The sequence below is a fragment of the Paenibacillus odorifer genome, assembly GCF_000758725.1.
Taxonomy (GTDB): domain Bacteria; phylum Bacillota; class Bacilli; order Paenibacillales; family Paenibacillaceae; genus Paenibacillus_AQ; species Paenibacillus_AQ odorifer.
In genome coordinates, this window is sequence record NZ_CP009428.1 from 4,210,023 (window position 1) to 4,267,693 (window position 57,671).

Consider the following 57,671-nt stretch of genomic DNA (forward strand, 5'->3'; position numbering starts at 1 on the left):
GAGCCAATGGCAGACGTCGCGGCCAAGCTCGCAGAGTTAGTCGCCCTTTAAGCTCTATTGATCTACCAAAGTTTGCTGTTCAGTTGGGGCTGTTAGGATGCTTTATCGCTTCTCGTTTACTTGGCAGACACCGTTGTACAAGGCTTAGTAAAGGAGACCTTGCATATAGCAAGGCCTCCTTTACTTTAGACTTGAGCAGTACTGTCACATCTCATTTCGTACCATCAATATTAGGCATTCCACATGTACCGTATGCGGGATGCGACCATGTTGCCGCGGCATTTGTTATAGCCGCTTTAGGTTGAATAGAATCACTATGAGCTGTCAGCATATGCAGACGGGGTAAGCGCAGCCATGCTAGTTGACAATGAATTTTGTGGCTTCGTTTCAGTCGATCTCACATGTAGAGTAAGATGCAATCTTACATAAAAACCCTCACATTATTCGGCAAATCCATCATAGAAACATTGTTTCTCATTGGCTCAAAAGTCACCATATAGCGAAGATTACGCTTTACTCTTGTTATTTCTACAAACCCTTCTTTCGTACAAACCCAACGCTGGAGAAACGGATGTACTCCTTCTTCAAAAGGACCAAAAATTTGCTCCATCCACATCATCTTTTTACCCTTCTTTTCCCACACCAATGGGTTCATAGTTGACGGATGCCAGCCCAACGACCGAAATACTGGGCTTGGAACCAAGAGAACCGTACTACTATAAGGAATTTTCTGCCCGTTAATACGATTAAACGTATAGAACAGATCTGGATTCGACTTTCTAGAGTTTACTACATTGTTGTAGAACAAAAACGATCTTCCGCTTGCCGTTGGCCTGCTAATATCCAAGCTTTCTGATAACCCGCAAGTAAAGTAGTACCCTTCGACGATGTTGAAATGGAACAGGGCTGCCCCGAGCAATTCCTGACCGTCCTGCATCCCTTTGCGGGCCTGCTTCATGAACTGTAAACAAGCATCCTCTGGATCAAATTTCGACATCGCCATTAACCCGAGTTTCAACCATCCAGTTGAACTCCTAAATGCACGTGGGGTATCTAAGAGCAGGAAGGGATCGTCACAAGGAAGGTAGGCCTGTACCTCGTTATAAAGAGAAGTTCGCTCCCAAGTTCCTTTCTCTATCCGTTTCTCTATGATATCTAACAACTTTTTTTCCGGATTGAAATTCGAATCTTCTGAAGCTTTCATCTCATCAAGCAACTCATTTACAAAGTCAGGAAATATACTGGCGATTTGATAAAAACGTTGGTTAAAGTGCCGGTCTTGGAAGGGTGGGTAATCAATAATAGGTACCCCTTTCCTCTCATTACCGTGAGTAAACCGTGAAATAAATGCTCCAAGTTTTTGAATCACCCACGGTTTAGATTTCCCACTTACAATACACTGCCCACGTACAAATGTCTCATTGATCACTTCTGCCTGTGTACTAATCTGTAATCCTCCACTGGATTTTAGCTCAGCCAACAAGGGTTTCATTGCTTCATAATATGATGGATACGTTACAGCAATACGCTCGAATATTATTAGTAGCCATCCCTGTCCGGAATTCTCTACATCCTCCCACCTTGAAATCAGATCATAAATAACTGTATGATCCCACTGTATAAATTGCCACAAACCCTGCAATACCGCTTCTATTTGATGTTCATTATTACTTGATAAATTCCTAAGCAGAATGTTCAGAGTGAACTGTCTCCATGACATCCGATTCAGTGGATGTGACGAGGAATAGATAGCTGATGTCATATCTACGTTCCAGTCAAGCCATTGCTTATATGTGTTCAAAATTCGAATAGTCGCCTCTTCAATTTCCTTAGCACCCAATTTCACTGCCCTTGCCTGAAGCATTTCTTCCAGCTTGACAATAAAATACGAAAGCTCCCTATTGTCAATACTTTCCGGTAAAAGTGAATCTAACACCCTCCATCTTGTCTTATCGTCCGTAGTGAAATCTATAATTGCAGAATAGAAGTCTTGAATATACTGATCATTTCTATGGTAACTTGCTACTGCATGAGTCTCTGCAAACTCGAACAAAATATTGGTATATTCCTTATTCCGATAAGAAGGCTCTGTACTTATTTTACGGACTAAGATCTCAGCATAATTAAAAGCTGCCACATGATCCATACTTCCACCATGAGGATTTAAATTATTGATTACTCGCTTAAAATCATCGAAAGCTTCTTCCGTAGATAATTTTCTGATCTTACGTTCGACGCGTTTCCAGGTGCTTTCCCAGTACGGGCGACGTTCTCTACTCGTTATAAACCATCGTTTCGGTCTGTTGTCACGATCTCGGTTATTATGAATGTCGAAATGATATGGAGTCGAGTGTTTCATGTAAGCGCCTAGACCCGAGTACCCTAGTCTATGAGCCGCTTTCAAAATGCATTTTCTCATATCTTCTATATATGCCCTACTGCTTCTTTCTCTCCAGCTCATCCCACCAACTGTTAGTATCCATAGGGCTACTAGGTCTTCTTCTGTAAAGAAAGTATTCCTTAGCACACGGATTAACACATCGAAAGTCGCTTTATATTTTGAAAAATCATCGACATCAAGCATGCCATTTTCATTAAGAACAGCCAAAAGTATCTCGACTCCATCCTTTTGCGCCGCAGCCATTACAACACTTACCGCATAATCGGCTACTAGGTTAGACTCACTATCGAGTTGTCTACATAGATCAAGTAGTAGCTTCCCTTGTCCTTTCCATAATGAAGGCTTCTCATTCAGCAGAATCTCTACCCATTGCACAACATGATTTAGGGATGATTGTCTTGCAGTTATGCCGAACCATTTCCTTGCAAACTGCTCCTTAAGATGCCGTGCTTTCTCCTGTAACTGATATTTTTCACCAAGTGCAGCTAGCTTCTCGACCCAATATGTTACTTTTTGGAGATTGTCATCCCAAATTATCCCTTTCTCATTCGTCCACCGTTGGAAAATGAGTTCCATCGATGTTTGATCCCCATGGCTATCTAAAAACTCCCAAATAAGTTCCATATCCAAATAAAAAATATCGCCCTCAATCATACTGTCCCTTACAACTGGGTATAACAATTTATCCAATGTCTTATCATTTCGAGATAAAAACATTGCCATGCGCATAAAGAAAGAACGAACTTCTATGTAACCGACTAAATGGTAATAGGCAGACTGATCCATGAAATAGAGGCGTTCCAACAAATAAAGAATCATCGTTATGTCTTGCTTGGAAAGTCTGTATCCTTCCTGCATTGAAAGACAATAGTAAGCTCCCATTCGATAGGTACTATGAAGTAAAAGACGAATCATTTCCGTAGTTCTCGGATCTCGGTCGTAGGAGAAATAAACTTGAATCGCTTCTTCAGCTTGCTGTTTTAAATCGGATTCTGGGTATGCCCATCCTCTAAGAAAACAAATACAAGAGTAGAGCTTTGCATCGGTTTCATAGTTCATCTTCTTATGCTCTAAAATGTCATATCCCTGTTCTACAACAGGACGAACGAAGCGCTCAGTCTCGAAATTCGCTATGGCACTATACATAGCCAGTTTAATTCGATGCTGGAAAGATGGAACAAGATGATCTGTTCTCTTTAGGATATAACGTAGCTCTGTCCATTTCTGCTCATCAACCATCCGTTCGATTAAAACTTCTCTTTTCTCTGGCACAAGATGCTGTAAATACCTCTTCAAGCATCTAAAAAATGAGAATCCGCTTCGGTCGAGTGATCCGTGAAGAAATCCGTCAGAATAAGCACTTGCCACTTGTTCTTCTAAACTGTTCCTTACCTCCTCTTTTTCAATTCTCCATTCGTAAATTAAAGTAATCCCTGCCAGTTCTCCCCATTCACGAATCAATTCAAGAAACCCCTTGCCCAAGTTATCACGATTGAAACTTGACTCAAAAACATAGTATTCCTCGAGAAGATCGATCAATTGAAAGGGGGTTACGTTATTTCGTTTGAACCACCGTTCCATGATTTGACGAGCACGGTCATACTCTCCGAGCTTTACTAGTCGTCGAACATCATTGAATACTTGATTTAACAGATGCATCTTCCATGTCTGGGGCGGCTTCATAATTCCTTCAGATGGTACGTAAGCAGGTACGCGTTGATCTTCCGAGACGAAATAATTCCGTTCATTTGCTTTTTCATACGATGTTAAAAGTTGTTGAACAGTACGAAGTGCCTCAAGCACTCCACCTGCATCATTCCAGTTTTTCCGCTTCTTAACTACGGCCAACATGTCCCTGCACTGTTCCTTGATTTCATCGATAGGTCTTCTTATCGTCCATGCTTCCATAATGAACGATGGATTGAAAATAGAGATGATCTCTTCTATACGTCCACTTTGTCTTAATAGGGAGAACAAATCAGCATGACGTGCGATCTTATAAGAGGGTTCAGCCACGTAAAAATCTGCAAGAGAACCTGCAATGTCCTCCAGAATACTATGGTGATTTCGAATATACCTCATGAAGTAGACTCGAACATCATTATGAAATAATACGAATTTCCCTCTGTCCTGCTCTACAACAAGCGGCTCCAAATCCTTTAACAGGTAATTCCAATCGGATTCCGTGAGTAACAGTTCCTTAAAGATCCCCTTTAGTGTCGCGCCATCTAGACGTTCGCTTGACAGTGAAAAATAGCTCGACAGTTTCTCGTTTAAGTATGCAATCTCGTGATTGACCTTTGTCTGGATTTTTTGTAACGCATGAATCCAAATATGATCATAGTAAGCATGAATACCATCATGCAACTTTCTCGCCCTTAGTCTTTCAATCAATTCTTCGACTGTCGTACAGCCTTTTGCTTCTCTAACCGCAAATACAGCGGCAAGCGTATTATCTACTGCATTTTCATGAATCACGTTTACTGCTGGCTCTATGAACTCCCCTGGAAAATCATGTGAGAGCATCTGGCGAATATCACTCTCTGTAACAACCGGCACTTCAAGATGAAGGACCTCAGAACTATCCTCCTTTAGCCACTGTGGGTAGGCCGGATATCCTTCCGGAGGCTGACCCGCCAGCAGAAAAAGCACACCACTAGGAACTTCTTCGGGATGAACCAGCCACAGAAGGAACGTATCCCCGTGCTTATGAGAGATGTATCCTGCTCTAGCTGCATGGTCAATTCCATCTACCGCTATAACAGTCGGTCTGTGGTTAATGTTCGACAGTTCCTGAGCCAGCCGTAATGTATGACTACGGATTTCATCTACCGTCAAATAATCACATCGAATTGGAACTTTATATTGGTAGAGTTTACCTGTAAATTTCACTCGAATCTGATCTATCAACGCCGTCCAGAAAACACGAGGATCCACAGTTCTGCCTGCATCGGGAGGGATTTCTTTTATTTCAGGCGTAATTGGCTTAAAAGCGTGATATCGAAGATTAATGATGGTTGGTGTTTCATAGGCCAATTGGCTAATTAGGCTACTCTTGCCGCTACCGGGGCTACCTTTCAAGAAAATAATACTATGTTTACGAGAACCAAGTTGTTCTATTAATCGTTCCATAAAAACTAACCGCGATTTAAAAAAAGGGACTGGGGGGCGAATTAGATGATCTCTGTCATCAACCTCTGCTTGCAAAGATAATCGACTATATACTTCCTCTGGGAAGACGAAATCCACCTTTCCATGTATCGAAGTTGTCCAAAATCGCAAACTAGCTGCGAGCTTTTCAAAGATTTCTCTTTGGAATGATGGTGAAGATACCCCAAATATTCGACCGATTTGTTCGTGCATCTGTGACTCAAGTTTTTCTAAATCGGGCCTGCTGAAACGTAATCGCAACTTTCTTAGGAAATCATATTTTTTTATGTCTGTTTCGAGCACACCCAGTTGTGTAAGAAGATCAGTCCACGCCGTGCTATATGTTGAATCGAAGCGGATACCAGAAAGGTTCCCTGCTTGTCTCAGCTCTTTTCTAAGTGCTTTCCAAAAGTCAGGGAGCGGAGGATAGGCTGAATCATCTGCTGTTCGTGACCAGTTCTTTCCCCCGCGCCTATTTGTGTAAAGTTCTGGGATGCAATTTGGAATTGTCTTTAAGCCTTCCTTCCACGCGAATGCCATGTCCTGAAGCAAGGAGGATGAACTTCCACCTGAGGGTCTGATAAGATCACTTAAGGTTAAATTATTTTCCGATCTCGTATGCTTAACTTGAATACAAAGTGAGCGACCATCCTTATATTTCACAACAACATCATCTAATTTATTTATCGTTCTGGCTTGAAAAGCGACCGCCTCAATACCCGAATCTGTGTCGAGCATTTTCAAAACATATTTGAGACCTACAAAAGCCTCATACCAGTAAGGATCATGTTCACCCGAGTTGTAGTTATTCAATATAGGAAACACCTCGTCAATGTTAAAATATATCTTTCAGCTAAATCCCGTGAATCATCATTTCCACATCTCATAACTTCATATTTCGTCATATAATTCCAATATCCTCCATGGAAATAGGAAATCCAAACTAAAACCAGATACTCGATTGAATTGTTACGTTTGCTAATACATCTTAATACGAACAAAATGCCCTCTCACAAAGGATTGGGCTTTTGATATAGGTAAATGTGGCTCAGAGATGTTATTTCTTAATAAGCGACACACAGCACTCCACATGTGTAGAGACAGTGGAAATGACCTCCAAAAGTACTCGATCTTATTTATAACAAACCGTCAACTCCACCCGATTCCCTTCCCTATCATACACAATCCGCTCCACTAGCTTCTTCAACGCCCGATTCTTCTCTTCACTTGTCACTGAACCGCTCCACAACTCCCTAAACTCACCTATCCGCTCATATATCTGCTCCACAGTCGGATAATTACCTTCATCTACTACAACCTTCCGTAAATTCTTCAACTCTTCCCCCAACTTCTGTATCTGCCTTGATCGAACAGCCTTTCGCTCTAAAAACACTTGCTTCGTTATCATGTCCTCTTCATACGATTCATACAGCTTGTCCAATGCCCGCTTCTGCTTTTTCAACTCCTGCTCTTTGACCTCAATGATCGTCTGCGTATCATTATAACGACTTCCATGCAATTCAATCTCCCGTAAAATGTTTGGGTCTACATGAATAATCCGATCATACAGAGCATTGAAAAAATCGGCATCCATTACTTTGCCACGCTGTTCACATTTGCTGCCATCTTTGTACTGGTGATAGCACAATGCACTCCAGTGCTACCCCTGCTTCTTGTTCTCACCCACTCGGAATCTCATCCGTGAACCGCACTTTTCACAATACAGCAAGCCTGACAAAGGAAAAATGTTACGCCTTGAATTGGGATTCAACATGCGATTCTTAAGCAGCCGCTCCATAATCGCTTCATGTTCTTCCGGCGTTTTCAGCTTTTCATGTGTTCCCATGACTTTAATCCGCTCTTCTTCGGGAACCAATTCCACCTGTCCACGTTTGGAACGGGTTTTACCATAAGTAATGTAACCCAAATGGATTTCGCTTGCCAGCAACCGTTGAACCGTAATATTTGACCAGCCCTTGCTCTTTCCATCCGGCTTAATGTTGTATGGCGTGGGTATCTTGTTATTCGTCAACCAAATGGCGATATGTCCCAAGTTTGTTCCATTAAGATATTTCTCTACAATCGCTCGGTAAATTGGACGCTTCGTCTCATCGACCAGTACCGACCTTGTGTTCTTATCATAATAGTTTGGAAACGGTGGCTTTCCATTTGTCCACATGCCTTTTTTCGCCCCAGCCTCTTTGCCCTACTTCATTCTTCGCTTAATCGTTTTATATTCTATTCGGGCAAAAATGGACATGAAATCAAAGGATACATCGTCATTGTCTATTTCCAGATCGTATATCTTGTTTGGTGTGATAATGACCGTTTCTGAGTTTAAAAACGGATCTTTTATGAGTGCCCAATCCTTATTTTCTCCACGCCCTAAACGGTCAATATCCATGACCACTACCCCATAATAAAGCTGGAATTCAACATGTCGAAGAAACTTCTGCATTTCCTTACGGGACTCGATCTTTTCACCTGAGGCCACTTTTTCATATAGCCTATAAGTCCAATTTCGATTCTCGACCAAGGTCAGAAGGGTATCCCTATGCTTCGAGAGAACGTCTTCAAACTTACCATCATCCCGTGATTTTCTTAAATAAACGGCTACGTGTTTAATTGTTTTACTTTCCATAATAGTTTCTACTCCAAACCTGTTAAATTTTTGCTGCCTTTCAAGTAGAATGTTGAGCATTTTTGATGACACATCATCGAATATGACAACTGTAAAATTTTGGAGGCGCAATTCATGAAGAAATGTGAATATGTAATCAAAGAAGTTAATGAGCCATCTGGCAAAGCGTTGCGGCAATTTCATGAGCATGTGACCGAAATATTAAGCCATACTGTCCAAGCTGAAGCCGAGAAGACATACCACTCCCCAAGTGAATCATTCTACGCAAGACAGTCAGAAAAATTAACAAAATAAAAACAAGCCGGAGCACATGACCAATCCATGCTCCGACTTGTTCTATTTCAGGTTATTTTGAATGAATTCCCGTTCCAACTTTTTCAGATACTTAAGCGAATTCTCGAAGGAATACAGGTACATGGAGCGAAGCATCCTCAGCTTTTCGACTGAGCCGTCCGCAATCACTTGCTTAATGGCCGGTGCAGAATCTTACTAAACATAATGTTTTATTTTTATAATCTAGGTCTTATAAACCACAGTCCCATTGTACTGTAACATGGTAGAAGATGTAGCACGATATTTCCATGATTCAACGCAAAAAACTTCTAATCAATACTGAGCCGCTGAAGCTTCTTTGAATAATTGATTCATACAAACAACTCATCAATGACAAGTCAAATATCCCTTACGGAGGGAAATTCTCTTATTTATTTATTTGTTTGTTTGTTTGTTTGTTTACTTAAATGCCTTAACTTCAAGCGTACCAAGGCTTCTTACAACTTAAAGTTTCGGAGCGGCTTTCCGTACCGTACCAAAACATGCCATAAGAGTTTTAATTCTTGAAGTACTTCTTTATCGGTTCCTCGGTCCCGCCATGCTGCAGGATCATGCTTTAAGTGCATAGCAGCAGATCCAATCATGCTCGCATCGATATAACCGTGAAGAGCAATACGCTCAGCCAAGGAAGGCATCGTAGGACCTCTAAAATCTGAAGGCACTTCGTCTACCCACATCGCGAATCCCATGTGCCAATAGAGTTGGATGGCATACTGTAAACATATTTGCTCCAGGACTTGCCCTGTTGGAGTGCCCTTGAATGAAGGATCGGCTACTAAAATTTCCACATCTTCCTTCAGACGGATGTTTCCATGAACTTGCACTTCAATATAGTGGTTAAGATTACGTTTAGCTTCACCCTTTGAAGGGTCTGTAAACGGCATTGTGAGGTTGACCCGAAGATGGTCGACTAATTTTTGTGATTGAAGATCTTTTTCCCCTAGAGCGGAATCTCTTAAGAAAATCTCCTCTAATAATGCCGCCATCATATCATCAAATTCTGCATATGTCCCTTTCTGTACAGGGTTTTGATGCGAATCCATATAGGTGTATGTACTGCGATAAGAAACCTCAGGGGATAGGAGGAAATAGCAGGAGCCAAAGCGCGGAGCTGGCCCATCCGAATGACGCATCAAATCAAGAGCGCCATATTTAGGGCGTTCGCTATTCGAAGCACCCTCTTGTTGGTATGCCCCTCCAAATAGTCTTTCCTCCCACAAATCACGTGGACCACCCGGATAGGCTGATACACTACCACTGGATAACATGGTCTCAAATTGGCTCTTGTACACGCCTTGCTCCAATAGCGCCTCTGCAACACTTTTCTTTACCGGATCTAGTCGATCTGGATGGAAATGTAGAGCAATCTTCGCATGTGACTTTATTTTGACCACAGCATCTTCAAACTCTTCCCGATCCACATTAGACATTTGAAGAATTTCATGGATGGTCTGAGCTGCTTCACTTTTTCTAGTTCGCGCGTAATTCGTAACATATTCTAGAGCCGATAATTGTGACTCCGATAGTTCCTCAGTGAACTGAGACTCTCTTATTTTATTGGCATTTGCATCGCCTTTCCACTCCATTGCTTATTCACTCCTTTCTAGACCCAGTATATAAGAAAAGAGACTTGATTTCTCCTCTCACTGTATCAAACGCTTCTTCACTTGAAAATTTCATATCCTTACAATCGCGGAATCCGATAACTTTACGTGGATCTGGAATGATATAAATTCAAGATCGAATGGTGATGGCTTGAACATCGTATGCGCGTTATGCGTAATCTTCCTTTTTCGCGGAGCAATCAACCCGATTAGCTCGTAAGGTGCTGTCAAATAGGGACTCAAAACAAATACCATTCAGTTAACCGTCAGTGTCACAACCACTCAACCATTATTAGAGCGTCTCAGCCAATTTCTGAATCTTTGAGTGGGAAATTAAATATACATTGCCTATAATGTCGATTTTGCTGTCCTTCACACGTACAGCACCATCTTTGTCTGCCGCCACATAAATATCCATTTTATTCGATAAAGGAAAACGCTCCTCAATCATCGCGGTGTTATCATGATCAAAATGAGCTTCAAAAGAAAAGTGATTAAGAGCCATACCTTCACAAACAGTGCATTCATCCACATATTCATCAGACATGTTCATCCCGCCAGCACTTGTTCCCATTACAACAGCATTGCTTTTTTTAATCAAATCCGATAATTCATATTCCGTCACAAGGTGCTTTTGGTCGCGAGCGGTTCCACCACATAAAAAAACGACAGAGGCATTTTGAATTAATCGCTGGGCATCTTCCTTCTGCGTACGGTCATCAATGAAATGATATTCATCAAAAAAAATGTTAGCCTGATTAAACCATGTCCTTTCAAAAACACTATCAATATTAACTTGTTCATCACTAAAATCAGACGATTCAGCGCTAATCATAACCAGCGATTTTCTGTCTGTTATATCCTCATGCAACACATTGACTAACTTCTCAGAAAAACCCTTATCATAAAACCAATCCAAGTAATAGTGAGTTTTCATCCGTAATTACCTCCATATGTAATATTTAAATTATCCATTATGTTTATCAAAATCCATAGTGCCAAGCAAGAGAAATTATCTTCATTCCTTTTATATCATGGATATCGTACCATATAATGGAATTCAATAAATCTTACAAATTGATTAAAACAAAAAAATGCCAGCATCATTAGTACCTTCGGTGAATAGCAAAAAGACTTACTCGAGGTATCGATCCCTTCAAGTAAGTCTTTATTTCTAAAGTTATAAAGATACTAGTCCCTTAAACGAAAACATACTCCCCATCACCAATCCGAATCGTCTTCTCTTTCAGCTCTAACGAATCCGTTTCAAAAACCACCTGCTTGAATTGGTTCTCGTCTCCTTGCACGAAAGCAAATGATCTATCGCCAATCTTAAGGCTGAAGGTATCATCCTCTGACTTCGTAACAGGCAGTCCGAATATGGTTCCCCAATGGTTGGCTGCAGCTTCAGGATCGGAGACATGAAATACAGCACGGACGATTTCGACTTCTCCCGCAGGATGAGGCTTAATGACTCCAGATGATGTTAATCTTTCCACTCGCTCTGTATCCGTTCCGCTCCATTGAATGATGAACGGATAGACCAGTCCCCCAAAGTCACCAGCAATGGTCATCATCCGCCACTCTATTAATCTGCCCTCGTTATCTAGACGCTTACCATCGATAATTGGAGATAATGATAAGCCTGCTGCTTCCAGGGAAGCCGCTACTTCTTCAATATCATCCGTCCGGATGACTACTCTACTTAGAACTTCATGTTCTGGTAAAAGTTCAACTGCATCTTTCACCACTAGATTATGTTCAGTTGCCTTTGCCAGCTCAAGATTCTCAATGCCCAGAAACTCGAGATAGGTTAGCCCAAAGTAACTTAAGGCATTATAGGTTCCCCAATCTTTATGAGAGCCTCCCTTAAAAGCAACCAATCCATGAGCTCCAAAGATCTCAACCGGTTTGGCCAAATCATTGACATAGTGAACTAAATGATCCCATTTCATCGTTGCCATGCTTACTTCACTCCCAGCTCAGTAGTACGTTTTACGGCTGCCAGAACACTTCTTTGCAGACCCGCTGCGAAATCACTGTTGTTTAATTCGTACAAGCCATGCATGCCGACACCGCCAGGTGAATTATTAATATCCAGCAGCTGTCGTGGATGCAGCCCTGTTTGTTGCAGCATTGCTACCGATCCCATCAGATTCTCCAGTGCAACCTTCCAGGCTTGCTCACGCGGCAGTCCGGCGAGTACACCTGCATCCACGAGAGATTCAATGAAATAATAGATATAGTTAGGACCCGCCACACCAAATCCAGTAAAAACATCCATTAACGCCTCATCCAGATATTGTACTTTTCCAAAGCCGAGTAAGAAATACTCCACTTGATCACGAGTAGCATATGCATTTAACGCTACACCACTATAGCCATATCCTGTATCGGTTAAAGTATTGGGGATAACCCGGATAATGGACCGTTCAGCTCCAAAATACCCAGCTAATTGATCATTTGTCACACCCGCCACAATCGATACGATTGCGGCAGAAGCTGTAGCGAATTGTTGTACATCTTGACCAAGTGTAGTTAAATCATCCTGTGGGCGAACTGCCACTACAATCACATCTGCTGTAGACAGGTTATGCTCTTGCGGACTCTCCGTATCTACACCGTATTTGGTATTCAAAAACTGCAGCCGCGCTTCATTAATATCCGATACACTAATTTGATTTACAGACAAGGTGTTATTCGCTATACATGCGCGGATGATCGCTTCCGCCATCTGTCCGCCACCAATAAAATGAATCTTTTCTTTGGTCACTCCGTTCACTTCCTTAATTAATTGTTGTCCCAAGCTTCAGGTAGAATGAAACCATCATATTTTTCTAATCCATGAATATATTCTTCAAACTCTTTGGATTCATAAGCAGCTTTCAAATCTTTAGCCCACTGTGAATTTTCATCCTTTTTATTAACCGATACGATAATTCTGTGTTCCATAGGTGTGTTTTCTATTTTCAAAGCATCCGTAATCTTTCTGTCCGAATTGGCAATATAATTACCGTTTACAACGCCATAATCAACATCTTGAAGGGAGACAAGGATTTGAGCGGGGTCCAGTATTTTAATATCAATATTATATTTATCCGGTTCCATACTATTAATATTGAAATCCGCTACGCCCGCCCCTTCTTTAATTTTGACCCAACCCAATTCTTCCAGAATACGTAGTGCACGCTCTTGGTTTACCGGATCGTTCGGAACAGCTACGGTTGTACCGTCTTTAACATCGTCTAGCGTGGTATGATTTACAGAATAAAGACCTTGTGGAGCACCTGGAACATAAGCAATTCCGACCATATCTGCATTGATTTCTTCGTTAATGGCCTCCATATAGGCTGTACTTTGGAATATACTTGCGTCAATGGAGCCTTCTTTCATTGCTGGATTGACCTGCATATTTTGCGAGAAGGTTTTAATGTCAACGGAATACCCTTGTTTCTCTAGAATCGGTAGAATCGATTGGCGGAATTGTTCCTCATAGGTTCCAACACCAAATCCAACGGTAAGCTTTTTCTTATCTCCAGAATCCCCCGCCTCTTTATTGCCACAAGCCGTCAACACTGCAAGAACACCTATCATCATCACTAACATTAACTTTTTCATACTTACTTCCCCTATTCCAATATAGATTTTTTAAATTGTGCCAACGCCTCATCCGTCACATTGAGTGGGATTGCGCAATTTGGAGATAGAATAAACGGCTGGTCTTTCATTAACTTTAATGCATCTTCAGCCTGCTGCTTGATTTGGGCAATATCGTTTACCGCAAACAACCCATGATCGACTCCCCCCACTTTAGTAGCTTTGAGATTTGCCTCTAACCCTGGATTCCCCTCGGCTATCGTATCCCAACTGATCCCGTCAATCCGATAATCGTTGAACTTCTCAGGCTGGGCGTAAGCTCCACAAGTATGAAGAATGTTTTTTCCATAGCTTGCTGCTTCTAACACAATAGAATCATAAGGTCTGGACAGCTCATCAAACATTGCTTCATCAAATAATCCTGGGTGAGCTGTGCCCGTCACTGCGTAGAACAAACCGTCAGAGCCCGCTTGCTGTAACTCTTGTACATAATCGGCTAAGGTTAAGGAAATCGCATGTAGCGCATGATGTGCTGCCGCTCGATGTTCTTTAAACAAGGATTCCAAAGTTACCGGGTGCTCAATACCAAACACCGTTTTAGTAACATAAGCAGAACGCCCTACAATAAATAGCAACACTGTTAAAGGTGAAAATACCGTTTGGATTAGCGGGGTGTCTGGTAACCCTTGGCGAATTTTTCTAACCGCATCTAAATGCTCTGCCAAAGGGGCTGACTGGACTGCCTTTTTAACATCGATATCCCACAGACTAGCCGCTGTTGGAATAGCCGTCGTTTGCTGTCTCGGAAATACGGTCTGATAATCCGTAAAATCGTATTGATTCCCCCAAGCTTCCGCCAGATAAGTCGCTCTTGGATTAATCTTGACCCAATCCCAATCATATTTTTTCGTAAAAGAAATCGTAGTTTCTGCTAAATCATCCGCAGTTTGTTCTTTGTCGATAAAATGGCGCCAACCACTTCCGATTGGACGATCCGCCCGTTCTCCTGATAATAATGCGTTAAAACGATCTTGCTTACTCCATTCACTCATCTGTCGAGTCCCTCCCAGAATATGTAGTAACTAGTAACGGCGAATTTTTCTTGCTAGCGTGTTGCCTAAAGATTGAATCCCTTGCACTAAAATAATGAGGATAATCACGGTGGCTACTACGACAACAGTGTCAAAGCGTTGGTATCCATATACGATCGCCAAGTCTCCCACGCCGCCTCCCCCTACCGTTCCAGCCATTGCAGTTGCACCTATCAGACCAATCGTCGCTGTTGTAAGAGACAGGATTAAGGATCCAACCGCCTCTGGCAATAAAAAGTACCAAATGACTTGAAAAGGAGTGGCTCCCATCGCCTCAGCGGCTTCAAGGATTCCCGGATTCACTTCAAGCAGTGAGTTCTCTACCAACCGCCCTATATAAGGTGCGATATAGATAATCAAGGGTACGATCGCTGCGCTTGTCCCAATTGAAGTATGAACAATCAATCGTGTGAAAGGCACAATCGCAACCAGTAAAATAATAAAAGGCAATGAGCGAATGATGTTGATAATCGGATTTAGTACGGCGTAAAGCGCTTTGTTCTCCAAAACCCCACCCGGACGAGTGATGACAAGCAATATCCCAAATGGGATCCCAATCAGGGAGCCAACAAACAAGGAGAACCCTACCATTTGAATTGTTTCTATAATCGCCTGCAGAAATTGATCACCTGTTACTGTGGTCGAAAACATTAGATTCTACCTCCTCTACACCGACTCCATTTCTTGTTAAGAAAGATAATGCATTGTTAATCTCTGCTGCCTCACCATCGAATTGAATGATCACTGTTCCCAGTGTTGTTTCTTGAATTTCCGTCGTATTCGCAAATAAAATATTGACCTTTATATCGCAGGAGCGAATCATTTCAAACAGGATAGGCTCGGAGGCACTTGCTCCCACAAAATTAAGCTTGTACAGCTGACTTCCGGGTTCTGTTTTGATAGATTTCCGCACGCTAGAGGTCATGCTATTTTGAATAACCGTCTTCACGAAATTTTGCGTGGTCAGATGTTTTGGACTTCCGAATACATCTAGAACACTTCCTTGCTCAATAATCCGGCCTTCTTCCATGACCGCTACCTTGTTACAAATCTCTTGAATCACGGACATTTCATGTGTAATGATCATCACGGTAATGTTGTATTCAGCATTGATTTTTTTTAATAGCTGTAAGATAGAATGTGTGGTCTGTGGATCTAAGGCAGAGGTCGCTTCGTCACATAAAAGGATAGACGGATTCGAGGCAAGCGCTCTGGCAATCCCGACACGTTGCTTCTGACCACCTGATAACTCACTCGGGTAACTCCCCGCTTTGTCACTTAATCCAACAAACTCTAGCAGCTCCATTACCCGTTGGCGGATTTCATTTTTATTCTTTTTTAGGAGAACTAGAGGGATCGCCACATTATCAAATACTTTTTTAGATTCTAATAGATTAAAATGTTGAAAAATCATTCCGATATTTTTCTTAGCGGTACGCAACTCTTTATCGTTGTATGTTCCCAAATCACGTCCAGCGACCATAACTTGTCCTTTGGTGGGTCTTTCCAAATAATTGACTAAACGAATTAATGTACTTTTCCCCGCACCGCTATAGCCGATAACCCCAAATATATCGCCTTTTTCGACCTTTAAATCAATCCCTTTAAGAGCATCAATAGTGGTCCCTTTCCGAGTGAACGATTTGTAAACATTCTTTAATTCAATCATTTCCATTCCCCTCAATCATATATAGGATTAAGCTTCCTCTTGCTGCTTCACCAGCGCTTGTTCTGCCAATAAAGCGAAGTACTTAGCAGCTGGTAATATCGCAGCTTCATCAACATCGAAACGAGGGTGATGTAAGGGATAGGCTGGACCTGATCCTATATTCACAAAAGCACCCGGTATCTGTTGTAAATAAAAAGAGAAATCTTCTCCACCCATCTGTGGAGGAATATCATGTACTTCATAGCCGAAATCTGAGGCGATCTTTTTGGTAAAGTCCGCCCATTCCCCATGATTTATCGTTGCGGGTGGACCTGGATACCAATGTAACTCTGCCTCTGCCCCAGCTCCCGCAGCAATCCCTTCGATAAGACGAGTCATTTGTATTGGAATATTGCGGCGAATCTCTTCATTGTAAGTTCGTACTGTACCTTCTAATTCGACTTTTTCCGGCAATACATTCCATGTGAAGCCTCCATTAATTCTGGTAACACTTAACACTACTGGTTCCGTGGTACTGTTTTGGCGACTTACGATGGTTTGTAGTGCGGTAATGATCTGAGCCGCAGTTACAATCGTATCCACACCTTTTTCAGGATAAGCAGCATGAGCGCCGACACCTTTTATTGTAATTTCAAACCGGTCAACACCGGCTGTTAAAGCTCCTGTTCTTGTTCCAAAAGCTCCTGTAGGCAAGTCAGGCGAATTATGGAGACCAAATATAGCCGCCACATCCTGGAGTCCTCCCGAGGCTAAGACACTTTCCGCCCCATGCCCTGTTTCTTCCGCGGGTTGAAACAATACTCTAACCTTTCCAGGTAATTCACTTTCACGAGCCTTTAATAATAATGCAGCACCTAAAATAGTAGCCGTGTGAAAATCGTGACCACAGGCATGCATCTTTCCTGGGATCTCTGAGGCAAAGGACAATTCAGTTTGTTCCTCTATGGGAAGTGCATCAATATCACAACGAATGGCCACTATGGGTCCGTGACCCTGCCCGATCTCTGCGATGAGTCCGGTTTGTAAAGGCAAGTCAAGGATGTGAATATTGGCTTGGGTCAGCCATTCCCGTAATTTTGTTGTGGTTTTAAACTCTTCATACGCTAATTCAGGCTCACGATGCAGGTTTCTGCGAACCTCTATTAATTGATTAGCTAAAGCTTGCTCAACCTCATTTAGTGGTTTCATAGGTGATGTACTCCCCTTTCGTTATGCTTCCAGCTTTTCTTCAATCCCTTTGATGCGATCAAGCGCAGTCGATAGACTGCTTAAAATATGATCTTGCATGGCTTTTTCAGCACCATCTTCATTTTTAGCAGCGATCATTTGTAAAATAAGATCATGTTCTTCATCCGCTTGTGTGTTCCAATCCCCATGCATAGAGACGAATCGACAATAACGAAGCGAATGATCTCTTAATTGATTCAGAACCTTCTCGAAGGTTTTTAGTTCGCTGATTTCTGATAAATAATCATGGAACTCAAATCCATATGTAACAAAATTTTGATTATCACCAAGCTGGAACGAGTGTTTCATTTTTGTAATCATCGTCGTTAAATTCACAATATCTTTCTCTGTGGCATGCTTAGCTGCACTTCTTGCAATATAGCCTTCAAGCATGCTGCGAATAAGAAATATTTCTTCAACCTCTTTAAGGGTTACTGAAGCTACCCGCAGTCTTCCATTTGGCTGTCGAACCAGAAAATCCTCGTTCTCCAATCTCTGTATCGCCTCTCTTAGAGGTGTGCGGCTGACTCCGAGCAAGGCCGCCAAATTTTCTTCATTTACAGGTTGATTCGGTTCAAACTCGCTATCAATAATTTTTTGTTTTAATTCATAGTAGGTATTGTCCTTTGATAACCTTCGTGATCGTATCGCCATTTCTATACTGCTCCTCATCGATAATCTATGGGGTCCGAACCCCAATAATATATTTGTATAATTGTATACAATTATTAGTTAAGGATTGATTAGTTAGTTACATTCCCTTCCATACCGTTCAAGCTTTTTTATACTATATTCCAATTATTCCACCTAGTCAAGTAGGAATTAAAAATCAATCTAATCCCCTCTTTTCAACACAAAAAAACCCTACAACCAACAAGGGTCGTAGAGCTATTTTTGAATAAATAAATTTCAGAATTAGAAGGAAATAATTCCCGAGGTATGCAGCAGCACTAGGAACACTAGGATCGGCGCCACATAACGGAGCATAAACAGCCAGACACGGAACCAGCGCGCTTGTAGTCCAGCAGCTTCCGCTGCACCTTTCCAGAAATAACCAGCAAAGATGGTAATCAGCAGACCTCCAAGCGGCAGCATAATGTTAGAGGTGATAAAATCCAGCCCATCAAATAGAGATTTGCCACCAATCGTTAGCTCCGGGAACATTCCCAGTGACATCGCTAAAGGAATACTAAGAAGGAAACAGATCAACGTCAAAATCCAAACCGAACGTTTCCGGCTCCAATTCCAGCGCTCCATTGTGAAGGATACAGGCACTTCAAGCAGCGATACAGCTGAGGTTAGAGCAGCAATCGCCAGCAAGATAAAGAACAAACCGCCGAAGAGCGCACCAAAAGGCATAGCCGAGAAAGCGGCTGGCAAAGCGATAAAAATCAGCGAAGGTCCCTGATCAGGAGCAATACCAAATGAGAACGTCGTCGGAAAAATAATCAAGCCTGCGATAAAAGCATATAACAAATCTCCCGCACCGATTGCGATGGCAGCGGTACCCAGCGATTGTTTTTTATCAACATAAGATCCGTATGTCAGGAGAATCCCCATCCCGAGCGATAATGAAAAGAAGGCATGTCCCAATGCAACTAGCGCAGATTCCGCTGTCAACACTGAAAAGTCCGGTTTTAGGAAAAAGGATACCCCTGCGGATGCACCCGGTAAGGTTACCGCGCGAATCATTAACACTACAAGGAGTACGACCATACCAGGAATTAATACTTTGTTAAATTTCTCAATCCCGCCTGATACACCAAGGATGACTACACCCGCCGTAATCAGAATGGCTATCCCCTGCCAAACGATTGGCATATATCCAGAGACAAACGAATTGAATTCGCCTGCATAATCAGTAGTGCTGAATAGTTGTCCATTAAAAGCAATCATCGAATAGTTCAGCGTCCAGCCAGCAACAATAATATAAAAGGAGAGAATTAGAAACGGCGCAAGCACCTGCAACATTCCAGCTGCAAACCAACTCTTCCCGCCTCCAGCCCGCATAAAAGAGGTCGCTGCGCTACCACGCCCGCTGCGTCCGATAGCCAGTTCTGCCAACAGCACCGGTAACCCTATCAGCACTAAACAGACGATGAAAAGAAGGAAAAAAGCTGCCCCCCCATTTTCTCCTGTAATATAAGGAAACTTCCACATATTCCCTAGCCCAACCGAGCTGCCGATGGCGGCAAAAATAAAGCCCGCGGAAGAGAAACGTTCCTCCTTCTCCGAGAGAAGATTTTTGTTACCCTTAATTTGATTCATTATAACGCCCCGTTTTCTTTTTTAGACCTCATTATAGCTTAAGTAACAAAGCACGTCATATGGAAATTTTCTGACTATTCTTATAACTACTCAAATTCTCTGTTTGTAAACGCTTATATTGTTTATTCAGTCACTGAATCTTACGAAGAATTATACTACTAACTCCCCTTTCTCATTATATCCACTAATGTCGTGCCTCATTGCTTCAATGAAACGAATTGTCTATATCCTGACGATATCTTTTAACAAAAAAGGCTCCCACTAAGGGAGCCTTTTCTAAACATTATTTGCGGACAGAGAGAATGAACCTCTCAAGCTTAGCTGTATCGGTTATGCTCCGATTACATTCCTGATTATCCAAACATACGTATTGACCCACAGCAGAAATATTATCCGGCGAAACGTTCACATTCTTGGTCTTAACATAAAAGAATGCAAGCTCTTGATGCCGATTGCAGAACATGCAGTACCCTTTTTTGTGCGTTGGTGTAATTCTACCCTCTATACCAATGAACTGTCCTTCGTACGGATAGATAATGAATAATTTATTACTGGCAATATCTATCCAACTCAAATACGTTATGTTGCGATAGTCGATGAGTTGTAGATCAGGTACTTTCAGTTTCTTATTCTTAGGGAATAGCTTCTGAATCTGCTTCAGCGTAATCGTCGGATATGACTCTAGGTATGGTTCTAATTCACTAAGATATCTCTGGAAATCTTCTGCAGTTTCGAAGGTCGATATTTGTTCCAGCATCTGCTTGTGATTCTCCATAAGAGAAGGAAATGCCTCAATAATGTTCGTAGCAGCACTATATCTTACAGTCTCCAAGACTCTGCGATCCGCAACGGTTCGCAGGGTATGCAGAACAAATTTCGTTTGTTTCTTAATTAAGTTATATTGATGGTTTCTAATAAATGGTGTACACATCGCTTTTCAGCCCCTTATTTATATTAAAAGTTCATAAGGTGCAAAGCCCATTTATAGAAACGATAAAATTAAGTTGGGCGATATATCCATCCATCGCACCTCACGCAAAGTATCGCCCTATATTAGGCTTTGCGTGAGGAACTTCTAGCTAATGGGCATTTCAACATTAGCACTGTACCACCTCCGAGCATATTTCATGCCAAAAGTATAGCACCGTATTTTAGAAGGCGCAATTCATCTCGGGTGTCTATTTTTCATGCCATACCTACAAAAAAAGGGAGCTACATGGACTAGTCCAGTAACTCCCTCTTTTTTGACTATTCTTTTACAGCGCCGACTACGATCCCTGTCACAAAATAACGTTGCAGGAATGGATAAACCAACAATATCGGTAGCGCACTTATGAAAATCTGTGAAGCCCGTATAGTCCGTTGAGACAAGTTAGCTACGGCTGACGGATCAAGCTTAGACATATCTGCCTGAACGATAATGGTCTGCATAAACGTCGCCAGCGGCAGCTTATCCGAATCTCTGATATAGATTATTCCGTCAAAATAAGAGTTCCAATGACCCACCATCATGAATAGAGAAACCGTTGCAATGACTGGTAAGGAGACTGGTAAATATATTTTCAAAAAGGTCTTAAAATGTCCTGCCCCATCAATAAAGGCTGCTTCCTCAAGGTCCTTAGGTACACCACGGAAGAAGTTCAGCAGCAAAATGATGTTAAATACGGCTACCAATCCAGGTAGGATAAGTGCCATCAAAGAATTCATCAGCCCGAGCTTTAGAATCAGGATATATCCCGGAATCAGACCCCCACTGAACAGCATGGTTACGACAAAATACCAAAGATAGATATTACGCGCCCGGAAAACTCTAGTTTCCTTAGAAAGAGCATAGGCTGCAACCGTATTTACTACCAGTGCAAGTGCTGTTCCTAGTATTGTCCGCTCTACCGACACCCACAGGGATGTAAGAAAATTAGTGTTGTTAAAAGTTTTTGCATAGGCCTCCAAAGTGAAGCCAATTGGCCAAAAGGTGACCAATCCAGCATTGGCTGGGGCGGACGCACTAAGAGATACCATGAGTAAGTGATACAATGGCAGCAAGCAGAGCACCGAAAGGATAGTTAGGAGCACATTGTTGAATATGCTAAATATTCGATATGGAAGGGTTTTATGGTACATTTGTTGTCATCCTTTCTAGAAAATTCTGTACCCTGCAAATCTATAGGCAAGTCGGTATGAAATAACGATTAGAATTAAACTAATTGCCGATTTAAAAAGATTAACTGCGGTCGCAAAGCTGAATTGTCCGCTCAGAAGACCTTCTCTGTACACAAAGGTATCAATGATATCCCCTTGTTGATAGATCAAAGGACTATATAGGTTAAATACCTGGTCAAAGTTGGCGTTTAATACATTGCCCAGTGCCAAGGTCGCAATTACAATAGCAATTGGAATAAGTGCTGGTATGGTAATATACATCGTTTGCTTCCAGCGACCTGCCCCATCCACTTCAGCAGCTTCATAAAGTGATGGATTAATGCCGGATAGCGCAGCTAGGAAAATGATCGTGTTGAAACCAAATTCTTTCCAAACATCACTGGCTATGATGGTAAATCGGAACCAGTTGCCGTCCCCTAGAAAAAAGATCGGTTTTATGCCGAAAACGGACGAAATAAACTGATTGACGATCCCTGTTTGTGCTAGGATATCGATCAGAATTCCTGAAAGGGTAACCCAAGACAAGAAATGCGGTAGATAGACGAGTGTTTGAATAGATCTTTTAAGACCCATATTCCTTACCTCATTGAGCAACAAGGCGAATATAAAAGGAATAATCAGGTTCAAAACAATTTTGGAGCAAGCAAAAAACAGTGTATTCCAAGTAATTTGCAGGAAATAATCGTTCTCCCACATGTACCTGAAATGCTTAAGTCCGACCCATTCGGAATCAAAAAATCCTAATGCAGGCTTATAATCCTGAAATGCCATGAGTATTCCTGACATGGGGATATAAGAAAAAATAAAAACCATAATTGCCGCCGGTAATACCATGAAGTGGAGCACCCATGGTTGTTTATAGCCTTTTTTTCTTTTTCTTTTTATACTTGGTTTATTTTCCAGGCCTACCTGCTGTATTGAATTAGCCTCCATAGCTCTCTCCTGTTCCCAAAAAAATATTTTGTGTGTGATGGGGATCTCTGCTATAAATAGTATCAGGCGTTTCTCAGGTTTGACTATATAACATTGTTAGGCTTGATATGGTTTTATTAGGACATCATCTGGAGGGTACATTTATGAATATTTGGAAGCGCTTTACATCCCTGAGAGAATTAACACAATCGCGGTTTAGTTTGTTTGCCAAAATAAACTGCCTGATCATACTCTTGTTCATCCCCATCATTATCATGTATACCTTTTCAAATAACGTCACCTACGATGTTGTGAGTAAAGAGCTGCAGGTGTCCAATACGAAGCAGCTCACTTTTCTGTCCAGTCAAATTGATTCACGTATTAATCAGATGATGGACTTCACCCTCATCCTTTCTAGAGATCCAAATGTCAGAGCCTTCAACGGATTAAACATTTGGGCTGATCGATATGATCAGATGCAAACCCGGTATGTCATTCAGGAAAAGATGGTGCTTCAATCCGGGGTTGCAGATATTTGGCCTGCCAGATATGCCGTACATTCACAGCAAAATAAAGATGTCATCTCCAACTACAATCGAGCATTTGGGTATGATGAGGATTACTTAAAAAGAAATATGAGTGGAAAATGGACGTATGGCGATCATAGCTTGGAATCTAAAGACGAGCTAAAATCCTTCTACTGGTTCTATACAGATTCCTTAGCTCAGCCGGGGATGTTGACGGGAAGCAACTTGGTGATTGAAGCCAGCTTCAGTTATGAGAATATTCAGAACATGCTGGATACGTACAAGGAAGGTGGACAAGGTGATCCTTTTCTCTATCATAAAGGGAACTCTCCGATTCTGAATCGCAGTGCGGACAAGCAGTTATCTGAAGAACTCATTCGTTACCTGGATAAACACTCACCTGAGAACACTACGCAGGATGTAGTCAAACTCAATGGCAAGAACTACCTGGTCAGCTCTGTGAAGTCCTCCTATTTGGATTGGAATTTAATAGATGTTGTCCCTCTATATCAAATCCTAAAACCCATTTCGCTCAGTCAGGATTTGTTCTATATCTCGATGATTTTGCTGTTTGTTATGGGAATTTCCGCTTCCATATTACTATACAGAAATGTTCAGTACCCTATCAAAAAGCTAATTAAAGGCTTACGGCGCGTGCAGCGTGGAGATTATTCTGTACGTCTTCATAACGAGGGCCGGAACGAGTTTTCGTTTCTATTCCATCGCTTTAATGATATGTCCCATCAAATTCAAGACCTGATAGAGAATGTGTTCAATGAGAAAATCCGTGCCCGCGAAGCTACACTTAAGCAGCTGCAGGCGCAAATCAATCCGCATTTCCTCTATAACTGCCTTGGTTATATTATCAATATGGCCCAGATGAAGGATGAGGACGCTGTTGTCTCAATGGCTTATAATTTAAGTGCTTACTATCGTTATACTACCCGAATGGAACGGGAAACCGCGTCACTGGATGAAGAAATCAAGCTGCTCGTCAACTATTTGGATATTCAAAAGCTGCGCAATGCCAGAATTGATTATCATATCGAAATCCCTGAGAACATGTTAAGCCAGTCTGTGCCACGTCTAATGCTTCAGCCTATTGTGGAGAACTCAGTCATTCACGGAGTGGCCAAATCGTATTCATCGGGTGAGATTAGCATTAGTGGTGAGATTTCGAACGGCTTCTGCAAGATTTATATTGATGACGACGGGCCTGGCTTGAATCCGGAGCAGTTAGAAGCTTTGAATCGTAAAATGCAGGAGCCATTGCAGGAAGAAATGGGCTGTGGGCTCTGGAATACGAATCAGCGGATCATGCACCTGTTCGGTAATCAATCCTGTCTAACCTTTAAACCATCCCCTCTTGGAGGTTTCCGAACAGAGATTATCTGGGAAATCCCTACTGAGGATGAATATTCTAAATTTAAGAATCATCAAGGAGAATAACAACATGCAAATGATTATAGTAGACGATGAAGCGCACTGGGTAGATAATCTTGCGATGACTAAACCCTGGCATACGCTAGGAATTGAACAGGTGCATAAAGCGTATTCGGCACGTGAGGCGCTACAAATTATCGATACCAACCCGATTGATATTGTGATCTCGGATATCCAAATGCCCGAAATGACGGGAATTGAATTAATAGAGCGGATAAGAAAACGTGATAAAAAGATTAAATGCATTATTTTATCAGGCCATTCGGAGTTCGATTATGCCAAAAAAGCACTCCAGCATAATGCAGTCGATTATTTGCTTAAGCCACCTACCGATGATGAAATCATCGGTGCAGTCAAAACTGCCATCGAGCAATTGAACACAGAATGGGAACTTATCAGTTCGCTTAAACGAACCCAGTTTACCCTACGGGAAAATCTGCCGCTTTTACGTGGTCAACTGCTGCTTGATGCCTTGCAAGGTCATCAATTTCAAGCTGGCGAATGGGAACGGAAGCTCGTAAATTATGATTTGCCCTTCCATTCTGGCGATTGCGCTTTGATGCTTGTACGCATGGAAGAAGAATTTAGCCATTATAACAATAATGATCAAACCTTAATTGAATATGCCATCATCAATATGGCTGAAGAGATTATGGGTGAATTTATGCAGGTCTGGGGCGTTAAAGAAGAACATGGATATCTTGTGTTTCTGCTTCAGCTTAAAGAGAAAGGATCCGACATCGGCAAAGAAACCATCCTAGAAAAGCTTTCTTTACAGCTTCAGTATAAGGTTAAGCAATTTCTGAAAGGTTCCCTGTCCATAGTAATCACCGAGTGGTTCCAGTTTCCCGAGAAGGTGTCGAGCCGTTTCCGTCAGGCTACAGCTTATTTCCGGCAGATCGTGGGAGACGAGCGCGAATTCGTAATGCGGGTCAGCGAATTTGAACCTTCCACCACCCAAGGACCTTTGGATGCCCTTTACACCCCGCCGACACTAATTCACCTGCTTGAAAGTGGGCATTGGGATGCTGCGGAAGAGAAACTACTCGCTGTCTGCGCGGAGCTGGATGAGAAATGGTCTGAATCGTGGGAGCATTGCATGGAGGCAGGTTTTTTAATCACTGCATCCTTCACGAATCTCGCACACCGAAATGGACATACTCTAGCTAACTTAGTGGGAGACGATCTCGGTTGGTTGCAAAGCGGTGAAGCGTTCTCGACCATCGGCAAACTTAGAAAATGGTCCCTCAGCATCCTGAGCAAATTGAAAGAAGGAACGTCTAACGAAATTAAGGACATCAGGTCTGAATATGTGAAAAAGATTCAAGATTTCACAGACAAAAACCTGCATTTAGATGTTTCATTACGGGTTCTGGCTGACCATGTAAACCTCCATCCGACTCATTTATCAAAAATTTATAAGATTGAAACGGGTGAAGGAATAAGCGATTATATCTCGCGCCTGCGCATGGATCGGGCCTGCCATAAGCTGAAAACCACTTCTAAAAAAGTCTATGAAATCAGCATGGAGATTGGCTATATGGACCCTGCTTATTTTATAAAAGTATTCAAACGACAGTTCGGAGTAACACCGCAGGAATATCGAGACAATAATAAATAGCATGATAGAGTCCTATCGAAACTAAAAATCTCATATAGATGCCATCCCCGACTAGTTGTTAAAGTTACACTTGTAAAGATCATACACAGTAGGGGGAATTAAAGAATGATCAAGTTCAAAAAAATGTGGTCGTTGTTAACGGTCACAGCACTTATCACACTCACAGCCTGTGGCAGTGGCGGCGGAAATAATGAAAACGCCAAACAAAACAATACCACATCGTCTGAGACTAGTTTATCTGAAGCAGATGCTGCTTTTGAAAAAGGTAAATACGATCCACCCATCGAGTTCAGTTCGGTATTGATGCCGAAGAAATATGTTCAAGGCGATACAAAAGAAAACAATGTTCACGATCGCTGGATGCTGGAAACACTGGGCATGAAGCATAAAGATACTTGGTATCCTGCCAATGACGATCAATACAGACAAAAGCTTCAGCTTGCCATTGCTTCTGGCGAAAAGCTGCCTGACTTCGTTTCTGTACCAACCAATGCAGTGTTGACCAATCAACTGATTGATTCCGGTCAGTTCATTGCTATCGATGAGTTGTTTGACAAGTATGCTAATAAAATTCTAAAAGATCATGCTGCAGCACACCCAGAACTTTGGTATCCATTCACAAAAGACGGTAAGAAATACAATATGCCGATCCTTGAATATACCGATAATGACGATACCCTTCTCTGGTTACGGGAAGATTGGATGGAAAAGCTGAACCTTCAAGCTCCAAAAACAATCGCCGATCTTGAGATCATTATGGACAAATTCAAGAACGAAAACCCTGACGGTCTAGCACCTAAAGATGTTTTCCCACTTGCGATTTCTTTGAAAAACAATACTAACACCTGGATGGGCCAACTAGACTGGTTATTCGGTGCTTACGGTACGATTGAAGAACAATGGAATAAAGATGCCGACGGCAATCTAGAATACGGTTCCATAAATCCTGGAGCTAAACAAGCCCTTGCTAAGCTTAGTGAGTGGATGGAAAAAGGTTATATTCACACAGACTCCGCACTTTGGGATGAAGGTAAATCTGCTGAAAGCTGGACAAAAGGCGCCGCAGGTATTCTACCAGGGGCAAACTGGGTTCCAGACTGGCCGGCTCCCGATCTTATGAAAAATGTACCTGGAGCGAAGATCAAAGCTTATCCGGTTCCAGCAGGTCCAGACGGACTCATCGGTACCAAATGGCAGAACTCTGGGGTAAACGCTAGTATCATGATTAACAAAGATGCTAAGCACCCTGAAGCGATTTTCTTATACTACAACTACTTGCTTGATAACTTAGCTAATCCAGCAGGTGGTAGTGAATTTGAATACGGCTTTGCTAAAGGCTACGATTGGGACATGATTGATGGAAAACCTACTAGTGATAAAGAGAAGATTAAAGACTTCTCTAATGAGTTTCCTTTCTTAACTGGGCCGGCTCGTATTCCTGATCTGTTCATGAAGACATTGGTTAAACTTGCTGATGGTGAAACACCTGTAACTCCTTATGAAAAACAAATGGCTGAGTTCCGTAAACCGGAAAACTGGGCCGCTGCAAAAGTTGTTATGTCGCAAATAGACATTCGTAGACAGAACTATTTCACTGGTGCTGCGACACCAACGATGGTATCCAAATGGAATCTGCTTCGTCAATCCGAAATGGAAACCTTCAACAAAATCATTTACGGCAAGCTTCCAGTAGATGCCTTTGACTCCTTTGTTTCCAACTGGAAAGCAAATGGTGGTGACCAAATCACCAAAGAAGTTAACGAATGGTTCAAATCTGTATCCACCAAATAGACTAAAGTAAATAAAAACAAGCCGGAGCGTGATCCTTTCGCTCCGGCTTGTTTTTTATGAATTTATCATTAACTTTCGCCCGCTAGAATCCCTTTCAAATACCCCGTCAACTCTTTTGCCGCTTGTTCATGAGCTAATGCTCCCGGATGACTTCTTGCCCCTATGGTCTCATCCGTCATATTTGGAAGCTGCAACACTGAAACCTGCTTGTCCCCTGTTTTCTTGCTATAAGCATCGACCGCTCGGTAGATCGCCGGCATCATGGGGATACCAAGCATCCCGTATGCCCATACGAGATGTGCATGTTGATTATTTTTTCTAAGCATCATCAGAAATTTCTCGACGGCATCGACAAAAGCTTGTATATCATCCTCATGATAGGTCCCGTCTTCATTTAAGCGTTGTTCATGGCTTTCCCCTGTTACCTCATCTTTCCATTCTGGCGAATGAAAAGCGCCCCCATCATTGGTTCCTAGATTAACTACCACAACATCTGGCTGCCAGGATTCAAAAGAATGTGCTTGAAAAGCTCCTAAAGCTTCGTTTTTTGCTCCAGTTAGAAGACCACAAACCTGTTCATAACCATCAGGGATATTACCGTGCGGATTATTATCCCAGCTAGTAAGGACGCCCCAGCCACTTTGAGAAATAACTCTATATTCTGCATTTAAAGCATCTGCCGTCATGCTAGTATAGTTGTTAATGGCACTAAACCACATTGGAATCCAGTCTTCTTCAGCCTTGGCACCTATACTTCCTTCTCCGGATGTTATACTGTCACCTATGAACTCTATCTTGTGGGGTTTGTCCGCAACGGGCAGAAATTCCCCATCCATCTTCACCGCATGTATCTGCAAAGAGCAGCCAGAGTCTCCACTCATTGCCTGCACATCTTTTACAATACGGACATTTTTCACAACACGATCATTCATGCCTCTAAATACACAAATCCAATACCGGCCTGCTACTAACATTTGTCTGCTTACAGGAACGGAGTTGATCAGGATGCTAATCCAAGGTTCATAAACATCATAATCTGCTTCTACTTCAAGCCATAGCTCAGAACTTTTAACATTTAATTCGACCGCACTGCCTGTCCAAAATAACGTTAGTGGAGAAAGTAAACCTGTTGTTCTGCCGTGAATTTTCAGATGTTCGATATCAGCTAATGTATGTACCTTTAAGTTTGTATTCTGCTTCATAAAATCCCTCCTGAATTACTACTAGAATCCTAATCTATACTTCTACTTCACTACTTCTTCAATACTATCTTATAATCCTTTTCCAAATAGCATATAGCATATAGCATATACTCTGCCTCTGGTACAATAGAATTAAATGAGGTCATGAACAAAGGTGGGATTGAAGTTGAAAGTTATACCTAACTGTATTACACTTGGCAGAATTATTTTGGCAATCATGCTGTTATTCTTCGAGCCCCTAAGTTCGCCCTTTCTTGCAATTTATATCCTTTGCGGAGTCACCGATCTGATAGATGGTCCAATTGCCCGAAAATCAGGCACAACAAGTCATCTCGGAGCAAAGCTGGATTCTGCTGCCGACACGATACTAATCGGGATCTGCTTATTTACTTTGTATCCGTTTCTGGGTCTTACACTCGAATTTATCTTATGGATCTTCTTGATCGCGGTCATCCGCATAACATCGATAGGGATCGCCCTCCGCAAATTCAAAACTTACGCAAGCATCCATACCTACGGCAATAAACTCACCGGGCTCCTCTTATTTATAACTCCTTTATGGCTTTCCCATAGTACCCACACCATTTGGACAACCATTGTCTGTATAATTGCAACCTTATCCGCCGTGGAAGAATTGATCATCCAAATCACATCCACTCAATTACAGCTGGACAGAAAAGGATGGTTTTACAACCATCCTAATCAGGAATAATGAAAGACACTGTAGTTCCCACCCCAGGAATACTTTGAATCTTCAAGCCTTGTCCATATAATTGTGTTAATCTCCGATCGGTATTAAGGAGACCAATTCCTTGATCCTTAAGACTTTTTGGCTGTAATAACTTGCTGACTTGAGCTTCATCCATTCCAATCCCCGTATCTGCAATGATAAAATGAATAGCCTCCGCATGTGTCTCAATATGAATACGCAAGATTCCACCTTTTGCCCGACTTAATATCCCATGCCGGACGGCGTTCTCCACCAGTGGCTGAATCGTTAGCGGAGGAATTAGAAGCTGGAGATTCGCGTCTACTTCCCATTCAACTTGCAGCCTCTCCTCAAAACGTTGCTGCTGGATATATACATAATTCTCGACCAGCTCCAGCTCTTGCGACAGCGAAACAAGTTTGCCTGCATTTAAGAAGTCAAAGCTGATCCGCAGATAAGTAGTGAACGCATCTGAAAGATCTTTCATTTTGACAGTGTCAAAATCACTCAAGGACATAATCGAATTTAATGTATTAAAGAGAAAATGTGGATGGATCTGCGCTTGTAAATAAGCAGCCTCCATTCTCAAACGATCATTGACTGCTTGCTTCATAGAAGTGAGCGACGATGCGCGATACTTCAATTCCATTGCATCTACTGGCTTAGTAACATAGTCATTTGCTCCAGCCAAGAAACCTGCGTAGACATCCTCCTGTTCACTGCGAGCGGTCAGTAGAATAATAGGAAGTTCATACATCGTGAACCGCTCGCGTATCAATCTTGTCAATTCATAACCAGACATGCCCGGCATCATCACATCAGCGATAACCAAATCGAACTGCTCATGATGCAACATATCCAGCGCCTCACGGGCTGAAGTCGTTGTATCAATCCGATAAGCTCCATCTGATAAAATATTTTGCAGAACTTTTAAATTGACCGAATCATCATCAACCGCCAGCACATGTATGATGTCAGCGTCTGTATCGAGCTTCGAGAGTGCCTCTACTTCCTTTGTATTATAGGTGGCAGCCACCATAGCTGATTTCTCAGCAGTTATCCACGTGCTGAATGGTGACAATGGATCCAAATCTTTTTCTGTATGAACATCTGGAATAGATGACTGCAGGCCCCCTTTGGCTACAGGTAATTTGAAGCTGAACTTACTTCCCTGACCCGGCTGCGATTGCAGCAATAATTCACTGCCATGCAGTTCGACCAGCTCCTTACAGATGCTAAGTCCCAGCCCAATGCCGCCTTGACCGTAAGCCCCTTGTTCATAGCGCATAAAAACACGCTTTTTCAAAGCTTCATCCATACCTACTCCTGTATCCGTAACATGTATCCATACATCCCCACCCACTTGTTCTGCGGCCAGTTCAACACTTCCCTGTTCGGTGTACTTTAGTGCGTTATGAACTAAATTAATCAGAATCTGCACCAATCGCTCCTCATCCGCATAAACACGAGGCAGTTTCTCATCTATAGACATTCGAAGCTCTACCTTCGTCCCACCGGTTAAGAAGCGTAACATATCCAGTACACCTTCAGCCAATGACCTCACTTGCAAGACCTTTATATTCATCACAATCCGCTTATCCTGCAATCGCACAACATCAAGCAAGTCATTCAGCATAAGCGACATCCGGCGACTGACCATAATTAGCAATTCCATGTCACGCTGGCTCTCTTCATCCAGCACATGTTTTTTTCTTGTTAACACACTTTGGGCAATATTCATAATCCCATGCAGTGGAGTGCGCAGCTCATGTGACGTATTGGCTAGAAAACGGTCCTTTAATTTATTGGATTCCGCCAATTGAGCGTTCAGTAACACATTTTGATGGGATTGATGAAAATATCTCCTAAACCAATAGGCGGAAAATGCGGCAAGGGCAGCAATTAAATCTACAGGATAAAACATAAATTGTGAGCTACTGGCATAGTAGACAGCCCCCCACAACATATTATTTAGTACTGCTAACACTGAAAACAATAAAAATAGAGCACCTTCAGCTCGTAAGGATACCATCTTCCAAAAATAATATACCGTCCAACACACTGGAACGTAATACAGGATCATGTAATACCCTTTTCCGATGATATATAACACTGCCTCTTCAGGACCTACAATAATAAATAAAGTAAAAATGAGAACTGACAGGATGTAACTATAAAACGCCTTGCCTTTCCGTCGATTCCCCAATAGTTCTCTTCCCATCAATAAAAGGAATAGACAAAACCCTATATACGAAAGAACCTTTAACCTCAACATCCAGGCAAAATCAACATGAAGAAACCGGAACAACAGTCCATTATGTTCAACCCCAATGGATACAGCCGCAGCGACCATCATGAGGAAAAAAATAATCAGCTCTGTTTTTCGTACATCCATCAGATAGATAATCAATAAATACAACCCATGTAGAAGAAGCATGACCCCTACGACTAACTGCAAGCCAATGGAATTCCAGTATATAGTGTCTACTTCATGTTGAATACCAAACTCCACGGACCGAATTATGCCCCCTTTTAGTGGAGACTCATAGTTTGACGTCCGAACAAACAGATCCAGATGCTTCTGATCTGTAGGTGTATAACTGATTAAGAATGCTTTCGTCACATAAACATGCTCTTCCTTCTCGTCAGATAACACACCAAACCGTGCGAGCACTGTTCCATTGATCTCCACTTCAGAAGAAGTATAGATGGACTGGAACCAAAAGCTTAGCGGCTCAGACAAGGGTTGATCTAGCAAAATACGCATATGATAAGTTCCGTATCCATATGCCTTTTTTTGCTCTGAAGGATTAAATGCGGTACTCCAGTTACCCGGCACCTGAAGCATTTGGCCTTTTAAAACGCTATCCACATTGGCGGCATTCACCCATTGTTGAGGATAAAACTCCCATTCTCCATCCAATGGAAAAGAGCTTAGTGATTCAAGGTCTACTCCCCGCAAATCGAGCACACCTTGCTCCACTACCGGGGCATTGGATAAAGTAAAATGATTGTACCAGCTCCAGCGTATTGCAATCAGCAGGCAGATGAATACTACTATGTACAACATATGACTTAACTTAATTTTATTCTCCGAAGTTCTCATAGACTCCTCATTCGTCAATAGTATTTAATAGTGCTATATCCCTATCTCCAACTTTGAGCAATACAGTATGATTATACTATATTAAGAGGCCTATAGACGTATGTAATCCTATGTTTAGAGGAAAAAAATCAACTATCCCATAGAGCAGATAGTTGATTCCTTCCTTAACGCTTCTTCTAATGTAGAGTTCGATGTGTTTAGATTTCTAGCAATGAGAATACTTTATCGAAACCTGCTTTGGAACGGGAAAATAATTCAGATGAACTGTGTGCGGAGGCTGGTGCCAGCACTTCTTGGGCGATAACGCCGGTATACCCGATCTTTGTAAGGCTTCCCAGGAAGCCTGTAAGATCAATAGCCCCTTCCCCTGGATACAATCGATCAAAATCAAGCAATTCTTCTATGGGCAGAGGTTTAGCATCATTGATATGGACATACGCGATTTGATGCGGTTGTAATTTCAGCAGATCCTCACTTGTTAATCCATTTGTATGCCAATGATAGGAATCCAGCAACAAGCCGATATTTCTCACTTGAATGGTGTCTATCCAGTTCAACGTATCATGCATCGTCCAGATCAGCGGATTTGCCCATTGTGTACGTAAGTGATGAGGGCCAACGAACTCTAAGGCTAGCGAAATACCATAAGCGCCTAATATTTCTGCACATAGTCTTAAACGTCTAGTGGCTGCAATCATAAACGGTGCGACCGGAAGATCAGTCGAAGGTAAAATATATGTGCAGCATGTGGTGCACTTTAAGTCAGCAGCGGCCTCAGCCATCTGGGTAAGCGATTTCAGACTCTCCCTAAAGCTATCCTCTGTCGTGCGCCAATCTACCTCTAAACCAAAAGATCCTAGCATGACGCCATGACTTTCCAACAATTGAACTGCCCCATCCTTGCCATATTGCTGTACCAACTCTAATGGATTGACGTCTATGGACCGAAACCCGAATTGGCTCGCAAGTCTGATGTATTCTTCATTGGAACTAATCTCACCCAAACCTGCTGTTGTTAATCCTCTTATCATCGTAGATCTCCCCCTTTATGACCAATCAAACAGTACATCATTGTTCTGGGTACCCATTCCAAGTCTAGCGCATTTGGCACTCGAATAAAACACCTCAAAGGACATGTCATTCCTTTCATTTTTCTTCAAAGATCCTTATACTTGCTTGAAGAAGCATTTCAAGGGAGAATGAAAAGTATGGACATAAAAAAATTGCAATACTTTATCGCAGTAGCAGAGGAACTGCATTTTAACCGTGCAGCAGAGAAGCTAAATATGACACAGCCTCCCTTAAGCCAGCAAATTCAAGCTCTGGAGAATGAAATTGGTGTGAAACTATTAGAACGGAACAAAAGACAAGTTCGTCTCACGCCAGCGGGGGCGGTATTTCTAGAAGAGGCTAAATCCATTTTATCTCAACTGGAACGCTCTATTAAAACAACACAATTAGTCGATCAAGGAATTATCGGACATTTGAACATTGGATTTATAGATTCTGCAGCTGGTGGAGTATTGGTTAATATGTTAAAAATGTTTCGGGAACGTTATCCACAAGTACAACTCAGATTACATGAGATGACGTCTGCTCAGCAGTGGCAGGCTTTACATGAAGGAACGATTCACATTGGATTTGTACGTTATACAGAGTCGGGCAAACATATCGACCATCGTCCCTTAGTCAATGAATCGCTTATTGCCGTTTTGCCAGAGCAGCATCACCTATCTCAATTACCGGTGTTATCCATTCGCTCTTTAGCTTTAGAGCCGTTTATATCGTTCCCGCGTCATTTAGGAGCTCCTTTTCATGACCTCATTATGAGCTTCTGCGCCCAACACGACATGTATCCGAATGTTGTACAGGAAGCCATTCAGATGTACACCATTGTAAATTTGGTAGCTGCTAATCTTGGAGTTTCCATTGTGCCCTCTTCAGTTGCTATTTTTCAGCGTGAAGGTGTCGCATTTCGTCCCTTTGAAGAAAGCACACCATCGATTCCCCTTTATGCCGCTTGGAGAACCGATTGCGATCGTGCCTCCTTATCCGCGTTACTAGAGATCATAGGACAAATGAGTTCAGAAGCTATTAATGGTGAATAATATAATATTCAGCCCGTTTTTCTAGGATCACGTTCAACGAGTCCTTCTAGCACCCTATCGATTTCCAACATCACTTCCCTATCCAGACGAACTCCCGCAGCTTTGGCATTTTCTATAACCTGCTCAGGCTTGGATGCCCCAATAATTGCAGAGGAGACTTGTGTATTTTGCAACACCCATGCTATAGCCAACTGCGGAAGCGTCAACCCAACTTCACTGGCGATGGAAGAGAGATTCGAGACCGCCTCAAGCACCTCAGTCCGAAGCCACTGACCCGCCAATTTATTCATAAATGGTGAGCCCGCAGCGGTTGAAGCACGAGAACCCTCTGGCAATGGTTGCCCTGGCATATATTTACCTGAAAGAATCCCTTGAGCAAGCGGTGACCAGACCACCTGTCCAATCCCTTCCCGCTCACAAGCTTGAACTACCTCCGTCTCCATCACGCGCCATAACATCGAATATTGAGGTTGACTAGCCACCAATGGCACCTTCAATTCCCTCGCCAAAATAGCACCTTCTGCTATCTGATCCGCCGTCCACTCACTTATCCCGACATAGAGAACCTTACCTTGACGCACCAGATCCGAAAAAGCCAAAAAGGTCTCTTCAAGGGATACTGTTGCGTCAAAGCGATGCGCATAATAGATATCAATATAATCGGTCTGTAATCTGTTCAGTGAAGCATGGCACGCCTCCATAATATGCTTGCGAGACAGACCTCTTGCGTTACGTCCCGTCCCTGTGGGATGGCACACCTTGGTACACAATTCGATATCAGCTCTGTGCACTCCTTTTAATGCTTGGCCCAGCACCATCTCAGCTTTCGTATCGGAATATACATCTGCAGTATCAAATGTTGTGATCCCTACATCCAATGCAGCGCGAACACAAGCATGGGCAGTATCATTGTCCACTTGAGCACCATGTGTAATCCAATTACCATAAGCAATCTCACTTAGATGTAAGCCACTAGTTCCTAATTTGCGATAGTTCATTTTATACCCTCCTTTAGATAACAATCTGATTGTAACAAAGAGATATTAATACGAGAAATACTCTTTAATATGCAGTTTAATTCAAAATAGATATTACTGAGACACTTAAAGATAATAAAAAAACACCCTTTAGGCGTTTTTTTCGGTAAATATTCTGTTTCGAAACTCTAACTTCGTCTATACTCCGGTGAGTATTAACCTCCAAGCTTTGTTACCGCACCACAACTAACAGTACAATAATTCCGAGCCAAAACAGCCAGCTTACTGGGTGACCGAAATTTAATCCCCAGCCGACTCCGAGCCTTTTCTTGACGATTAGGTTTGGATCTTTGCTATTGAAATAAATCATACCTAATAGCCATTTTTCATCATCATGGACAGGTCTGACATTGGAGCTATCGGCAGATCGCTCCAAGCGGCTTTCACCCTGACCAGCCCAGAACGTTAAGGCCAAGGCGTATAGGATGATAAGGGCTATTATGATTAGGATAATAGGGATAGCGAAATTCATGTTAAGCTGAGATATCATATTTAGTTGCACGACGGAAAACAGGATAACTATTAAGAAGCTTGCTGTAAGCATAAAATATGACCAAGTACGGCGGTAAGTTGCGTCTTGTCTGATGGAACGGTTAGGATCATTGGGTTGAACCTGCTGCTTCACTCTGCGAATACTCCAATTCTCAAATATGAACAAAAGTGTTATGAACACTTGCATGATCGTAGGCATAAACACAGAACTATAAGATTTAGCTGCATAGCCGTCTACGTTCCAACTGCTGTTGTAATGGATCGGAATCTGATCAGGAATCAGATCGTAGTTGCGTAGCACATTTACAATAGTAACAACAATAATTAAAACATGAATGAGGAACCATTTATTAGACAAGCCAATGTTTCTTTTCCGAAATCCAGTGTCCACTGCCATGATCGATGGTTCCAGAGCAATAGGCAGCATAGGTAGTAAACTTTTCATTTTGAAATAATAGCTAATGTTTATGACTAGGGAGATTACGACCATGGCGAGTGAATAAGTGACAATGATCCAACTTGGTTGCTTGGAATGTTCATCACCGTATATTAGACAGAGGATACAAATAATGAATAGGATGGTATGTAAGGTAGCACTAATCCTAGCATATGACTTCCGCATCTGGCGCAGAGGCTCACTATGGAATTGTACAGGGCTGACGGTGACCCCAAAACTAATCGTCTCTCTTGTTAAATAAGGCATGCTTACCATGAGTACAATGGCAGGTACAAATACTAAGATCATTACTATAACAGGCATTATCGTCATATCATTCGCCTCCTCTTATACATAAGTGTGTATTTGAAAACTCTATAACCCTTATAGCATAGGCGATTCATCACTATGCCTTTTTGCGTATGATTATCCTATTAACTTAGGATAGGTAATCGGCTTGAACATAAATTTTATTATAATCGATTTTAGTAACTATAGGGGTGAAATTAACAATTTATCCAGTTTTTTTGCTACGCAGAGCTCCTCATAAAGGACAGGTGTAACCAACAACATGAAAAGAAGGCAATGTTATTACTTTAGCTTCCAGAAAATCTCCTCCATTCAAAATAAGCAATACAATTTGATTATACTATTAAGTGGAAGAATAGTTCGATCTGCTTAAAGCACTTTACAATAAAAAAGCTTCCACCATACTCTGGTAGAAGCTTCTTATCGCAATTTAATCATTCAAAATTTCAATCATTTTTCTTGTCTTCGCTAGCTGCTCCACAGTAAAATCATGCTGAGCAGAAGCATATGCACTAAAGACAATATCGAGCACAAATAATTGCGCAAATCTTGAACTTGTTGCCGCACTGCGAAGCTGCGCTTCCGGCGCACGTGATGTAAATAAAGAAACATCAGCTAGCTGAGAAAGCTTGTTATTTCCAGGACGAGTGAGGCTGATTGTTTTTATCCCCTGTTCCTTAGCTCGTTTTAATAATTGAATAACCTCTCTCGTTTCACCGCTATACGAAATCCCCCAGAAGACAGCATTTTCTGATTTCGTAGCCATGGCTGCCGCCAATAAATGACGATCTGAAATCGCATATACATTTTTGCCTAGCCGAAGCCATTTTTGTGCTGCATCTTCTGCAATAATAAATGAGGCACCTATCCCATAAACATAAATTACTTCTGCCTGTTGTAACAGGTTCACTGCCTGCTCTATAGATTGCGCGTCCAGTTGACTGGCCGTATTCTGAAAGGTCAATATGGTGTTCGACAACATTTTATCAATGATAGAATGCACCGATTCATTCGATTCAACATCAAAGTAGCCAACATGCGGCGTGTTTTCTGCTTCCGCAGATAAACGGATTTTCAACGCGGGGAAACCGTCTATTCCTAGTGACCTGCAAAAACGAACAACCGCCGCACTGCTTGCATCCGCTTTCGTCGCTAATTCATGTATAGTCATATGCATCACTTCTTTAGCATTTGCAAGAATGTACTCAGCAACTTTTTTTTCGGATTCTGGCAGTTCATTTAATAATAGTTCAATTTGCGAAATCATACTCCCTACTACCAAGTCCTTATCTCCTCTGCTTAATCTATTTTCTTTATTGTAACAAAATAGAGGGGAGTAATCATTAAGTAGCAGATGTAAAGGAAAAACGGCTGCCTCCTTTTCTAACGTAGTCCAATAGAGGAATGTCTTCTTCTAAAACATGACCAACCACATTAACACCTTCATGTGCTGGCAGATCCGTTAATGTGATCTGTAACTCATGTTCATAGCGGCCATACAAATAATTATCAACCGTAATCGATCCTTTGAGTCGCTTGTTCGTATGCATAGGCGTAATATTTTTCGTCATTACAAATCGCGCTTCATCTGTTCGTGCAGTTTCAGAGCGAACCACATCACGAGCAGCGTCAAGGCGGTTTCGATGAACAATATCCCATAAGGCATAAGGCAGTTCCTTGGTTACTCGCAAAGGAATAATTCCTTCTTCATAGCTTTGAAATTGAAGCTGAGACCATTCTGAAAGTGTTAAGTCTCCCACAAAAATTTTGTCCACTGCACAATCCTTCTCTAATTCCAAGTAAGCTAGAAAAGAAGATTGATTCCGATGCTTCTCTAATGTGGGCAAACTTCCAAATAATGGTTTTCTCTTCAGCCCGTCTCCAGGAATAAAAGCCATGGTCGTAATACCTTCCGCTTGCAACCATCTGTTCTTCTCAATAAATGTTTCTTTATCAAGCCCGGTTTCCGGGCGGGGATAATAATTATGCCAAGCCTCAATGTTCCCAAGACAGATATGATGATCTTTTAATGTAGCTAAGAACTCTGGTGTTAATGTGCTCGCGTTTAAGGCAATTTTCATTTTTTGCGAGTAGGCAGCAATATCATGGGCGCTAAATCCAAAATCCAACCGCAAACCTGTAACACCAGATTCCAATAAAAAGGGAAAAGGAAATTTCTCCAATGCTTTCCCGGAAATATCTGCCATCAAGTCCATTTCTAATTGTTTGGCCGCGTTTGCGATTTCCAGCAATTTCTCCTTCAATAGTTCTATATCATCTTCTGGCATATGAAGGGAGGTGAATATTTCTGTACAACCAGCTTCCTTCATTTTTTTCATATAGTTCACGTTTTCTTCTAACGTCCGGTCCGCTACATAAATTGAAATCCCCAGCATTGAAATCACCTCAGTATTTCTGATCAGTTATTCCTGTTCTGCCATAGCCTCTTTTGGAGTACCGAATAAATAAGTAGCGATAAATCCACCAGCGTAAGCTGCAATTAACCCTAATACATATTTCAACCATAATCCATTAGCAATCAATGGAATCAATGCAACTCCAGATGGCCCAATAGCAATCGCTCCAACATTACCGAATAAACCAATGACCGCGCCCCCAATACCTCCGCCAATACAAGCTGTAATGAAAGGACGTCCTAACGGTAAAGTTACCCCATAAATCAATGGCTCACCGATTCCCAGAATACCAACTGGAAGCGCACCTTTAATCATGTTTGTTAATGATTTATTCTTTTTGCAACGAATCCATAAGGCAATGGATGCCCCTACTTGACCCGCACCAGCCATAGCAAGCATCGGAAGTAATAACGTCATCCCTGAACTATTGATCATCTCAATATGAATCGGCGTCAATACCTGATGCAGCCCTAACATAACAAGTGGTAAAAACGCTGTCCCTAATACAAAACCTGAGAATGCACCACCAACTTCTATCGTCCAGTTAATCGCTCCGATTAAGTTATTAGAAATAAATCCAGCGAATGGCATGATGAAAAATATAGTTATCAGGCCCACAACTAGCAAGGCTATTGTAGGTGTAACGATAATATCAATCGCATCCGGAATCACTTTACGCAAATATTTTTCAACGATTGATAAAATCCATACTGCGATTAGGACACCAATGACCCCGCCTTGCCCTGGTGTTAAAGGTGCGCCCGTAAATATATTATGAATGGGCAGTTCAGCTGTAACCCCTGTTAAAAGCGTTATCCCACCGATCACTCCGCCAAGAGCAGGAGTAGCTCCAAATTCTTTAGCTGCATTGATGCCGACATAAATCACTAAGTAACTAAAAATCGCATTTTTAATTACATTTAATATCGTCACATATTGCTGCCAAGTTGTGGCATCTAAGTTGCCTGCTGTAATATTGTTGGCTAGAATCGAGCCGATACCTGCAATTAAACCAGCTCCAACGAATGCAGGAATCAGGGGGATGAAAATATTACCTATTTTCCGCAAAAAGTTTTTGAAGGGTGTATCATTCTTCTTTTTAAGTTGTGCTTTCATTTCTGCGCCTTTAGCTTGTAATTGTTCAGCCGAAGCTGAACTTTTACCCTCTAAGACACTTTCTTCTAACACTTTACCAAATTCTTCGGCTACTTTGGTCACGACCCCTGGTCCGAGAATGATTTGATAGGTTTCGTCATCTACTACCCCTAGAACCCCATCCATTTTTTTCAATTCCGCTTCAGCGATTTGACTGCGATCAACCACAGTTACACGAAGACGAGTCATGCAATGGGTATATTCGGATACATTTGAACTGCCACCAATAGCCCCTAATATTTTGACCGCTAAATCATGATATTTACTCATGTTTATACCCCCTTCTTACTTTCGTATTATTTTATTGCCTGACGGACAAACCCTTGTGATTCCTCCAAACGTTGTATAGCTTCTTCTTTAGAAAGCCCGGCAAGAATCATCACAATGGCAATTTTTGGTTTATGATCTGCTTTCTTCAGATAATCTTCTGCTGTTACAGCATCACAATCTGTCGCATCCATAACAATACGTTTAGCACGTTCTACAAGCTTTTCATTGGTTAACTGTACATCGACCATTAAATTTCCATATACTTTTCCCGTTCCAATCATCGAAGCTGTTGAAAGCATATTGCAAATTAATTTTTGAGAGCTTCCAGCTTTTAAACGTGTTGATCCTGTTAACACTTCCGGTCCGTTTACAACTTCAATCGCAATCTTGGCAACTTTACCAATCGCTGAATCTTTGTTGCAACTCACGGCTACAGTAGGTGTTCCAATAGAATTGGCATATTCTAATCCGCCTATAACATAAGGCGTGCGTCCGCTAGCGGCAATTCCTACGACAACATCTTTGGCGGTCAGCTTAATATCTTGTAAATCTTGCACTCCTAATTGTTCATTGTCCTCCGCACCTTCAACCGCTTTAATAAACGCTCTTTCTCCACCAGCAATTAGCCCAACGACCTCTTCAGGTGCTGTTCCAAATGTAGGTGGACATTCAACAGCATCTAGCAAGCCGATACGTCCACTCGTTCCAGCTCCCATGTAAATTAAGCGCCCACCCTCTTTAATCGCCATTGTAATTACTTCTACTGCTTTGGCAATTTGCGGAATCTCTTGTTTAACAGCTTGTGCAACCTTCTGATCTTCTTCATTCATCACTTCCAGAAGCTCAAGTGGTGTTAATTCATCCAAGTTCATTGTCTTCTTATTGCGAGTCTCTGTTGTCAAATGTTCTAACATGATTTTCATCATCATCCTTTTCCGTATATGAAATCGCTTTCTAATTGAAGGATAACATTTCTGAAATATTATTTCAACATTATTTTATTTCTATTAAAACAAAGTGTCAAAACTCTGAAACTATCTCTACTCAAAACAAACGTCTTCAATGCCTGAAAAATATTAAGCGGTATCATAAGTATGAAGCGTGGTTTTTTTGCGAAAAATTTCAAAAGTACTTTATAATGTAGATACTGTTATGTTATGGAGGGAAATAAATGGCAAGTCGTAAATGGGTATTAATCATAGACGATGAAGATGATTTAGCGCGTCTAATGAAGGCTGTTTTACATAAAGAAGGTGTTCCAGACGTTGTAACTGCCGGGACCGTTGCAGAGGGTTGGGACAAGTTCCAGGAGTATAATCCTGAGCTTATATTGCTAGATATTATGCTCCCAGATGGAGAAGGATATGACTTATGCAGAAAAATTCGGGAAACATCAAATGCACCCATCTTATTTATGTCTGCAAAAGACGAGGAAATTAATAAGCTGTTAGGACTGGCGATAGGTGGCGATGATTATATTACTAAACCGTTCAGTCCGAAAGAAGTCGCTTATCGGGTAAAGGCACAACTGAGAAGAGCTGGCTTTACAGAAGAAAAAAAGGCTCCGAAAAGCTTACAAGCTGGCCCCTTTGAGCTTAGTGCCAATGAGACAGAATTAAAAAAGAATGGCGAGGTCCTCGTGCTAACCGCCAAAGAAGTCGGTTTAATGAGCTGTTTTATGCATCATCCCAATCAGATTCTAAGCAAAGAAACCTTGTTTGGACAGGTATGGGGTGAAGATTTTTTTGGTTCCGATAATACAGTGATGGTACATATTCGGCGATTACGTGAAAAAATTGAGGCCGACCCTTCAAATCCTTCCTTTATTTTGACGGTTAAAGGGTTAGGTTATAAATTACATACCAAGGAGTGAGACTAGTTGAAATGGAAATTGACACTCCGCTTTTTAAGATCGGTTATGACTATTGTTGTGATCGTTGGTATTGTAAACGCGATTTTGTTCCTTTCCCTATTCTTTATAAAGGTAAATAATAATAACTTTGGCACTGAAGAAGCATCTGCAGAAACCTTTAGCCGAACCTTTTCACAATACGTAGAACTACAGGCTGGCAAACCTGTTGTGAACGAAGAAGGTCTCAAAAAACTACAAGAAATGAGCGCCTGGGTACAATTCTTGAATGACCAAGGGGAGCAAGCAGCAGCCTTTTATACCCCTGAAGAATTGAAAACAGAGTATTCTCCTATTGAAATTGTCCAAATGTATAAATATAAAGAATTAGATGCACGCACGACGGTTTTTGTCAGCGAAGCCCAAAATTTCAGTTACTTTTTAGGGATTAATAATCCTAAAATAGGCCGCTACGTAATGACCTATGACTACGCTAAAATTTTCAAAGATGTTAATGTTTTTCTTTCCATTTTTTTAATCGTTGATGTGCTTATTGTAATCATCATTGGATTTCTATTTGGGAAAAAGTTAACTGCACCCCTTCATACATTAATAGAGGGTATTCAACAGCTCAGGGAACGACGTTTTAAGAAAATGCCTACTCCCAAAGGTGTTTATGAAGATGTTTTTCGTAATATGAATGAACTATCTGAAAAGCTCGATCGGCATGAAGAGGAGCGTAAACGTCTCGATCAAATGCGTGAGGAATGGATTAGCAATGTTTCACATGACATGAAAACACCACTTGCTTCTATTCAAGGTTATGCAGAATTTATTAACGACAGTGCCACAGATTTAACAGCCCAAGAATTACAGGAATACACGTCAATTATCAAAAGTAAATCGATGTATATGAAAGATCTGTTAGATGACCTCAATTTAACAACACGTTTACGTAATCACCAGCTATCCCTGCAATTTGAAGAGGTGAATCTCGTTCAGTTTCTACGAGAAATGACGATTGAACTTTTAAATGACCCGACCTTTGGTGAACGGCAGATAGAGTTTGAGGCGAATGTGGCTAAAGCAATGCATAAAGTAGATAAAAAGTTACTAAAACGAGCGATCCTTAACTTGATCTACAACGCGCTGGTGCATAACGATGAAAATGTCGTGGTGAAGATTCGAGTGGATACAGGTCCCGAATGTCATACCCAAATTTCGATTTCTGATAATGGCCAGGGTATTCCGGCTAAAGATCTGGAACAGGTTTTCGAACGCTACTATCGGGGTACAAACACAACGAGCAAGCATGGAACTGGGTTAGGAATGGCCATCGCCAGAGATATTATTTGGGCTCATGAGGGGAAACTCGATTTGACGAGCGATGAAAATACCGGTACCACCATTACTATACTTTTATAATACAGATGACTTACTTACTCATTAGGCAGAGAAAAGGGCTGTTCTCCACTTACTTTATTGGAGACAGCCCTTCTTCAATTTATTAGTTTTTTAGTGCCTTTAGCGGAATATCCTCTAATTTCACTTCATCGTATGAGGAGACTTGATCACCTTTTTTTACATACATTTTCAAGTAGGCGCCTTTACGAAGATTTTTTTGTGCATTAAATTCCAGTGGAATTGTAGTACCTTTGGCATTTGTAGCCTCTAGTGTATAAGAATAAGAGGTCATGACCGAACCATCGCTCAGTTTATATTCATGGGGTTCCCCATCCTCAGTGATTTGTAAGTAGTAATTTTCGGCATTGAAGCGATTGAAATCAATCTTGGCTATAGCAAAGCCCCCTACAACTCCAATAACAAACAAAATACTCATAGTAATTAGAAATTTTTTCATCTCAATCATCCTTCTGTTCTATTATTTAGTGTGATAATACGATTGTAAGAAGCTACGGTTAAGAAATAATACAACCCGTAAATTACGGTATAAGCAATCATCCAGAGCAACACAGGTTTTGCTAAATCTATCATCAGTAGACTAGAGAATGCTTTTAAAGCCACTACACTATGCAATAACCCTACTACAAGCGGTACAACAAAGATAACGAATACCTGTGACGCAATTGATTTTCGCATTTCTTTTGCACTGACACCCATTTTATGCAGCATATTGTACTGTGATTTATCCTCTTCTGCCTCTGTTAAAACCTTAAAATAAATGATACTGCCTGTAGCAGCCAGAAATACTAGACCAAGGAAACTTCCGATAAACAGTAGAGACCCCACACCTTCCAAACTTGTTTGGTAATCTTGTGGACCACTTGAAAATAACGCTTCTTCAGGTAATTGGTTTGCAATTTTTTTAGATAAATCCACAGAAGCATCGTCTACCCCAAGAACACGATAGTGCAGCACTTCCCCATCATTTTGCAACACTTTATACTGATCCTCCGAGACTACCACGGTTATACCTGCTGTACCTACATTCAATACGCTTTGCGTTTTAAAGCTTTGGAATGTGAGAGGATGGCCGTTGCCTGTTGTTATAGTTTTCCCTGTATATATTGGTGAGAACCTTTTGTCATATCCGATATCTAAAATAACCGCGTAGCTGTCCTTTACATCTAATTTTTCTTTATGTTGTACATTTGCTAAGTTGTTGTATGTTTTTTCATCGATAACTGTATACCCTCTTTTATCAGAGCTATCGAACGAGGATGGCGCGTTTAATTCTTTCGTATGAAACGTAATGGATAGCGCTTCGATATTTTCATCGTATTTTGTAGCTGGCAGTACAGCACTTACTTGTTTATCCATTTCTGCATCTGTTGATTGATACATAAAGGTATTCGGATTAATCGTTTTTGCCGAGTCATTCGTATTGTAATACAGGCTATAGACCGCTCCACCGGCAGTTACTGTTGTAGCACTCAACACAGCAATCACAGTTAATGTACGTGCATTCCCACGGATACGATAGAGCAGTTTCGATATGGTTATTACATGAAGTCCTTTCCACAGCCACTTTTCATTTTTCTTAATCATTGCTAACACAAAGCCAGTCACACTGTGGAACAATAAAAATGTACCCACAATTACCGTTGTTAAAATAATTAATACGGTCATGAGAAATCCGATTTTTGCCCATACCTTAGAAGTGAACAGGTCCTGCATTGCAAGCCAATAGCCCAAGACAATAAGTAACACTCCAAGAACAGCTACTATCATAGATGGTTTAGGCGCCACTTCTCCCTTTTTGGAAGCATGAAATAAATCAATCAGCTTAAATTGATAGATCAAGCGGTAGCCTTGAAATGATGTCACTAAGAATATAACTAGAAATACGATAGCCGTGTTCATCGCTGCCGCCATTGAAAATGTAAAGGGTGCTACAACGTCATAACCCATTAAATGAATCAAAATCGTCATAAATCCTTTTGAACAAAGGAAGCCAAATACAATCCCTACTATTAAAGAGAATAATCCTAATAATAAATTTTCAAAAAAGAGCATAAAACCGATTTGACGATTACGTACCCTCAGCAACGCATACAGTGCGACTTCTTTTTTACGTTTTTTCATAAAAAATGAATTGGAATAAGCTATAAATATGAACACGAAAAAGATAAGAATGACTGCCGCGCCACTCATTAGGGAACCCAGTTTTTGGGATGAAGCCGTCTGTTCTGCTATCGTATCACTATATTTTAAGGTCACAAATGTAAAGTAAATGATGATACTAAACACCATCGATGCAATGTATAAAAAATATTGCGAGAAATTTCTGGCTATATTTTTTCTTGCTAGACTAAATAACGTCATCTACCTCACCCCCAATGGCCGCATGAACATCTAAGATCTCTTGGAAGAAGGCTTTGCGTGTCTGATCACGACGATAGATTTCTGTTGAAAACGAACCATCTTTGATGAAAATAATCCGGCGGCAGAAGCTTGCGGCAAAGGCATCATGGGTCACCATCATAATGGTCGAATTGTTATTTTCATTTAAAGTACTTAAGCTTTCCAATAAATCTGTTGCTGATTTGGAGTCAAGTGCACCTGTTGGTTCATCAGCCAAAATCAGTGCTGGCTCTGTCACGAGCGCTCTAGCCGCAGCGGTTCTTTGCTTTTGACCCCCAGAGATTTGGTAAGGATATTTCCCCAGTAAATCTTCAATCCCAAATACTTTAGAGATCTGAGTCACGAGGTGATTAATTTTCTTCGCTGGAATTTTAGCAATCGCCAGGGGAAGCAATATGTTCTCCTTTACCGTCAAGGAATCGAGTAAATTGTAATCTTGAAAGATGAACCCGAGATGTTCACGCCGGAAGTCTGACAAAGCTGCTTCCTTCAGATCATGAATACTCTTGTTCTTCATATATATCTTTCCTTCTGTTGGAGAATCTATGGTTGCTAACAAATTTAGCAAGGTTGATTTCCCCGCTCCGGAAGGTCCCATAATCCCTACAAACTCACCTTCATGAATGTCAAAAGACACGTTTTCCAACGCTGTGTAAGCAGCACTTAACTTCCCGTACACTTTTTTTACGTTTTCTACTTTTAATAATGGTTCCATTCATTTCACCTCATAATTTGCTGATACTTATACTATAGGCACCGAACCTTACAGCAAATTCATGCCAACCTTACAACAAGCTTAAATCTACAAAAAAAGGGATACCCTGTAGCCATTTAAGACTACGGAGTATCCCTTTGCTATTGAATAGCATTCATTTTTTTCTGGTTGTATATAATTCAGAAGCTTCATCAAAGTAAAAGCGGCGTTTTTGTTTGCCAAACACGACTAAGACAATATGGATGAACAACACGATCGTTAAAATAATGGAGGTCAATCCAGCACCTAGGGTTAAGAATATAGATGCCTTATAAAATGGAGAATCCATTGATATTTCCACATTATTCAAAATATTCGCAATGACTGTTATGAAGTACATTGCGTAAATGGCACCAAAGCGTTTAAATAATCGCTTGTTAGTTTCCACTCGACTTATTTTACTGTCATAGTGATAACGCATTATTTTCGTACCGATTGTCGATCCATTCCAAATCATCGGAATAATAAAAAAGGTTACAGAAAGTGTAATTGTGCTCGCAATAAATTCACTAACCATATTAACGTTGGTCATACTCAACACAACTTTAACTACTACGTTGCTGATAAATAGATCAATAATAACAGCCAGTAACACAGACATCCCTCTTACTTCATCAAGAGCTAATAATCTTTCTGCTTTCTCCTTAATTTTCTTTTTTGATGGGAATAACGCCAACACGGCTGGAGCAATAAAGAACCCCAGTACTCCGCCAGAAGTATTTAACAATAAATCATCCACATCAAAAATACGATAAGGGCAATTATAAATCCCGTAAATACCGGTTACCTGTGTTATCTCATAAAATAAAGTTAATAGGAACGTGAAGCCTGGAGCTTTCTTCCAATATTTTTTATCATGAAAAAAGTATCGCAGATAAACACCAAAAGGTAATAATAGCAAGAAATTAAAAAAAGCTTGATAGAATGAGGGTTGGCTAAATAACAGTCTATAAGTAGCTGGCTGTGATAACACGATGCCACTATTGCCAAAGGTGCCCACTATAAATTGAAATGGCATAAGTGAATAATGTTGTGTGCCCGGTTTTTGAAGAGAACAAGTATTACGTATTTCCGGCAACGGCAACAATACTAAAAATAACGCTGCTAGAAAGTAAAAGATAAACGAAAACGAAATTAACGTGGTAGAAAAGGGAAGGTAATTATATTTTCTATAGGTATAAATGAGCCATGGGATAAATAAGGCAAATGCTAAAACCACAAAAAAGATCGCTGCCACAAAGATCGGTTGAGTATATGCTGACATTTCTAGTTCACACCCCAAAATGATTTAGTATTCATATTAACCATAAAACTGATTCTAATTCAACTGGAGTTGGAACATTTTATCAAATTTAAGGATCCTGTAATGTTGGCATCAATTTAATGTAAGGTTCGCAACTTATACTAACTCCTAGGCAAATAAAAATATTTTCAAAGGAGCACTATTAATGAATCCCTCCATTTCGCAAAAAGAAAGAATCATTTCACTCGACATCATTCGCGGACTTGCTCTTTTCGGCATTCTGCTTATAAATGTTGGAGCCTTTAAAGTTATTATGGAAGGAGATCCCTTACCAGACTATAGTGGCATTAATGGAATCATCCATAGCTTGATAATCATCTTCGTACAAAAAAAGTTCTTTTCTATTTTTTCCTTTCTATTTGGTGTAGGTCTATACATTTTCGCCTCAAGAGCCGAAAGCCGGGGAGATAAACCCAGATGGCGTATGGCTAGACGTTTACTAATCCTTTTGCTGCTGGGAATCATTCATGTATTTATCTTTTGGGGAACCATTCTGCCCGCATACGCCATTATCGGATTGTTTCTGATCCCTTTTTATCACACAACGGTTTCTACACTTAAAAAATGGCTGATAGGTATGACATCCATTTACATCATTTCCTTGGTGGCAAAAATATTTCTACCCACTCTAGGGGTTATATCATCTATCCTTGATATTTTTTCTAATGATGCTATACAAATCTTTATTATGTTTTTAGCTGGTTTTTTAACCGCAAAGTCAGGTTGGCTGACACACATACAAGAATTGTCTAAACCAATTAGAGGAATTCAAATGGTATCATTTCTGTTGTTCATTGGTTTTTCACTATGGATTTGGAACGCTTCTCAAAGTGGGAACAGCAATGTAGATTCAGTTACGGGCTTAGGATCTCTCCCAACCACTTTGTTCTACTTAACAACATTATTTCTACTATTAGAAAATAAACAAATGGTGAAATTCCTGAAACCCATATCACGGGTGGGTCAAATGGCGTTTACAAATTATGTAGCACAAAGCATTATAGGGACGGCAATCATTTCAATGATAGGTCTCGAAGTCGTTTCACCGAAAGATATTCTCTACATCGCAGTTCTGATTTATTTTATTCAAATCATTTTTAGTACCATCTGGTTCAAGTTCTTTTCCATGGGACCCTTAGAAAAGCTTTGGCGCTTGATGACCTATGGAAAAAAGCCTGCAACAAAACGATAAAAACTTCACTTTCCTCCTCTTAATGCAAGTCGGAATTTATTTTCCCAACCCAAAAACCCCTTATAAAAAGGGGTTCTCAAGTTTAAGCGCTTTAACTTTTAGCCGACAGATCACAAAATGAACATTAAGAATCAGAGAATCAAGTCCAAAGCATCCTGCGAAATCCACACTTTATCTTTAATCATTACCGTCAGCACATTTAGTTTCGTTGTTTTGCCATCCTGTATGGCGATATTTTTATCTATAGGCAGCTTGAGAACTTGGCCTGCTTTTTTCACTACAACCACCGGATTATTCTTATCGGTCTTATCTAGGGTAATCGTAGCTCCTTTGGCCTTGAATTTATCACTGGATACGTACAGTGTATCCTGAAGCTGCGCCAGATTGAGTCCGGTCACTTCTTGAATATACTTATTCACATCCGTATTCTGGATTACACCGCTGTTCACGAAATCAGTCGGTTTAAAATTAGCCGGATGGTACGCGAATAAGCCAACTTCTTCCGATGTGTGATCATCCGTAGAGAAGGTTACACCTATTTTATCCCCCAAAATTTTACCGATGACCGGCGAAAGGTTATCCTGCATTCCCAATCTGACTTGATCTGCTTCTTCTTTGGTTAGATCACTAAGTCCATAATGATCTGCAAGGACCTTTTTAAAATTGCTCTCATTAATACTGCCTTCAATGTAATAACTGGTATGCTTCGCTTTCTTCAGCACGGAGATTAGGTCTTTGGTAGAATCATAGTTCGTCATATTGAGCCCGCCGGTAGCATGATCCGAAACCGATAAGACTGCTGTATTGCCATCTTTTTCTGCAAAGTCAACAGCGGCTTTAAAGGCTTTATCAAACGCTAAGGTCTCACTCATAATACCCACTGGATCGTTATCATGACCATACCAGTCAATCTGGCTTGCTTCGACCATCAGAATAAAACCGTTCTCGTTCTGCGACAACTTCTCTATCGCTACTTTGGTCATTTCAGCAAGGCTCGGTTGCTTTTGCGGGTTCAGGTCAAAATCAGCATCCAGTGCTTCGGGGTTGAAGAGACCCCAGATTTTATTCGTTTTAGAATTCATTAACCCTGCTTTATCCGTTACGTATTCATACCCATTTGATTTCAGAACTTTGGTTAAATCTTCTCCGTCCTTGCGGTTAATGTCTTCTTTGCCGGGTACCAAATACCCGGAACCACCCCCAAGTAGAACATCTACACCACTATAGACCATCTGTTCTGCAATAGACTGCGCATTGTCACGCGTGTATGCATGACTTAAAAATGTAGCCGGCGTCGCATCCGTTAATTCACAAGTGAATACCGTTCCTGTACTTTTCCCTGCCATTCTCGCTGCATCCATAAGGGTAGGCAGAGGTTTGTTCACGTCCTCTGGCTTAACTGCGCTTATGAAAGGCATCGTTATTCGGTCTGGAAGTATGGATACCGTCTCACTCTTAACCTTATGGCCTGTAGCATAAGCCGTAGCTCCCGCAGCGGAATCTGTGGTCAGTGAATCCGTAGAATATGTTCTCACCAGCCCGCTGAAATACTTATCCATCGCAAGCGCCTGCCCTCCCTGATACCATCTGGCCAAGTTCACATCGGATAAGCTCATCCCATCCGTAATAAACAGGATTACGTTTTTGACCGATTTGTTGGTAGGAGCATCAGAGTTATTGGCGCCATCGGCGTAGGTCGTTCCGTTGCCTGCTGCAAGCAGACTGCAAATCATAACTGTACTGCAAATTCTCCCGATAACCTTTTTGCGCATTTGAATCCTCCTCTAGCAGATTTTGTTAAGTACGTTACTAGTTTAAAGGAGGATTGTTTGCGGGAGCAGCACCTATTCTCTTATTTTATATTAAATTCTATGCATATTTTGTCTTGACCTGTGCTACTGATATTTGTAAAAAAGGGGCGCCCTAGGGCGCCCCCTTTGCATTATTATTGTCTTATTACGAGGACATCTCGAGGCGCTCTACCAGTTCTTTGAATTTGCGAAATTTCGGAGCTTGTAAGGATACGTCCTACCAATATCAACGAAGATGTGACATTGTTAAAGTTAAAATTATTCAAGTTCGCTACGTTTTGGCTGCCACGGAACACACGGAACGATCCCTGAAAGTTAATTCGCGAAAAAAGCACAAGCGTTACTTGAGAGCTTTCCACAACATTTCTGAGACGGAAACTCGAGAGAACGTTGTTAAACCGAAACGCTCCAAGATCACGAACCGCAACTCCTCCACGTCTGAATCGAATCCGACGATTGGTAAAATTAGTACCCGACCAAAGAGTAAGACGTATATCACTGTTAGCCAACTAAATCAACTCCTTTTCTGAGATTGATATAGTTTATTACTAACTTCAAAGAACGGTACAAGACAAATACAGTTGTACAAATGTTTGTTTTTCAGATTTCCCTATGGTGGTATTATCCAAATAACCGTATCGAGCCTCGGATATGTTAGCAATTGAAGTGATTTTTACAGTTATATTCGTCTAACTATTAGACACTTTCTTATACGTTAGGTGCGAATATGAAAAGAATAATTCAAGCATTCGGGTATTTAGGTAGTACAATTTTGGCTGCAGCTTTACTATCATGGATCTGCGTATTTTTGATTCACGGCTTACCTGGTGTCTATGCATGGATGGCACTTAAATTTTTCATCCCCATTCTAGGTTTCGTAGGACCCAACCCAAACCCTCTTGCCGATTCTGGCCGAAGGTCTGCCGTTATACTTTGACGGAACAAAAGTCACGCCAATGCGCAATGAATCATGATCTGGTAAAAAGTGAGGCTATCTTTCTGAGGAGTTCCGTAGGAGGAATGGACAGCTTCAACAACTAAAAAAAGGCGTTAACGGATGCCTAAGCCCCGTCAACGCCTCCTCTATCCTTTCATTGTATTCCTGCCTCTGCTGGAAGCGAGTTATTTCTTGTCCCCACTGCTTTAATAACGAAATTGTAGGCTTTAGCAGAATCTATGCCGTTTAATGTATAGCTGTAACTCGTCTGACCGCTTACCGTCGGTACATACACGCTCCAGTTTGTGCTGACTTTATCATTTTTCTCGTAAATCCGGTAACCTCGCACCGGCTCAGAACTATTTGCTGGCGCTTTCCAAGAAAGAACTGCACGGTTCCCTGACTGTCTTACTGCGCTTGGATTTTGGACAATGCCGGGTTTGACATCAGTCCGTTTAATACTGTAAGCATCATAGACGGCAAGGGGTTTATCTTTAACTGCTGTGTAGGATGTGAATTTCAGCACGTCGCTTGTAATGGAAACATCCACGAACATTTTCTTGTTGGGCTGATCGTTTTTTGCTGCAAAAAAAGTGTCTGCATCTGGATTAATAGCATAGAATTTCGAAGCTGCCGAGTTGCCCATTAGATATACGGTCCCTTTGGGATTCAGCACATTTCCTTGCTCATCGGTAATGACATTCTTAATCGGAACGTTGTTCAGCATTTGAAAAGACCTCATATACATATGGTCATGACCTTCAAAAACCATATCCACACCCAGCTCATCAAATACAGGAATCAGATATTTCCGGTAAAATTCTACCCGGTCGCTTTCTGCCGAAGCATTATCCCCTGAAGAATACGCTCCCTTATGCATCGAGACAAATTTCCACTTTTTATCGGTCTTTGCCACCTGATTCCGCATCCATTCCAATTGTTTGGTGAACTGAATATCCGCTTTGTATGGCTTGACCTCCCCTTCGTACTGGGAATTGATCTGCATAAACAGGGCATCGCCGTATTCGAAAGCATATACCGAACCGTCATGAGCACCCGTCCCGACATCTTTTGGAAGATTAAAATGGTTATAGAAGTTGTTATTCGGATAATCTTCTATCTCATGGTTGCCGATAATCGGTGCAAATGGCACATTGGCAAATTCCTTTTTCGGCACACCCAAGAACCACTGCCACAGCTGCTCCAGATCACCGTCATCCGTTAGATCCCCTGTAAGAAGAACAAACTTGGGATCTACCGTTTTCTCAATAGCTCTCTTAAAAGTATCCTGCCACAGATCAAAATTCGATTTACTTGAGCCTTGGGTGTCGGTTACATAGAGGAAATGGAAATCCTGATTATCCGCCTTGTCCGTGGTAAAAGAACCCGCCTCGCTCCAGCCGTCCGCATCACCGTTACCGGCCCGGTAGATATATTGGGTTCCAGGCTTAAGACCGCTTGCAATAACCTTGTGGCTGGCGAACTTTTTATACTTTTTAGAACTTCTGTCTCCTGATGTCATTAAGGTTTCAATAACTGTTGAGCTGCCCTCATAAGAAGCTGCCAGTTGTTCCGGAAACTCGCTTCCTCCCGCATTGGAGGCCTCCACTACTTGCACTACTGTACCTCTGACGGTTTCGGCTGTATACCAGTCAAAGGCGATACTTGTCTTTGGGTCCCCGTTAAAAGTCATGTTCAGCAGCGTTGGTGTTTTGATGCCGGTATCCGGAGACTTTGTCTTAAAGCTCCAGGTAATATCGTTCTCAGGTGTCCGGCCATCCGCAGTCCCCTTAACAAGCTCTTTAGGGACGGTCACGTTGTAAGTTTTGCCGGCAGTAAAATTAGGGTGGCTGACTCTGACTGTGTCTTGACCGAGGAGCGAAGCAGAAATGTTATTAAGAGGGAGATTGTTTTCCGTGATTACAACTTGATAACCACTGTCGAGACTGATCGCTTTGTTAAACTTCACTGTGATCTCTGCGTTAAGGGAAACATCTGCAGCCCCTGAAGCGGGAGTTTTGCTTACCTCAAGTGTGGGAGTGTCCCCAGGTTCGCCGCTGCTGCGTGTTCCTTTAATTATCACATCTTTGATTCTGCTTGAGCCTGAGCTGGACACCGTTCCCCCGCTTACACTTTTCGCAGAGTTTACCACCCAGCGGATATAGAGTACATCTTGATTGTTTGTTCCCGCAGGCAAAGCGAGGTTAGTTAATTTGCAGGAATTATTGGAACAATTAAAATTGTTCTGGGCTAAAACAAGGTTGCCGCCCGTAACATCTGTCCATTCCTGTTGATCTATACTGTATTGCACCTTAAAATCCCTGGGTCCTGTACTTGAAGAAGTTTGCTGTGAAGAGAGGAAGATACCTTCGAAACCTTTGGTAGAAAGCGTGGCAAGCCAGTATTTCAGGCCCGTTCCTTCATGCCACCCCTGGTTGCGTACGCTGTTCTCACCTAACTCATAGGTGTACGCATTCGTATTAGTTCCTACATCACGAATGGATGAAGCCGTCTGATATACCCCGCCTGTAGCCGGAAATACACCGTTCTCGCCTTTGTCTTTAAAAATCCACTGGGCAATCGTTTCCTGAACTGCAGTTGCTTCGCTTGCAAGATCTTCCTCATTTCCCTCTCTTCCTGCTGAGACAAACCCGGTCAACTCCATGGCAAGCAGCAAACCTATAACCATTAGACTGATTACCTTGTAAAATCTATTTTTGAGATAAGATTGGTTGTTATCCATTCAGCCCATCTCCCTCTTCCTTAATCTCACTTATCATCGAACCGCAGTCACCGAGAAGAACGGTGGTTCTACTGCCCTTACATTCCTGTTATTGGAGTTCCCAGTCGGTGACTTGAAGAATTGCCGAATCTGCACCTTTCAGGTCTGTCTCTCCCATGTTCAGCAAATTACTCCACTGCTTCACACGGTTCTTGCCGTTAGGCGGAGAGTTGTACTCATTAGTATCCACAATCTTGGTCCGTTCTTTATAAAATTTGGTCATGAAAGTCTTCTCATCCGTGCTACTTCCGGATTTACCCAAAAGCCCTTGAAGGGTCTCGGAGCCGCCGGTAGCTCCATGGTTCAGCGCTGCATCCACGAAGGAACCAATAGTTAATGCCGAGTTAAAACCGCGTTTGCGGGCCTGCTCCACACTGTATTTAATATAGATATTGTAGAACGTTTTCCACATAGCCTCTCTCCACTCGGGATCATCTTGCAAATTGCCGATTTTTCTACAGAAGCTCTCTTCGCTTTCATTGATCTCGAGGATCTTCCCTTTCATCGAACCCTTAACACCGATCCGGGCCAATGCACCTTTAACCGAAGGATTACTCGCGCCTTTAGCAGCGTCATATGCCTTGAACAGATCCGGACCGTCAGGACCGGTATCATTTGAGCCGCCTGTAGTTGCACCAAATATTCCAATCGTATACCCGCGGTCATCATCAATATCTTCACAATATCCGTAAAAATCGATCCAGTTCAGATCGTCCTGCTCCGGTTTGTTGACAAGCATCATAATATTGTTCCACTGCTCACCATCCAGTCCTGTGTTGTCACGCAAGAATTGAAGTGTTGCCGGTGAGAAGTTAGAATCAGGGTTCCCTGCCGCATAACTTTTCTGTTGAGATGTTTTGGACAGACAGCCATAAGAAAAAATCATTGAAAAACTGAGCAGAATCATCAATGAAAATTTCATCTTCTTGGAAACCTTACTCTTCGTTGAATTTAGCACCGCAATCTCTCCTTTAATTGAATAGTTTAAGCGCTTTAACTTTTAGCGGCAGTGAACCTTATCCCCAACCCATCTGAGCATGACAGCCCTCCTTTTACCAACACTTGGTAATTCAGTTCAAGCTTATCTCAAAAAGTTTGTCCAAACAGCACGTATTTTCTTGTATTTATTAATTTTTATACATATGTTGCTACAAACCATAGATTAAGTCTACAATCCTCTTAGGAGGTGCTGAATGAAGCCGGTATTTTATGAGTCTACTCTTTTTGACATCAGCCGCAAGAAACAGGTATACACCAGCATGCCTGCAAGACACTATCATGATGCATATGAGATTCTGTATTTAATATCCGGGGATTTTTATTATTTTATAGGGGACAGAACCTATCAGGTTGCGGGCGGAACACTGCTATTTATGGATATTCACGAAATGCACAAACTGGTCAATTCAGGCTGCAATATGTATGAGCGGGTAACACTCCTGTTTAAAAAAGAATTCCTGCAGCATTTCTGCACCGGCAGTCAATGTGAGGAACTGCTCGAATTGTTCAAAAGTGATTACCGCGCTTTGAAGATGACCGGGA

Annotated in this window: 46 protein-coding genes (2 of these 46 cut by a window edge); 11 read left to right on the top strand and 35 right to left on the bottom strand. The window is 41.6% G+C overall.

The window, feature by feature from the left end; translation table 11 throughout:
- Positions 1–51: the end of a toll/interleukin-1 receptor domain-containing protein gene (locus tag PODO_RS18330; RefSeq protein WP_038572033.1), read on the top strand. The gene continues 654 nt to the left of window position 1, outside the view; 51 of the gene's 705 nt are visible here — the last part of the coding sequence; the start codon falls outside the window, past its left edge; it ends in the stop codon at positions 49–51.
- Between the two features lie 370 nt (positions 52–421).
- Here PODO_RS18330 and PODO_RS18335 read toward each other — a convergent pair whose 3' ends face one another.
- The 4 genes from PODO_RS18335 to PODO_RS18350 form a co-directional block, all read right to left on the bottom strand.
- Positions 422–6,364: an ATP-binding protein gene (locus PODO_RS18335; RefSeq protein ID WP_038572035.1), complete on the bottom strand. Its 5,943-nt coding sequence runs from the start codon at positions 6,362–6,364 to the stop codon at positions 422–424.
- A 319-nt stretch (positions 6,365–6,683) separates the two neighbouring features.
- Positions 6,684–7,199 carry a hypothetical protein gene (locus PODO_RS18340; protein ID WP_038572037.1) on the bottom strand — a complete coding sequence of 172 codons (516 nt, stop codon included), beginning with the start codon at positions 7,197–7,199 and terminating at the stop codon, positions 6,684–6,686.
- 12 nt (positions 7,200–7,211) lie between these two features.
- Positions 7,212–7,730 carry a recombinase family protein gene (locus tag PODO_RS18345; RefSeq protein WP_038572039.1) on the bottom strand — a complete coding sequence of 173 codons (519 nt, stop codon included), beginning with the start codon at positions 7,728–7,730 and terminating at the stop codon, positions 7,212–7,214.
- Positions 7,731–7,757: 27 nt separating this feature from the next.
- On the bottom strand, positions 7,758–8,192 hold the full coding sequence (locus PODO_RS18350) for a recombinase family protein (protein WP_169744783.1): 435 nt from the start codon (positions 8,190–8,192) through the stop codon (positions 7,758–7,760).
- Between the two features lie 114 nt (positions 8,193–8,306).
- Here PODO_RS18350 and PODO_RS31535 point away from each other — a divergent pair, with 114 nt between their 5' ends.
- Positions 8,307–8,486 (top strand): hypothetical protein, encoded by a 180-nt coding sequence (locus PODO_RS31535; RefSeq protein ID WP_038572043.1) that lies wholly within the window; start codon positions 8,307–8,309, stop codon positions 8,484–8,486.
- 476 nt (positions 8,487–8,962) lie between these two features.
- Here PODO_RS31535 and PODO_RS18360 read toward each other — a convergent pair whose 3' ends face one another.
- From PODO_RS18360 to PODO_RS18425, 14 genes are all read right to left on the bottom strand, one after another.
- A complete protein-coding gene (locus tag PODO_RS18360; RefSeq protein WP_052097122.1) occupies positions 8,963–10,111 on the bottom strand; it encodes a DUF3626 domain-containing protein in 1,149 nt (382 codons plus the stop codon).
- Positions 10,112–10,421: 310 nt separating this feature from the next.
- Positions 10,422–11,066, bottom strand: a complete 645-nt coding sequence (locus PODO_RS18365; RefSeq protein WP_038572045.1) for a Type 1 glutamine amidotransferase-like domain-containing protein — start codon at positions 11,064–11,066, stop codon at positions 10,422–10,424.
- Positions 11,067–11,328: 262 nt separating this feature from the next.
- Positions 11,329–12,093, bottom strand: coding sequence for a VOC family protein (locus tag PODO_RS18370; protein ID WP_036688660.1), 765 nt, complete (start codon positions 12,091–12,093; stop codon positions 11,329–11,331).
- Positions 12,094–12,095: 2 nt separating this feature from the next.
- A complete protein-coding gene (gene proC, locus PODO_RS18375) occupies positions 12,096–12,935 on the bottom strand; it encodes a pyrroline-5-carboxylate reductase (RefSeq protein WP_256719406.1) in 840 nt (279 codons plus the stop codon).
- Positions 12,920–13,747, bottom strand: coding sequence for a MetQ/NlpA family ABC transporter substrate-binding protein (locus PODO_RS18380; protein ID WP_036688665.1), 828 nt, complete (start codon positions 13,745–13,747; stop codon positions 12,920–12,922). Before PODO_RS18380 ends, proC begins: the two co-directional genes overlap by 16 nt.
- An 11-nt stretch (positions 13,748–13,758) precedes the next feature.
- The gene (locus tag PODO_RS18385; RefSeq protein WP_036688667.1) at positions 13,759–14,778 is read right to left on the bottom strand and encodes a uroporphyrinogen decarboxylase family protein; all 1,020 of its coding nucleotides are present in this window, start codon (positions 14,776–14,778) and stop codon (positions 13,759–13,761) included.
- A gap of 30 nt (positions 14,779–14,808) precedes the next feature.
- On the bottom strand, positions 14,809–15,468 hold the full coding sequence (locus PODO_RS18390) for a methionine ABC transporter permease (protein WP_036688669.1): 660 nt from the start codon (positions 15,466–15,468) through the stop codon (positions 14,809–14,811).
- Positions 15,443–16,486 carry a methionine ABC transporter ATP-binding protein gene (locus PODO_RS18395; RefSeq protein ID WP_036688670.1) on the bottom strand — a complete coding sequence of 348 codons (1,044 nt, stop codon included), beginning with the start codon at positions 16,484–16,486 and terminating at the stop codon, positions 15,443–15,445. The genes PODO_RS18390 and PODO_RS18395 overlap by 26 nt, the downstream gene beginning before the upstream one ends.
- Before the next feature lie 27 nt (positions 16,487–16,513).
- Complete coding sequence (locus tag PODO_RS18400; RefSeq protein WP_038572049.1) at positions 16,514–17,674, bottom strand: amidohydrolase; 1,161 nt, start codon at positions 17,672–17,674, stop codon at positions 16,514–16,516.
- 21 nt (positions 17,675–17,695) lie between these two features.
- Entirely contained in the window at positions 17,696–18,367 is a 672-nt protein-coding gene (locus PODO_RS18405; RefSeq protein WP_052097124.1) for a GntR family transcriptional regulator, read from the bottom strand.
- A 261-nt stretch (positions 18,368–18,628) separates the two neighbouring features.
- Positions 18,629–19,981, bottom strand: coding sequence for a sodium-dependent transporter (locus PODO_RS18410; protein ID WP_036688675.1), 1,353 nt, complete (start codon positions 19,979–19,981; stop codon positions 18,629–18,631).
- Positions 19,982–20,264: 283 nt separating this feature from the next.
- The gene (locus tag PODO_RS18415) at positions 20,265–20,912 is read right to left on the bottom strand and encodes a FusB/FusC family EF-G-binding protein (RefSeq protein ID WP_038572053.1); all 648 of its coding nucleotides are present in this window, start codon (positions 20,910–20,912) and stop codon (positions 20,265–20,267) included.
- A 317-nt stretch (positions 20,913–21,229) separates the two neighbouring features.
- Positions 21,230–22,102, bottom strand: a complete 873-nt coding sequence (locus tag PODO_RS18420) for a carbohydrate ABC transporter permease (protein ID WP_036688680.1) — start codon at positions 22,100–22,102, stop codon at positions 21,230–21,232.
- A 15-nt stretch (positions 22,103–22,117) separates the two neighbouring features.
- Positions 22,118–23,074 carry an ABC transporter permease gene (locus PODO_RS18425; protein WP_036688682.1) on the bottom strand — a complete coding sequence of 319 codons (957 nt, stop codon included), beginning with the start codon at positions 23,072–23,074 and terminating at the stop codon, positions 22,118–22,120.
- Positions 23,075–23,217: 143 nt separating this feature from the next.
- On the opposite strand from PODO_RS18425, the gene PODO_RS18430 reads away from it, so the two are divergent.
- The 3 genes from PODO_RS18430 (at position 23,218) to PODO_RS18440 (ending at position 28,435) form a co-directional block, all read left to right on the top strand.
- Positions 23,218–25,029, top strand: a complete 1,812-nt coding sequence (locus PODO_RS18430; RefSeq protein ID WP_036688684.1) for a sensor histidine kinase — start codon at positions 23,218–23,220, stop codon at positions 25,027–25,029.
- Positions 25,030–25,033: 4 nt separating this feature from the next.
- A complete protein-coding gene (locus tag PODO_RS18435) occupies positions 25,034–26,644 on the top strand; it encodes a response regulator transcription factor (RefSeq protein WP_036688687.1) in 1,611 nt (536 codons plus the stop codon).
- A 105-nt stretch (positions 26,645–26,749) separates the two neighbouring features.
- Positions 26,750–28,435, top strand: a complete 1,686-nt coding sequence (locus tag PODO_RS18440) for a type 2 periplasmic-binding domain-containing protein (protein ID WP_038572055.1) — start codon at positions 26,750–26,752, stop codon at positions 28,433–28,435.
- A gap of 68 nt (positions 28,436–28,503) precedes the next feature.
- Here the strand turns inward: PODO_RS18440 and PODO_RS18445 are convergent, their stop codons facing one another.
- A complete protein-coding gene (locus PODO_RS18445) occupies positions 28,504–29,637 on the bottom strand; it encodes an SGNH/GDSL hydrolase family protein (protein ID WP_038572057.1) in 1,134 nt (377 codons plus the stop codon).
- Between the two features lie 166 nt (positions 29,638–29,803).
- On the opposite strand from PODO_RS18445, the gene PODO_RS18450 reads away from it, so the two are divergent.
- Positions 29,804–30,349 carry a CDP-alcohol phosphatidyltransferase family protein gene (locus PODO_RS18450; protein WP_038572059.1) on the top strand — a complete coding sequence of 182 codons (546 nt, stop codon included), beginning with the start codon at positions 29,804–29,806 and terminating at the stop codon, positions 30,347–30,349.
- Here the strand turns inward: PODO_RS18450 and PODO_RS18455 are convergent.
- Positions 30,336–33,452 (bottom strand): ATP-binding response regulator, encoded by a 3,117-nt coding sequence (locus PODO_RS18455; RefSeq protein ID WP_038572062.1) that lies wholly within the window; start codon positions 33,450–33,452, stop codon positions 30,336–30,338. The genes PODO_RS18450 and PODO_RS18455 overlap by 14 nt on opposite strands.
- Before the next feature lie 197 nt (positions 33,453–33,649).
- Positions 33,650–34,483: a sugar phosphate isomerase/epimerase family protein gene (locus tag PODO_RS18460; protein ID WP_038572064.1), complete on the bottom strand. Its 834-nt coding sequence runs from the start codon at positions 34,481–34,483 to the stop codon at positions 33,650–33,652.
- Between the two features lie 177 nt (positions 34,484–34,660).
- On the opposite strand from PODO_RS18460, the gene PODO_RS18465 reads away from it, so the two are divergent.
- Positions 34,661–35,560 (top strand): LysR family transcriptional regulator, encoded by a 900-nt coding sequence (locus PODO_RS18465; RefSeq protein WP_038572065.1) that lies wholly within the window; start codon positions 34,661–34,663, stop codon positions 35,558–35,560.
- Positions 35,561–35,568: 8 nt separating this feature from the next.
- Here the strand turns inward: PODO_RS18465 and PODO_RS18470 are convergent, their stop codons facing one another.
- The 6 genes from PODO_RS18470 to murQ form a co-directional block, all read right to left on the bottom strand.
- On the bottom strand, positions 35,569–36,558 hold the full coding sequence (locus PODO_RS18470; protein ID WP_038572067.1) for an aldo/keto reductase family protein: 990 nt from the start codon (positions 36,556–36,558) through the stop codon (positions 35,569–35,571).
- 211 nt (positions 36,559–36,769) lie between these two features.
- Positions 36,770–37,858 (bottom strand): DUF1648 domain-containing protein, encoded by a 1,089-nt coding sequence (locus PODO_RS18475; protein WP_038572069.1) that lies wholly within the window; start codon positions 37,856–37,858, stop codon positions 36,770–36,772.
- Between the two features lie 406 nt (positions 37,859–38,264).
- Positions 38,265–39,101, bottom strand: coding sequence for a MurR/RpiR family transcriptional regulator (locus tag PODO_RS18480; RefSeq protein WP_038574602.1), 837 nt, complete (start codon positions 39,099–39,101; stop codon positions 38,265–38,267).
- Positions 39,102–39,177: 76 nt separating this feature from the next.
- On the bottom strand, positions 39,178–40,230 hold the full coding sequence (locus tag PODO_RS18485; RefSeq protein WP_038572071.1) for a DUF871 domain-containing protein: 1,053 nt from the start codon (positions 40,228–40,230) through the stop codon (positions 39,178–39,180).
- A 27-nt stretch (positions 40,231–40,257) separates the two neighbouring features.
- The gene (locus tag PODO_RS18490; protein ID WP_038572072.1) at positions 40,258–41,676 is read right to left on the bottom strand and encodes a PTS transporter subunit EIIC; all 1,419 of its coding nucleotides are present in this window, start codon (positions 41,674–41,676) and stop codon (positions 40,258–40,260) included.
- 26 nt (positions 41,677–41,702) lie between these two features.
- Positions 41,703–42,590 carry an N-acetylmuramic acid 6-phosphate etherase gene (murQ, locus tag PODO_RS18495; RefSeq protein ID WP_038574604.1) on the bottom strand — a complete coding sequence of 296 codons (888 nt, stop codon included), beginning with the start codon at positions 42,588–42,590 and terminating at the stop codon, positions 41,703–41,705.
- Positions 42,591–42,847: 257 nt separating this feature from the next.
- Here murQ and PODO_RS18500 point away from each other — a divergent pair, with 257 nt between their 5' ends.
- Both PODO_RS18500 and PODO_RS18505 read left to right on the top strand, forming a co-directional pair.
- The gene (locus tag PODO_RS18500) at positions 42,848–43,549 is read left to right on the top strand and encodes a response regulator transcription factor (protein WP_036688733.1); all 702 of its coding nucleotides are present in this window, start codon (positions 42,848–42,850) and stop codon (positions 43,547–43,549) included.
- A 6-nt stretch (positions 43,550–43,555) separates the two neighbouring features.
- On the top strand, positions 43,556–44,950 hold the full coding sequence (locus PODO_RS18505; RefSeq protein WP_038572074.1) for a sensor histidine kinase: 1,395 nt from the start codon (positions 43,556–43,558) through the stop codon (positions 44,948–44,950).
- 82 nt (positions 44,951–45,032) lie between these two features.
- Here PODO_RS18505 and PODO_RS18510 read toward each other — a convergent pair whose 3' ends face one another.
- The 4 genes from PODO_RS18510 to PODO_RS18525 all read right to left on the bottom strand — a co-directional run bounded on the left by PODO_RS18510 (position 45,033) and on the right by PODO_RS18525 (position 49,368).
- Complete coding sequence (locus tag PODO_RS18510) at positions 45,033–45,386, bottom strand: YxeA family protein (RefSeq protein WP_038572075.1); 354 nt, start codon at positions 45,384–45,386, stop codon at positions 45,033–45,035.
- A gap of 5 nt (positions 45,387–45,391) precedes the next feature.
- Positions 45,392–47,311 (bottom strand): ABC transporter permease, encoded by a 1,920-nt coding sequence (locus PODO_RS18515; RefSeq protein ID WP_038572077.1) that lies wholly within the window; start codon positions 47,309–47,311, stop codon positions 45,392–45,394.
- Positions 47,298–48,065, bottom strand: coding sequence for an ABC transporter ATP-binding protein (locus tag PODO_RS18520; RefSeq protein WP_038572078.1), 768 nt, complete (start codon positions 48,063–48,065; stop codon positions 47,298–47,300). The genes PODO_RS18515 and PODO_RS18520 overlap by 14 nt, the downstream gene beginning before the upstream one ends.
- Before the next feature lie 154 nt (positions 48,066–48,219).
- Positions 48,220–49,368 (bottom strand): VanZ family protein, encoded by a 1,149-nt coding sequence (locus PODO_RS18525; RefSeq protein WP_038572080.1) that lies wholly within the window; start codon positions 49,366–49,368, stop codon positions 48,220–48,222.
- Positions 49,369–49,552: 184 nt separating this feature from the next.
- Here PODO_RS18525 and PODO_RS18530 point away from each other — a divergent pair, with 184 nt between their 5' ends.
- Complete coding sequence (locus PODO_RS18530; protein ID WP_038572081.1) at positions 49,553–50,599, top strand: DUF418 domain-containing protein; 1,047 nt, start codon at positions 49,553–49,555, stop codon at positions 50,597–50,599.
- A 131-nt stretch (positions 50,600–50,730) separates the two neighbouring features.
- On the opposite strand, the gene PODO_RS18535 is transcribed toward PODO_RS18530, so the two are convergent.
- The 4 genes from PODO_RS18535 to PODO_RS18545 all read right to left on the bottom strand — a co-directional run bounded on the left by PODO_RS18535 (position 50,731) and on the right by PODO_RS18545 (position 57,087).
- A complete protein-coding gene (locus PODO_RS18535) occupies positions 50,731–52,371 on the bottom strand; it encodes an alkaline phosphatase (protein ID WP_036688747.1) in 1,641 nt (546 codons plus the stop codon).
- 173 nt (positions 52,372–52,544) lie between these two features.
- Positions 52,545–52,919: a hypothetical protein gene (locus PODO_RS32230; protein WP_076100295.1), complete on the bottom strand. Its 375-nt coding sequence runs from the start codon at positions 52,917–52,919 to the stop codon at positions 52,545–52,547.
- A 582-nt stretch (positions 52,920–53,501) separates the two neighbouring features.
- Complete coding sequence (locus PODO_RS18540) at positions 53,502–56,090, bottom strand: metallophosphoesterase (protein ID WP_038572083.1); 2,589 nt, start codon at positions 56,088–56,090, stop codon at positions 53,502–53,504.
- An 88-nt stretch (positions 56,091–56,178) separates the two neighbouring features.
- Positions 56,179–57,087, bottom strand: a complete 909-nt coding sequence (locus PODO_RS18545) for a chitosanase (RefSeq protein ID WP_244886353.1) — start codon at positions 57,085–57,087, stop codon at positions 56,179–56,181.
- A gap of 235 nt (positions 57,088–57,322) precedes the next feature.
- Between PODO_RS18545 and PODO_RS18550 the strand changes: the two genes are divergently transcribed.
- On the top strand, positions 57,323–57,671 hold the beginning of the coding sequence (locus tag PODO_RS18550) for an AraC family transcriptional regulator (protein WP_038572084.1). It continues 491 nt past the right edge of the window; the window shows 349 of its 840 coding nt (coding positions 1–349); the start codon lies at positions 57,323–57,325; its stop codon lies off the right edge, out of view.

Bases quoted from the DNA above. Each gene is read 5' to 3' on its own strand.
- PODO_RS18425 (WP_036688682.1), bottom strand. From the start codon at position 23,074: ATGGAGGCTAATTCAATACAGCAGGTAGGCCTGGAAAATAAACCAAGT.
- PODO_RS18500 (WP_036688733.1), top strand. From the start codon at position 42,848: ATGGCAAGTCGTAAATGGGTATTAATCATAGACGATGAAGATGATTTA.
- PODO_RS18360 (WP_052097122.1), bottom strand. From the start codon at position 10,111: ATGGAGTGGAAAGGCGATGCAAATGCCAATAAAATAAGAGAGTCTCAG.
- murQ (WP_038574604.1), bottom strand. From the start codon at position 42,590: ATGTTAGAACATTTGACAACAGAGACTCGCAATAAGAAGACAATGAAC.
- PODO_RS18380 (WP_036688665.1), bottom strand. From the start codon at position 13,747: ATGAAAAAGTTAATGTTAGTGATGATGATAGGTGTTCTTGCAGTGTTG.
- PODO_RS18440 (WP_038572055.1), top strand. From the start codon at position 26,750: ATGATCAAGTTCAAAAAAATGTGGTCGTTGTTAACGGTCACAGCACTT.
- PODO_RS18510 (WP_038572075.1), bottom strand. From the start codon at position 45,386: ATGAAAAAATTTCTAATTACTATGAGTATTTTGTTTGTTATTGGAGTT.
- PODO_RS18485 (WP_038572071.1), bottom strand. From the start codon at position 40,230: ATGCTGGGGATTTCAATTTATGTAGCGGACCGGACGTTAGAAGAAAAC.
- PODO_RS18470 (WP_038572067.1), bottom strand. From the start codon at position 36,558: ATGAACTATCGCAAATTAGGAACTAGTGGCTTACATCTAAGTGAGATT.
- PODO_RS18365 (WP_038572045.1), bottom strand. From the start codon at position 11,066: ATGAAAACTCACTATTACTTGGATTGGTTTTATGATAAGGGTTTTTCT.
- PODO_RS18540 (WP_038572083.1), bottom strand. From the start codon at position 56,090: ATGGATAACAACCAATCTTATCTCAAAAATAGATTTTACAAGGTAATC.
- PODO_RS18400 (WP_038572049.1), bottom strand. From the start codon at position 17,674: ATGAAACCACTAAATGAGGTTGAGCAAGCTTTAGCTAATCAATTAATA.
- PODO_RS18345 (WP_038572039.1), bottom strand. From the start codon at position 7,730: ATGTGGACAAATGGAAAGCCACCGTTTCCAAACTATTATGATAAGAAC.
- PODO_RS18535 (WP_036688747.1), bottom strand. From the start codon at position 52,371: ATGCGCAAAAAGGTTATCGGGAGAATTTGCAGTACAGTTATGATTTGC.
- PODO_RS18435 (WP_036688687.1), top strand. From the start codon at position 25,034: ATGCAAATGATTATAGTAGACGATGAAGCGCACTGGGTAGATAATCTT.
- PODO_RS18415 (WP_038572053.1), bottom strand. From the start codon at position 20,912: ATGTGTACACCATTTATTAGAAACCATCAATATAACTTAATTAAGAAA.
- PODO_RS18465 (WP_038572065.1), top strand. From the start codon at position 34,661: ATGGACATAAAAAAATTGCAATACTTTATCGCAGTAGCAGAGGAACTG.
- PODO_RS18455 (WP_038572062.1), bottom strand. From the start codon at position 33,452: ATGAGAACTTCGGAGAATAAAATTAAGTTAAGTCATATGTTGTACATA.
- PODO_RS18420 (WP_036688680.1), bottom strand. From the start codon at position 22,102: ATGTACCATAAAACCCTTCCATATCGAATATTTAGCATATTCAACAAT.
- PODO_RS18480 (WP_038574602.1), bottom strand. From the start codon at position 39,101: ATGATTTCGCAAATTGAACTATTATTAAATGAACTGCCAGAATCCGAA.
- PODO_RS18410 (WP_036688675.1), bottom strand. From the start codon at position 19,981: ATGAATCAAATTAAGGGTAACAAAAATCTTCTCTCGGAGAAGGAGGAA.
- PODO_RS18515 (WP_038572077.1), bottom strand. From the start codon at position 47,311: ATGACGTTATTTAGTCTAGCAAGAAAAAATATAGCCAGAAATTTCTCG.
- PODO_RS18390 (WP_036688669.1), bottom strand. From the start codon at position 15,468: ATGTTTTCGACCACAGTAACAGGTGATCAATTTCTGCAGGCGATTATA.
- PODO_RS18475 (WP_038572069.1), bottom strand. From the start codon at position 37,858: ATGACGATAATGCCTGTTATAGTAATGATCTTAGTATTTGTACCTGCC.
- PODO_RS18430 (WP_036688684.1), top strand. From the start codon at position 23,218: ATGAATATTTGGAAGCGCTTTACATCCCTGAGAGAATTAACACAATCG.
- PODO_RS18370 (WP_036688660.1), bottom strand. From the start codon at position 12,093: ATGGCAACGATGAAATGGGATCATTTAGTTCACTATGTCAATGATTTG.
- PODO_RS18405 (WP_052097124.1), bottom strand. From the start codon at position 18,367: ATGGCGATACGATCACGAAGGTTATCAAAGGACAATACCTACTATGAA.
- PODO_RS18520 (WP_038572078.1), bottom strand. From the start codon at position 48,065: ATGGAACCATTATTAAAAGTAGAAAACGTAAAAAAAGTGTACGGGAAG.
- PODO_RS18445 (WP_038572057.1), bottom strand. From the start codon at position 29,637: ATGAAGCAGAATACAAACTTAAAGGTACATACATTAGCTGATATCGAA.
- PODO_RS18530 (WP_038572081.1), top strand. From the start codon at position 49,553: ATGAATCCCTCCATTTCGCAAAAAGAAAGAATCATTTCACTCGACATC.
- PODO_RS18460 (WP_038572064.1), bottom strand. From the start codon at position 34,483: ATGATAAGAGGATTAACAACAGCAGGTTTGGGTGAGATTAGTTCCAAT.
- PODO_RS18350 (WP_169744783.1), bottom strand. From the start codon at position 8,192: ATGGAAAGTAAAACAATTAAACACGTAGCCGTTTATTTAAGAAAATCA.
- PODO_RS18385 (WP_036688667.1), bottom strand. From the start codon at position 14,778: ATGAGTGAATGGAGTAAGCAAGATCGTTTTAACGCATTATTATCAGGA.
- PODO_RS18490 (WP_038572072.1), bottom strand. From the start codon at position 41,676: ATGAGTAAATATCATGATTTAGCGGTCAAAATATTAGGGGCTATTGGT.
- PODO_RS18395 (WP_036688670.1), bottom strand. From the start codon at position 16,486: ATGATTGAATTAAAGAATGTTTACAAATCGTTCACTCGGAAAGGGACC.
- PODO_RS18525 (WP_038572080.1), bottom strand. From the start codon at position 49,368: ATGTCAGCATATACTCAACCGATCTTTGTGGCAGCGATCTTTTTTGTG.
- PODO_RS31535 (WP_038572043.1), top strand. From the start codon at position 8,307: ATGAAGAAATGTGAATATGTAATCAAAGAAGTTAATGAGCCATCTGGC.